The organism is Streptomyces sp. NPDC033178, assembly GCF_055577685.1.
In genome coordinates, this window is the sequence record NZ_JBVIPT010000030.1 from 55,038 (window position 1) to 104,551 (window position 49,514).

Below are 49,514 nucleotides of genomic sequence, written 5' to 3' on the forward strand. Positions count from 1 at the left end.
CTCCCAAGGATCGAGTGTTCAGCGTCAACGGCTCAGTCCGGACTGCAGTAGCGGCGGCGCGTAGAAGGCCACCAGCGCTTCTGGCTAACGAACCGACTGCCGAACGCGTCGATCGCGGTGCGCACCGCTTGGGCGTGGTCCCACTCCGCGCCGTACTCGCCAATGGGTGTACGCCAGGACCGCACCAGGCTCTCCGCGGTCTCCGCTACCGCCTCCGGCACCGCGAACACCCGGTGGAGCGGGGCCAGGGGGCGGTGCGGGAGCGTGCCGTCGCCCAAGAGGCGGACCAGGGCGTACGACCAGCCGACATCCTCACCCAGCTGCCCCGGGACACGCGGGCGCGTTCGGGTGCACGGATCCGGGCTGAAGGTGCCGGCGTCGTGACTGGAGCCCCACACCACTCGCGCCAGGGCTCCCCCGCTGCCCTACGCGCGCTGCCGCGGTGAAGGTGCAGGCCGCTGCGGTAACTCCCGGAGATCACGACGGCCCGTCACGGTGCGGCTGGGGAGGCCAGGCAGGGCGATGCGCAGCGGGCAGCTCCCTGAGCGCCTGGCCGACCGTTACCCAAACGGGCAATAGCTCAATGCTGCCTGTCTGCACCAGCAGCTCCGTCAAGCGACGCCCCGCCCCGGCCATAAGGATCCTGCCGTTCCTGCGTTCCAGCAGCCAGCGGACGGCGAGCAGGCAGTTGAGCCCCCGCGAATCACAGAACACGAGAGCCGTCACGTCCAGCACCAGACAGCGATGCCCGGCGTCGACACTGGCACCGAGGGTGCGCAGGAAGAACTCCTCGCAGGTGTGGTCGAGTTCGCCACTGACCCGCAGGACCGCGATGTCGTCGCTGCTGGCAAGCTCGGTGATGGTCAGGCGGTGGGTCTGCGTGGACATCGCACCTCCATCCGGCCGGCGTACAAAAGACCGTCACGATCGGCCCCTTGCGCGCCGGCGCCCCATACGGACCGACGAGCGCCCGCAGCCGTACTGCTCAAGCCAGCCCGGCTCCATGCGGCTGCCGTGTGCTCCGGGCACCGTCTGGCCCGATACCCGTATGGGTGCGTGTGCCCCGCATTCCGCAGGGCAGCGGAACCTGATGAGATTCCTTGTCGGCCTGGAACACACCATGGAGCGATGGTCCACCACCGTGTGGCAGTCGCTGGTCCCTCGCCAGAGGAAGCAGGCCGAGATGGTGGGGATACTCCGACGCGAGTGCGACGACCACGCCCTGATCCTGGACCGTCGCCGCACCCTGGTACCCAACGCCTTCGTCATCGAACTCCCGCCGGAATCCCACCGACAACTGACCGATCATAGTGCCCAGGTAGCAGGCCACCTCGCGGCTCAAGTCCGCCGCCACGCAGCAGAGCAGGGATACACCTTCGCCGGCCCCGTAGCAGTTCACCTGGCACCAGCCGATGACGCGGGCGTCGGCCGCTTCCGCATCCGAAGCCACATCTCTCCCCTTCGCAGATAACCCGGCGCCCGGCAATCGAAGCCGCATGTCCGCTTCAGGCGTCCACGCCGGTGCGCAGGCGGATCTGCGTGCCATCCCAGCGTGACACCGCCTCTGGCGCCGACGGACGAGACAGCGACGCTGAACATGATGCCCAGCGATGCTGCCATCGAGCCGCTTGACCGTGTCACGGAAGGCGGGCTGTGCGAGATGGCTGTGAAGGCAGTCCCCGGGACGCAGGCTGCTGTGCGTCAATGACTCGGCGGCTGCTTGGGCCGTCACATCGAGATGGCCGACGTCACAGGACCTGGCGGCCGACCACGTCCCCGCCGGGATCATCAGCGAGTACCACGGCCACGGTGATCCGCTTACCCACCGGCTCCCGGTCAACAGCAAAGCTCCGGCACACCGCCATCACGATCTCCAGACCGTGCTGACCGATCCGGCCCAGGTCGGCCGGCAGCACCGAAGGCAGCGTCGTGCTGCTGTCCCACACACAAACCTGCACGGCACCATCGCTGATCTCCAGATCCAGCAGGCACGGACCCGGCGCGTATTTATGGGCGTTGGTCACCAACTCGCTCACCACCGGCTGCACCATGCCCATCGCCCGCGTCGACACCGGCAACCCATGCACCGCCTGCACCATCACGAGAAACCCCTGGGCCACGTCACGAGCCGCGGCGATCTCCTCACCACCCTCGAACGCAACGCAAACCGCTACCGGACGCGCTACCAGCGGATCCCGGCCCTCCTCCCACCCGGCCAGGTCCATACACCCCCGCCTCATGCGCCTCACACCCCGCGGCTACACACCCACCGCAGATACCCCCGAAACACCAACCCAGCCCCTACGCACCGGAAGCACGAACGGACACACAGCGTCGGCTCCTCACACCGACACCAGAAACAGCTACTGAGCTTGTTCTTTATCCACCGTCCGCGTCATAGGGCGGGGATGGACGGTCCCAGACGGCGTCTGACCGGCTGACAACCTTTTGAAGTTCGCGGGCACTTCGGGGTGATATGGCCTGCATCACGGTGTCGAGGAGGGCTCGGGCTTCGAGGGGGTTGCCGCAGCAGTACCAGTGCACGTTGCCCCACTCGTAGTCGTGCCACAGATCCCGCTCGGGCTGGTGGACGTAGTCCTTCCACAGGCCCAGAGCCGTGCTGACGTCGCCTGGCTGCAGATAGTTGCGGGCGTGCTCAAGACGGATGATCTCGGATAGTGCACTCGAAGACAGGCCGTCGATGACTGGCCTTGCACTCGTTGTCCGGTGGCTGCCGGGGGCGCCGGCACGGATCTGTCCTGGCCGTCTACGCGGCATGGACCTTTCGGTTCGTCATCATGCGGTACATGGTGCCACGGTCTCGAATGGCGTCTCGAACGGATTCGCTCGCATGTGGATCTGCCGGACGTGGGGGCGGCCTTCGTTTGATCATGTGCTCCGACCAAGGTGCACGTGACCACGACGAAGGCCGCGAGGGTGAGTCTGCTGCCTGATGCTGTACGAAGGGAGGCGTTCGCGGAAGCGTCACGCTTCCCTACGGTGTTCTGCGGGACGTGGTGAGCCCTTCGCATGGTTCATCTACCCAGGTGGTTCATCTACCCAGGGGCGTCGGGTGTGGCTCTCACGCTTCTGCCGATTGTGGCTACCCCGGATTGAACGCGTGCTGGACCTCAACAACATGGGCCCGCTCGTCCTGCTGACGGGCTACCAGACCCCGGCCGCCTTGCGCCGAATCGGTGTCAGGTGTCTGGAGACCTGGCTGCGTAGCCGCAAAGTCACCCGAGCCGATCGGCTCGCCGAAGCGGCCGCGCAGGCCGCCGAACGGCAGCACACCAGCCTGCCCGGGGAGAAACTGGCCGCCCATATGGTGCAACACACTCGCGAAGGAGGTGATGGCCCTCAACGAGCAGGTCGCCGAGCTCGACAAGCTCATCGAGGCCCGGTTTCGCGACCACACTCCTTCGACGTGATCACCAGCATGCCCGGCCTGGGTGGCATCCTCGGCGCCGAGTTCCTGGCCGCCACCGGCGGCGACATGGCCGCCTTCGGCACCCCGGACCGCCTTGCGGGCTTCGGCGGCGTTGCTCCGGTGCCCCGCGACTCCGGAAAGATCAGCGGCAATCTGAAGCGCCCCCAGCGCTACAACCGCCGCCTGCAGCGTGTCTTCTACACCTCGGCATTGTTCAGCATCCGCTACTGCGAGGACTCCAGGCGCTTTTACGAACGCAAGCGAGCCGAAGGCAAGCGCCACACCCAGGCGGTTCTCGCCCTCGCCCGCTGCCGCGTCAACGTGCTGTGGGGCCTCCTGCGCGACGGGCGACGCTACGAGCCCGCACCACCAATCCCCCTGGCGGCTTGACAAACAGCATTAGGAATCCGGAGCGAGTTCTACGAGTGTCTGACCGCCCGGCGCGACGAGTTGTTCGAGCTCGTGGACGCGGTGCTGTGTGCGGACGGGGCGCTGAAGTCCCCGGTGGACCTGACGCTGCTGCCCGAGCATCGTCGCGGGCAACCCGGGCCCTTACACGGTGACCGCCCCCACCGGCGGGCGTCTCCTGCTGGTGACGGACAGCGAGGGCCGACCCGTCGCGGTGGACAGCACTCCCCTGCCGGGCGGGTTCGTACGCACGGCCTTCACGGCGCACGGGGCATCGGTCCACCACGTGCGCCCCGGTCGGCGGTGACAGGCGGGCGGATCAGGTCCAGGGCGCGACGACGATGAAGGAACGGCTGGCGCGGAACGCGGCGGTGTTCTGGGCGGGATCGAGCCACAGTTCGAGGTTGGCGCGGTGGCGGAGGTAGCGGCCGGGGTAGTTGTACGACTCCAGGGAGACCGACCCGTCGGTCGAGCCGGGCCGGGCGCAGTAGGTGGCGTCCTTCCGGAAGACGGCCGATCCGTCGTTGGCGTCCAGCCGGATGCGGAAGGCGTAGTGGCGCAGGTATTTGCCCGTGGCGTCCCTGAGTGAGTAGCAGCGGGAATCGGCCAGCCCGGCGACGAATCTGAAGGTGGCCTCCTGCTTCGCGAGCCCGGTACTGGTGGCAGAGACCGGACCGAGGACGCCGAGACTGCCGGCTTCACGCACATAACTGCCGGACTGGTCGACCGAGCGCAGGGCGTGGCTCCCCACAAGCGTCGGGGCAGCCGTCGGCGTCGGGGTGGCGGACGTCGTCGGGGCCGGCGGTGCCGACGAGGCGGCGGGCGATGCCGGGGACTGGGCCTGCGCCTGGGCCGCGGGTGGTCGTACGGGCGTGTCGGACCGCGTGTAGGCGTACAGAGCGCCGCCGCCCGCCAGGGCCACCGCCCCGGCCGTCACCGTCGCCACCGGCTTGGCCGCCAACTTGCCCAGCAGGTGGGCCACCCGGCCCACGCTTTCGGGAGCGTGCGCGGCCCCTCCCGCCGCCGCCCCGGCCGAGGCCGAGGGCATCGACTTGGCCAGCAGCAGCCCCGCCAGGCCGATCGGCACCGGCACCAGCGCGAAGCCGCCCAGCAGCCCCTCCGCCGGCACCAGCTCGGAGGTGTTGAACAGGCACTGCGGGCAGTCGCGGACATGGCGCGCCAGCCGCTTGCGCCACCGTGCGGACGGCCGGCCGTCCCAGGAGGTCAGCTGCGCCTCCAGCTCCGCGCAGCGCGGCGAGGCGGCCAGGGCGCGCAGCACGGCGCGCGCGGACTCCAGCCGTTCCTTGACCCGCTGCACCCGTACCGCGGCATGCTGCGGCGCGAGTTCGCAGGCTGCCGCCAGTTCGGCGCGGGTCAGCTCACCGGCGGCCTCCATCCACCACAGCGAGAGCACCTCGCGCTCCTCATCCTCCAGCCAGCGCGTCGCCTCCACCGCCTCACGCCGCTGCCCCGACAGGGCCAGCCGGAGAATGGCCAGATCGGCGAAGTCGGCTTCCGGGGCCGCCTCTTGGACGGCTTCCTCCAGCAGGGCCGCCTGCGGCCGGGCCTGCCCGCTGCGCCACCGGTCGCGAACCTGTCGTACGGCGATGGCGACCAGCCAGGAACGGAACCGCTCCGGTTCCTCCAGGCCCGGCAACCCGTCCAGGGCCCGCAACATCGTCTCCTGGACCACGTCGTCGACGTCGCTGTGTCCGTTCAGCGCCCGGCCGACGATGTTGTAGACCAGCGGCAGCCAGTCCCGTACGAGACGTTCCAAGGCCTGCCGGTCACCGTCCCGCGCCGCCACGACCACCGCGACGTCCGGCCGTTCCCGCATGTCCTGCGAGGGCACCCGTCCCACCTTGTCCCGCCCCAACTCGTCAACGAACACCTGATGCTGATGTGCCAAAGGGTGCAGTGTGCCAGAGGCGTTTGACATTCCCTTCCGCGGTTCTGTTATCCGCGATCGGCCCGCACGTCTCCTGTCCGTACGGCCGAATCCGACAGGAGCCAATCAGTGTCAGTGAACCAGGACAACAGCCGACCGATGATGAGCCGGCGCAGCGTACTGCGGATCGCGGGTGCAGCCGGTGCGGCCGGCCTCGGGGCAGCCGCCGTCGCTGCCGGGACCGGTCCCGCGGTCGCCGCTCCCGCCAAGGCGAGTGGAGCGTTCGCGCATCCGGGAATGCTGCACACGCAGGCCGACTTCGACCGGATGGCGGCGAAGGTGAAGGCGGGCACCGGGCTCTGGAAGCAGGGCTACGCCAAGCTGGCTGCCAACCCGCGCTCGGCGAGCACCTGGAAGGCGAACCCGCTCGCGACGGTGGTGCGCGGTGCCGACGGTGACAACGTCGCCACGCTCGCCTTCGACATCCACGCCGCCTACCAGAACGCCCTGCGCTGGAAGATCACCGGCGACACCGCCCACGCGGACGCCGCCCGCGACATCCTCAACGCCTGGTCGGCCAAGCTCACCACGGTCGACGGCAGCGCGGACCGGTTCATCGCGGCGGGTATCCACGGCTACCAGTTCGCGAACGCCGCGGAGATCATGCGCGGCTACGACGGCTTCGACCTGGCCCGGTTCCAGAAGATGATGCGAGACGTCTTCTACTCGGCGAGCAGCAGCTTCCTCGCCGAGCACAACGGTTCGTACGACACCAACTACTGGAGCAGCTGGGACCTGTTGAGCGTGGCGTGCGTGCTGGCCGTCGGCATCCTCTGCGACGACCGGGCCAAGGTCGACGAGGCGATCACGTACTTCAAGAGCGGCAAGGGACTTGGGTCCATCAAGAACGCCATCCCGTTCATCCACCCCGGTGGCCTCGGGCAGTTGGTGGAGGTCGGCCGCGACCAGGGGCACGCCCTGCTGAGCGTGGGCCTGCTGGGCACCATCTGCGAGATGGCCTGGAACCAGGGCATCGACCTGTACGGCTACGACGACAACCGCGTCCTCAAGGGCGTCGAGTACGCCGCCAAGTGGAATCTGGGCCATGACGTCCCCTTCAAGTCCTGGACCTGGCACAAGGGCGCGCCCGGCGCGTGGGAGGGGTGGGAGACGTTCACGAAGGCGTCCGAGAGCGGCCGGGGCGGGGTACGCCCGATCTGGGAGAGCATCTACAACCACTACGTCAACCGCCGCGGCCTCGACGCGCCGTACGTGACCGCCATCGCCGCCAAGGTCCGCCCCGAGGGCGGCGGCGGGGACTACGGCACCGGCGGTGGCCTCGACCACCTCGGCTTCGGCACGCTGACCTTCACCAGGGACAAGGCGATCGTCTCCGCCGCCACACCGACTCCTTCCGCGAGTACGTCCGACACGGCGTCCTCCTCCGAGACCGGCGCCGCGACTCCCACCGCCGACGCCTCCGGCGGAACCCAGCCGCAGGGCGGCCGGGGCGAGGACCTAGCCGCCACCGGTGCGGGCGGCATCGCGGCCGCGACCGCCACCGGCGTCCTCGCCATCGCAGGCGGCATCATCGCCCTGCGCCGCAGGGGCACGCGCGGCAGCAGCTGAACACGGCCCGCCCGGGCGGAACCACAGGCTGGGGCGGGTCCGGCGCTGTACTGCGGGGTGCGCAGCGACGATGCCAACCCGCCCCAGACTTGCGCTTGCGGATCTTCGCCGCCGGGAGCGGGGCCGGCCGCGGGTGCGCGCAGCGTCGCTCGACGCTGCTTTCCTCGCCAACTCCACCCTGCTCAAAGGAGGTTCTTGCGCAGCGCTCCCGCCTGGGCGACCAGTACGACACTCTCCGGTCGGCCGAGGCTGCCGATGTCGCGCAAGGGATCTTGGTCGACAGCCACGAAGTCCGCGGTCTTTCCCGCCTCCAGGGAGCCCAGTCGGTCGTCGACACCGAGGAGCCGGGCCGCGGTGAGCGTGCCCGAGGTGATCGCGGCCAGCGGGTCCATGCCGAGTTCCACCAGATACGACAACTCGCTCAGATTTCGGCCGTGCGTGACGACACCCGCGTCCGTGCCGAGAGCGATCGGGACACCGCGGGCGATGGCGTGCGCGATGTTCTCCTTGGTGATGCTGGCCCAGCGGCTCTTCTTGCGGAAGTGGTAGTCGGGCATGGCCGCCTCGTCGAGTGGGGCGAAGACCGTGGCGAGGGTGGGGACGAGGACGGCTCCCCGCTCCAGGGCCAGATCGCACAGCTCGTCGGTCATTCCGTAGCCGTGCTCGATGCTGGTGACACCGGCCTGGAGGGCGTTGCGGATGCCCGCGGTGCCCTGGGCGTGCGCGGCGACCGTCTTCCCGCGATGCCGTCGGGCCTCGTCGACAGCGGCCTTCAGTTCGTCGGGGGTCAGCCCCTCGTCGTCGGGGTCGTCGTGCGGGCTGCCCATGCCGCCGGTGGCGCAGACCTTGATGACGTCCGCGCCGTCGCGCAGCATGCGTCGGACCGCGATCCGCACCTCGTCGGGGGTGTCGGCGAGCTCGGTCAGATGCGCGGCGGCGTTCACCCCGCTGGGCAGCGAGCAGTCGGCGTGGCCGCCGGTGTGGCCGATGACCTTGACCGCGGTCTGAAGCCGGGGGCCTTCGACGAGGCCCCGTTCGACGGCGGTCCGATAGCCCGCAGGCAGACCGCCGAGGTCGCGCAGCGTCGTGACACCCGCGTCGAGGGTCGTGCGCAGTCGCCGCGCGATCTCGAAGGTCTCCACCGTCGGGTCAGTGGTCAGGCCTGCGGTGAGCCCGCGCCCCGGGGTCATGCACAGGTGCGTATGGCAGTCGAAGAAGCCGGGGAGCAGGGTACGTCCGCGCAGATCCACCGTCACCGCCGTCGGTGTCGGGGGCGCGGTCGTCGCCGGTCCCGCGTACACGATGAGACCGGCGTCGTCCACGACGAGGACCGCGTCCGGTACGGGCGCGGCTCCGGTTCCGTCGACCAGGACCGCGTGCTGGTAGCGGGTGTTCATGGCATCTCCGTAAGGAAGCGGTGTTCGCCGGAGCCGACTTCGGGGCGCTCCGTCATGCCCGGCAGGTCGATCAGCGCAGTGGTGCCGGGCGGGACCGTGACCGTGACGCGCAGCTCACCGTCGGTGCGGGACCAGGACACGGCGGCGCGGCCGTACGGGGTGTAAGCCGGAAGGTGCCGCGCAGCACGGGTGGCGGGACCTGTCGGTCGGTGGTCTCGGGCCAGGCCGGGGACACGAAGCGGGCCTGCCAGTCGGCCGGTTCGAGCAGCCCGGCCTCGACGGTCAGCGGCGCGGACCACGGGCTCGGGCCCTCGCCGTCCGGCCCCCATACCCGTACGGACACGCCGACTTGTTGCCGCGAGTGCAGGGGGTCGCCGGGCCAGGGCACCAGGACGGAGTCCGCGGACAGGCGACGGGCCGTGGACAGCTCACGCTCGCCTTCCGTGAGCCGGATCTCGTACGCCGACTGGGTCCAGCCCGCACGGGTGGTGACGGTCTGCCAGGTCAGCCGGGGGCGGGGCTCCCCGATCCCGATTGGCTCCCTGTGGTGCTCGGCCCGCAGCGCGGTCACGTGGATGTCCTGGTCAGGCATGGTCCTCCTCCGAGACGGCCTGGGCCGGCACGAGAGGGAGAGCGAAGCGGAAGACCGCTCCCTGCGGCTGGTTTCCGGCAGCGTGGATACGGCCGCCGTGACGGGTGATGATGCGGTGGCTCAGGGCCAGGCCGATGCCGCTGCCGTTCTCCTTCGAGGTGAAGACGCCGTCGAAAATCCGGTCGCCGGGGAGGTCGGCCGGCAGGCCCCGGCCGTGGTCACGGACGGCGAGTTCGGCGAGTTCGACGTTTGGGTCCGCCGTCCGCCGCGTGGCGAGTTCGACCCTGCGCTCCCCCGGCGGCCAACAGGCCATCTCCTCGATGGCGTTGAAGGCGAGGTTCATGACGACCTGCCCGATGAGGACGTTCTCGCAGCGCACCGGGAGGGGCACGTCGGTGAGGTCGAACTCGACGTCCACGGCGTGCTGTTGGGCTCTCAGGTCGATGAAGTAGGCACAGTCCTCGACGATCGTGTTGAGGTCGGTCAGCTGCTCGGACTGTTCCAGGCGGCCCACGTACTGCCGCAGGCTGCCCAGGATCCGCCGGGCCCGCTCGATCTGCTGTACGGCGTTGTCCAGCCCCCAGGCGACGGAATCGTCGCCGGCGGCGAGCCGCCCGCGGGCTCCCTCCACGAAGTTGTACGCGGCGGCGAGCGGCTGGCTCACCTCGTGCGCGATCGCCATGGCCATGTCGCCCATGGCGTTGTTGCGGGCGAGGTGGTTTGAGGTGCTGGGTGTCCCGGCGGTGTTCCTCCTCGGCGCGCACCCGGTCGGTGATGTCGTAGAAGAGCAGGAGCCGGCCGCGCAGATCGCTCTCGATGTCGATGCGCTGGCAGGTGACCGCGTACCAGCGGGCTTCGCCGCCGGGTGCGCCGAGGCGGTAGCGGCCCTCGCGCTCGGGGACGGCGCCGTCGCGGCAGTAGTCCGCGACATAGCCGGCCAGGCCCTGGACCAATCCGTCACCCAGCTCCTCGGCGGCTACACCGACCGGATGCGCGTCTCTCACATGCTCGGCTTCGATGCCCCGGCGCGTATGGCCGCCGAAGCCGAGCGAATCCGCGACGCGTACGGCATCACCACCTTCAAGGTGAAGGTCGGGCGGCGGCCCCTCACGCTCGACCTCGATGTGTGCCGGGCGCTCCGCGAAACCCTGGGCGACGAGGCCGAGTTGTACGTCGACGGCAACCGCGGCTGGACCGCCTCGGAGTCCGCCGCCGCCCTGCGCGCACTCGAACCCGTCGGCATCACACTCGCCGAGGAGCTGTGCCCCGCCGACGACGTGCTGGGACGTCGATGGCTCGTACGACAGAGTCCCGTGCCCTTCGTCGCGGACGAGTCCGCCACCACGCCCGCGGAGGTGACCCGCTCCCTGCTGGACGGCGCGGCCACCGCGATCAGCGTCAAGACCGCCCGCACCGGGTTCACCCAGTCCCAGCGCGTGCTGTTCCAGTGCGAGGGGATGGGCGCCGAGGTGGTGATGGGCAACCAGATCGACGGCCAGTTGGGCACGGTGTGCACGGTCGCCTTCGGTGCCGCGTACGCCGCCGCCTCCCGTCGCGCCGGCGAACTCTCCAACTTCCTGGACATGAGCGACGACCTGCTCACCGAACCGGTCACGATCACCGACGGCACGCTCGCCGTACGGGACCTGCCCGGTCTGGGCGTCGCGATCGACCCGGACAAGCTCACCCGATACCGCCAGGACCGCTGAACCGCATTTCCCGACCGGCAAAGGAGCCGCACATCATGTCCGACACCACCCTCAAAGCCACCGCCGCCGCATCCGGTGCTTCGGCCACCGACCGCTTCCGCACCGACAAGACCATCGCATCCGGCCGGGCCGTCGCCGACACCGAGCGCGTCAACACCCTTGCCACCGAGCTGATCTCCGCCGTTCACGATGTCATCCGCCGGCACCAGGTGACGTACGAGGAGTACAACGCCCTCAAGTCGTGGTTGATCTCCGTGGGAGAGCACGGGGAATGGCCGCTCTTCCTGGACGTGTGGATCGAGCACGTCGTCGAGGAGGTCGCGGGCGCCGATCGCAAGGGGACCAAGGGAACCATCGAAGGGCCGTACTACGTGCCGGGTGCTCCCGCCCTCCCCGGCGTCAGCACCCTGCCGATGCGCGAGGACGAGTCCGGCACCCCGCTCCTCTTCCAGGGCCAGGTCACGGGGGTCTCGGGCGAGCCACTGTCCGGCGCGCTGCTGGAGATGTGGCAGGCCGACGACGACGGCCTGTACGCGCAGTTCGCACCCGGCATCCCGCGGTGGAACCTGCGCGGTGCCATCGAAACCGACGACACGGGGCGCTTCGCGGTGCGCACCATCCAGCCCGCCCCCTACCAGATCCCCACCGACGGATCCTGCGGCAAGCTCATCGCCGCCGCCGGCTGGCACGCCTGGCGCCCGGCCCATCTGCACCTGAAGGTCTCCGCGCCCGGCCACGAGACGCTCACCGCCCAGCTGTACTTCCGCGGCGGCGAACACGTCGATGACGACGTGGCCTCCGCCGTCAAGCCGGAACTCGTCATCGACCCGCAGCCGGTGGGCGACGGCGGCAACCAGGTCACCTACGACCTCGTCCTCGATCCCGCTTCCTGACCGGAGACCGTCATGCTCTTCGCCGTCCACATGACCGTGAACCTGCCACCCGATCTCGACCCGGCGCTCCGGGCGTCGACCGTCGCCGCCGAGAAGGAGTACGCACAGAAGCTCCAACACTCCGGCGAATGGCTGCACCTGTGGCGCTGCGCCGGTCAGTACTCCAACCTCAGCGTCTTCGACGTCATCGACAACGACCGGCTCAACGAACTCCTGTGGGGCCTACCACTCTTCCCGTACATGGACGTCACGGTGACCCCGCTGGCCCAGCACCCATCCGCCATCCGCTGACGCCCTCAACTCCCCGTGAACATGCCCGACCGCGAAGGCGCTGCGCGACCTGCGCCGCCTGCTCGGTACCGCGCCTGTGCGGCGCCTGTTCGCGGTGTTGTCCGGCCTGCCCGCGCAGCCGACGACACCGGCATCGAGAGGCGGCGACTCCGTACGGCAAGCGCGTCGTCCTGAGCACGGAGGACTGGTCGACCATGACAATGGCACCCCTACCCGACGGCGGCCTGTTCGCCGGTCGTCAGGTAGGCGATCACCATGTCGCCCAGCAGAGTCCGGTAGTGATCGCGGCGGTCCGGTGCGATGAGGTCCCGTCCGAAGAGGGCGCCGAAGGTGTGCCGGTTCGTGATCCGGAAGCAGCAGAACGCGCTGATCATCATGTGCAGATCGACGGCGTCCACCTGGGCGGTGAAGACGCCCTGTTCGCGGCCCGCTCGGAGGATCCGGTCGATGATGGCGATCACCGGGGCGTTGAGCGAACGCAGTGCAGGCGAGGCGGCGATGTGCTCGGCCTGGTGGATGTTCTCGATACTGACGAGGCGCATGAAGTCCGGGTGCGCCTCGTGGTGGTCGAAGGTGAGACCGGCCAGCCGACGGATCGCGGACACCGGGTCGAGATGCTCGACGCCGAGTTCCTGTTCGCTGTGCCGGATGCTGGCGTACGCCCGCTCAAGCACGGCGGTGAACAGCTGCTCCTTGCTGCCGAAATAGTAGTAGATCATGCGTTTGGTGGTCCGGGTGCGGTCGGCGATGTCGTCGATGCGGGCGCCGGAATAGCCGATGCGAGCGAACTCCTCCGTCGCGGCCTCAAGGATCTCGGCCCGGGTCCGTGCGGCGTCACGGGTACGTCTGGCAGGGGGCTGTCCCTCTGTCAGTGTCAGCGGCTGCGGGGGGACGGATGCTGGCATGAGGTTCCTCACCGGGTGGGGCTGCCGACGAGGTCGGCGAGGTCATCAAGCATACGATCGGTGTTCGGCTCACAGCCGGTGAACAGCCGGAAGGCGTCGGCGGCTTGGAAGACGGCCATGCCGCCGCCATCGAGGGTGCGGCAGCCGAGGGCGCGTGCCGTGCGCAGCAGTTCGGTCTCCAGCGGTCGGTAGACGACCTCGGCCACCCACAGCCGTGGGTGCAGCAGCTCGGCGGGGAACGGCAGCCCCGGGTGGCCCGCCATACCGGTGGGGGTGGCGTGGACCAGGCCGTCGACGCGGGCCAGCTCGGCCGCCAGGTCCGGCAGCGGCGCGGTGCTCGCCCGGCCGGGACCGAAGGTGCGGGCGAGAGCGGCGGCGAGGGCGGCCGCGCGGGTCTCGTCGGCGTCCACGAGGACGAGCCGGTCGGCCCCGACGGTGAGCAGCGCGTGGGCGACGGCGGCCCCGGCGCCGCCCGCCCCGAGCTGCAGGACCGAACCGGTCGGCACGTCGGGCAGTCCGCGCGCGAAGGACTGGGCGAAACCGGTGCCGTCGGTGTTGTGCCCGATGGCGCGCCCGGCCCGGAAGACGACGGTGTTGACGGCGCCGATCTCCGCTGCCTCGGGCGCGAGTTCGTCCAGGTGCTCGATCACGAGTTGTTTGCAGGGGTGGGTGATGTTGAGGCCGTCGAAGCCCAGGGTGCGTGCGGACCTGAGCAGTTCGCCGACGGCGGTGGCCGGCAGCGCCAGTTCGTCGATGTCGATGATGCGGTAGAGCAGGCGCAGGCCTTGCCGGTCCGCTTCCCGCTCGTGCAGGGCGGGGCTCAGCGAGGGGCCGATACCGGCTCCGATCAGCCCTGTGAGAAAGGAGGAACTCACGGTGGAGGGGGTCACAGTGGAGGAGGTCACAGTGATCGCGGGGTTCCTTCCGGCAATCGGAGGTTGGTGCGCCTGCGGCCGTCTCCACGGGGGCGGACGGCCGCAGGCGCGGCGGGGACGGGGACGGGGAACAGGGGTCAGGCTGACGCCGACTCCGCCGACTGGCGCTCGGTGGCTGCCTGGGCCTGGCGCATGCCCGGCTTCATGCCGAGCTCGGCGGTGGGCACGTTGTACGTCTCGCGAGCGGTCAGCACGGCGATCGAGCTGACCACGCACATCGAGGCGGTGAGGATCCCGACAGCGACCCAGTTCTTGCCGTCGGAGCCGGAGAGCTGCGCCGCGTAGGTGACGGCGAAGCCGGTGATGGCGAAGCCGACCTGGGTGCTGATGGCCATGCCCGACAGACGGACCCGGGTGTTGAACATCTCCGCGTAGAGCGAGGGCCAGATGCCGTTGGAGGCGCTGTACACCAGGCCCATGGTGGCGGCGCCGGCCAGGAAGATCAGAGGGTAGCTCTTCGAGGTCACCGCCCCCAGGTAGACGAAGATCATGACGGCGCTGCCGATGGAGCCGATGAGGAAGACGGGCTTGCGGCCGATACGGTCGGAGAGCTTGGCCCACAGCGGGAGCGCGAGCAGGGCCACCAGGTTGGCGAAGACACTGACCCACAGCATGGTGGTGCGGTCCAGGCCGACTGCGCCGGTGGAGTAGGACAGCACCCAGACCCCGCCGATCGTGCTCACCGACGCGATGAGCGCCGCCGAAGCAACCCGCAGCATGTCGGCCCAGTGGTCCCGGAGGAGTTCGACCACCGGCAGCTTGGCCACCTCGGCGCGCTCCGAGATCTTCTCGAAGACCGGCGCCTCCGTTAGGGTGCGCCGGATGAAGTACGCGGCCAGGGTCACGAACGCGCTCAGCAGGAACGGGACGCGCCAGCCCCAGGTGAGCAACTGCTCGTCCGGGAGAGAGGCGATCGGGATGAAGACCAGGGTGGAGATGATCAGGCCGAACTGAGTCCCGTTGAGGGTGAAGCTGGTGAAGTAGCCGCGTTGGTTCTCCGGCGCGTGTTCGAGCGTCAGGGAACTGGCGCTGGACTGCTCACCCGCGGCGGACAGCCCCTGGAGGAAGCGCAGCACCACGAGCAGGACCGGGGCCAGCGTGCCGACCTGGCCGTAGGTGGGCAGGCAGCCGATCAGGAAGGTCGACAGACCCATCAGGAAGAGGGTGAAGACCATGATCTTCCTGCGGCCGACCCTGTCCCCGAAGTGCCCGAGGAAGACGGCGCCGATGGGGCGGGCCGCGTAGGCCACACCGAAGGTCGCCATCGAGATCAGCGTCGCGGTGGCCGGGTCGTCCGGGTCGAAGAAGACCCTGGGGAAGACCAGAGCGGCGGCGCTGCCGTAGATGAAGAAGTCGTAGTACTCCAGTGCGCTGCCGATCCATGCGGCGAGGGCCGCCTTTCGGTGCCCACTGGGTGGAGTCTTCGACTCCGAGGCGTCATCGAGCGAACGAGCGGTCACGTGTGCTCCTCCTTGGGTACCGCGAGCGCTCCCTTGCGGGAACGGCCGGGGTGAGCGGGGACAGAGGGGGGACGAACGCGGCGTACGTCACGGCCACAACTCGCTTACGGGGATGCCGTGTCGAGCGGAATTGCCGGATGGCCGGAGGGGATGGCAGCCAATTAACGTACTAGGAAGTTAATAGGGGACTGTGCTGCTCGTTTCCGGCTCACGTCAAGACATCCGGCCGAAATTTATTCGTCACGATCCGCCTCTTGCCTCAGCGGCGCTCTGCCGCTACACATAACGAACCAGTACGTACATTGCTCGGCCACGAAGAGGTGGGCGCTCATGCCAGGGATGCACATGGAGACCTTGACGGGGCCCGTCAGAGGCGCCGCCGAGGGCTGCCCGGTCCTCTCCTGGAAGGGCATCCCCTACGCCGCTCCGCCCACCGGGGAGCTGCGCTTCCGGCCCCCTGCTCCTGTCAAGCCCTGGACGGCGGTGCGGGACGCCACGCGCTACGGTCCACAGGCGGTCCAGTTCACCCCGGCCTCCGGCCAGGGCGTCGAGGGCGAGGAGGACTGCCTCACCCTCAATGTCTGGGCCCCGGCCGAGCCGGCCACGCCCAGGCCGGTCCTGTTCTGGATCCACGGCGGCGCGTTCCTGCACGGCAGCGGCAGTCTCTATGACGGCGCGTGGCTGTCCGAGGTGTGCGACGCGGTCGTGGTGACCGTCAACTACCGGCTCGGCCCGCTCGGCTTCGTGGACCTGGAGCACGTCGGTATGGCCGACACCGCCAATCCCGCGCTGCGTGACCTGGTCGCGGCCCTGGAGTGGGTGCGCGGGAACATCGCCTCGTTCGGCGGCGACCCCGGCCGGGTGACGCTCTCCGGCCAGTCGGCCGGCGGCATGCTCACCACCACCCTGTTGGCGGTCCCGGCCGCCCGTGGGCTGTTCCACCAGGCCCTGGTGCTCAGCGGTGCCGCCCGCAACGTCCACACCCCCGAGCGGAACGCCGAGGTCACCCGCCGACTGCTCACCGCTCTGGAGACGACCCCCGACCGGCTGACCGGCGTACCGCTGCCTGCGCTGCGGGCCGCCGCCGCGCAGGTCGTGGCCGGCGCGGGCGACGAGGTGCTGCGCGGCGACGGCTTCTGCCCCGTGGTCGACGGCGCCGCGCTGCCCAGGGCACCGCTGGCGGCGGTCGCGGACGGCGAGGCCCGGCACCTGCCGGTCTGGATCAGTCACGTCAGCCACGAAATGGACATCTTCGCCGGTCCCCCTGCCGCCTCGGTCCTGGCAGGCATCGACGCGGCCGGGCGGGCGGCCCTGGGCGAGGAGACCTGGGCCAAGCTCTCCCACGCGTACGCGGCTGTCGCCGAAGCGGACCGGAATCCTCAACTCGACCTGCTGGACGACACGATGTGGCTGATACCGGCCATCCGGCTGGCCGAGGCCCAGCACGCGGCCGGCGGCCAGGTGTGGTTCAGCCGCTTCGACCACGTGCCCGGCCTGCCCCCGTACGACCGCCTCGGCGCGACCCACGGCGCCGACAACCGTTGCCTCTGGGCCCGCCCGCCCGCCTTCAACAACCTGGCCGGCCTGCCGCCCGCCCCGCCCATGGGTCCGGCCGACCTCGCCGTCACCGCGACACTGCACCGAGCAGTGCGTGCCTTCCTCCACACCGGCGCCCCCGGCGGGCTCCCCGACAGTCTCGACTGGCCCCGCTACGAACCACGGGACCGCGCCACGGTGATCCTGGACGACCGACCCCGGATCGTGTACGACCCCCGCCGCGAACGCCGCCTCCTCTGGGCGGACCTGCCCGCTGACGCTGCCCCCTGATGACGGGAGAGCGCGGCCCGGCCCCAATCCCGACGGGTTCTGACCGTGCTGGTGAACAGGCCGGTCTCGGCGGCGATCGCTCGACCGCCAGATCGCACGCGCGGTGCAGGGTGGGCGGTTCGCACACGCGGTGCGGGCTGGGTCACCGTGCAGCGCTGCTTCGGCGACAGCCGACCCGGTGCCGCGGCCAACGCCGCGGAGCCCGAGGCAGGGGACCCTCCGCCCCAGCACCACAACCACCACCGCCAAGCCCAAGGCCGGCGCCCTCCCAGCACCGAGCCCGGGTCGGGACCTGCCCCGGCGGCGGTGGACCGTGCCGCTCCCCCGCCTCGTCCGAGCGTCTGCACCGGCGCCTCGGCTGACCGTCAGGCGCCACGCCACCGTACGGATCCACGCCTCCTGGACCCAGTCCTGAGCCTCGTGCGGATCACCCGGGCACACGTATGCCGGGACAGCCGAACAGCCCCAGGTCACCGACCTGGGGCTTCGCAGCGCACAGGGCCGTTCGCGGCCGTGGCGCGTTCAGTGTGCGGGAAGCGCCTCCAAAACCTTGGACGCCGTTGTGAAGGCCTGCGCCGCCATCTCGTCGACCGGGAGATCCCGGTAGTCGGGATAGTTGACCTCGACGCAGTACGGGCCGCGGAAACCGCGTTCGTGCAGGCCCAGCAGCAGGCCCGCGATGTCCAGCTCGCCCTCGCCTGGCAGCAGGCGGCCCTGCCGTGCCTCGGTGAGGAAGTCGCCGTCCACGACGCGGCCGTCGTTGAGCTGGACGGCCACGATCCGCTCGGGCGGCAGACCGTCGAGGTCGGCCAGGCTGGAGCGGGTGTTGTAGAAGTGCCAGACGTCGATCATCAGCCCGGCGTTGGCGGCGCCCGAAGCCTCCACGACCGCGCGGGCGGTGGCCACGTCCTTCAGGCCGGACCAGGGGAAGGCCTCGACCGCGACGCACAGCCCGTACGCGGCGACGTCGTCGCAGATCGTACGGAGCCGGGCACCCGCGGCGTCGATGTCGAGCTCGTCCGCGGTGAACTCGCCCGCTGTGACGTGATGCGGCCGGAACCCCTCGCCGAGCGCGCCGACGGCGGCGACGGTCTCAGCGCCCCCGGTGCCGGCTGTGGCCCAGCCGCTCAGGAACTCGATTTCGCGCAGGGCGAGTCCGTGCGTACCGAGCAGCGCGCGCAGGGACTCGTCGCTCGCCCCGGCGGCCCGCATCAGCCGGTAGTCGTCGGTGTGCAGGCCGATGCCGGTGAAACCCGCGGTGGCAGCAGCACGGCAGCGTTCCGCGAACGGCACCCGTGCGGGCTGGGCGAAGCCCGCGCCGGACAGGGTCACGAAACTCGCGGTCAGCTCCCGCGTCATGGCAGGACCGGGGTGGCGTGGGAGTGGAAGCTCGGGGGCACGTCCAGACCCCAGGCGGTGGAGCGGCCCTGGCCCTCGGTGGTCCAGGTGACCGGCTCCCAGTCGGGGGCGAAGATGTGGAAGCCGCCGGAGAACACCTCGATCCGGTTGCCGCCCGGCTCCAGGACATAGAGGAAGAAGCCCTGGGTGCGCGAGTGCTTGGCGGGGCCGAACTCGATCTCGACGCCCAGCTCGCAGAAGATGTCGGCGGCGCGGAGCACGTCCTCACGGTTCTCCACCGCGTACGCGAGGTGGTGCAGCCGACCGGTGACGCCGGGGGCCGGCTCGCGGGTGATGGCGAGGTCGTGGGCCTTGTTCATCAGGCTGAGCCAGGCGCCGACCTCGGGCTGGCCCGGCGGGATCAGGTGCTCACGGAGCTTGAAGCCCAGGGCGTCGCACATGAACGCGCGCGTGCCCGGTACGTCGTCCGCGAGGACGTTGATGTGGTCGATGCGTGCCGCGCCCACGCCCCGGGTGACGGAGGACTGGGGCTGGTTGGGCAGGTACGAGGCCTTGCCCGCCGGGGCGCGGTACTTTTCGGTCTCGTAGTAGAGCTCCATGCGCTGGCCGCTGGGGGCGATGAAGGAGTACGCCTTGCCGTGCCCGAAGTCCCCGTCGATCCACTCCCCTTCGGTGCCGCGCTCCTCCAGGGCGGCGACCCGGCGGGTCAGGGCCTGCGGACTGACCGCACGCCAGGCGACATGGCCGAGACCGGCCTGGTCGGCGGCGGTCAGCTTCAGGGTCGTCAGGTCGTGGTCGCCCCAGGCGCGCAGATAGGCGCTGCCGCCGGACTCGTGCACCAGGTCGAGGCCGTAGACCTCGGTGAAGAAGGCCAGGCTCTGGTCGTACACGGGGGTCAGCAGCTCGGCGTGGCCGAGGTGGGCCAGTTCGTACAGCGGCTCAGTCACGCTCGTTCTCCTTCGCCTTCTTCTCCAGCTCCGCAGCCTTCTTCTCCAGCTCCGCGATGTCGGCCAGCACCTGGGGGCCGCGGTTGATCGCGGAGAATCCGGTGAACAGGAACGCCAGGTCGATGACGGCGCGCAGCTCGTCCCAGCTGGCACCGGCCCGTAGCGCGGCGAGTCCGTGCAGCTTGGCGGCATCGCTGAGCTTGGCGTGCAGGATGCCGAAGAGCACCAGCTGGACGGTCTTCTGGTCCAGTGTCTCCGGATACATGATCATGTTGCGCAGGCGTTCCTGCGCCAGCAGCAGTTCCGGGTTGTCCTTCTCGGACGTCTCGAACCGGGAGCCCACGCGCGGCGGCACGAAGCCCAGCATCCGTTCGTACGTCGCCCGGAAGTCGTCGATGCTCTCGGGGCGCTCATCGCTCATGGGATGCCTCCTGTTCGGTCTGTTCGGCCTTGGTGATGTCGCCCGCCGCCCAGTGCTCCGGCGGGATCTCGCGCACGAGGACCCGGATGGCCGCGTCGGGCGCGTCCAGGGAGTCCCGTACGGCGGCGTGCACCTGGTGGATGAGGTCGCGGATCTTCTCCGGGGGGCGCCCCGCGACGACGCTGATCTCTACGAGTGGCATATCAGGCGCCGACCACCCGCAGGGTGCCGAGGTGGGTGAACTCGGCGCTGATCTCCCGTCCGGGCTCGACGAAGACGGCGTCGGTGAGGCCGCCGGTGAGCACGATCCAGCCGGGCTCGATGGCGATGCCGCGCTCGCCGAGGGAGTTCGCCGCCAGCGCGAGTGCCTCGGCGGGGTGACCTTGTACGGCGGCGCCAGTCGCGGAGTCGGTGATCTCGCCGTCGATGCCGAGCAGGCAGGCCTCCAGCGCGAGGTCGAGGCTCTCGGGCGGCAGACCGGTGCCGCTGACGACGAAGCGTGACGACGAGGCGTTGTCGGCGACCACGTCGGGGAGGGTGAACTTGAAGTCGGTGAAGCGGCTGTCGATGACCTCGAAGCCCGCGTGCACGCTGCGGACGGCGGCGAGCGCGGTCGCGGCGGTCACCCCGGGGCCCTCCAGCCGCTCCCCCATGACGAAGACGATCTCGGGCTCGACGCGCGGGTGGATGAGCTCGCCCATCGGGACCGGGACGCCCTCGGGAAGCACCATCGCGTCGGTGAGCCAAGCGGTGAGCGGGGAGTCGATACCCATCCGCTGCTGCTTGGCGCGCGAGGTGAGGCCGAGCTTGACGCCGACGAGCTTCTCGCCGGACTCGACCTTGCGCTGGAGCAGCGCGTCCTGCACCTGGTAGGCGGTCGGCAGGTCGAGGTCGGGCCATTCGTCGGTGATCCGGCCGCCGTCCCTGCGGTCGCTCTCGCGGCCGAGCAGCTCCGTGACGGCGCGGTCGATGGTCCAGTCGCTCATGCGGGTACGCCTTCCGGGGCCTTGGCCGTTGTCGTGGCGCGGGTGGAGAGGTCGATCGCCACGTCGATGATCATGTCTTCCTGGCCGCCGACATATCCGGCCTCGCCGACCGCGCGCAGGATGGCGTGGGCGGGCACCCCGTAACGGTCGGCGGCGCGCTGCGCGTGCAGCAGGAACGAGGAGTAGACGCCGTGCCTGCCCTGCTCGATGGCCGGGCGGTCGGCGATGGGCAGCCGAGGAATCAGCGGGGTGAGCACCTCGTGCGCGGCGCGCAACACGCCGTCCACGTCCAGGCCGATGGGGACCCGCATCCTTTCGAAGACGGTGGCGAGCAGCTCGGTCGGCGAGTTGCCGGCGCCGGCGCCCAGCGCGCACAGGCTGCCGTCGATCTGACGGGCGCCCGCCTCGTACGCGGCGATCGAGTTCGCGACGCCGAGCGAGAGGTTCTGGTGGCCGTGGAAGCCGATCTGGGCGTCGTCGCCGAGTTCGGCGGCCAGCGCCGACACGCGGTCGGTGACGTCGGTGGGCATCAGCCAGCCCGCCGAGTCGACGACGTACACGCACTGGCACCCGGCGTCGGCCATGATCCTGGCCTGCTTCGCCAGCGCCTCGGGTCCGACCCGGTGCGAGAGCATCAGGAACCCTACGGTCTCCATGCCCAGTTCGCGCGCGGCCCCGAAGTGCTGTACGGAGACGTCCGCCTCGGTGCAGTGGGTCGCCACCCGTACGATCCCGGCGCCCGCGTCGTGGGCCCGGTGCAGGTCCTCGACGGTGCCGAGGCCGGGCAGCAGCAGGACGGCGATACGTGCCTGGCGGGCTTCGGCGACGGCAGCCTTGACGAGTTCGATCTCGTCGGTGTGCGAGAAGCCGTAGTTGAAGGAGGACCCGGCGAGGCCGTCGCCGTGGGTGACCTCGATGACGGTGACGCCCGCGTCGTCCAGGGCGCGGGTCACGGCCCGTACCTGGTCCACGGTGAACTGGTGGGCCACGGCGTGGCTGCCGTCGCGCAGCGTGGTGTCGGTGATGCGTACGGCCGGTCGGAGGTCCGTGGTCGTGTCCGCGGTCATCGGGTCACCGCCTTCTGTCGCTGGCTGATGAGTTCGCCGACGCGGACGGCGGCGGCGGTCATGATGTCGAGGTTGCCTGCCCACGGGGGCAGGTAGTCGCCGTTGCCGCGGACTTCGAGGAAGACCGCGACCCGGGCCTGCCCCTTCCATCCGGGGCGCGGGTCGTCGAACTGCGGCTCGGAGCGCATCTGGTAGCCGGGTACGTAGACCCGTACCTCCTCGACCATCCGGTGGATGGACTCGGTGATGGCGTCGCGGTCGGCGTCGGCGGGGATCGCGCAGTACACCGTGTCACGCATGATCATCGGGGGATCGACGGGGTTGAGGATGATGATCGCCTTGCCGCGTCCGGCGCCACCGACGGTCTCGATCGCGTGGGAGGTGGTCTCGGTGAACTCGTCGATGTTGGCGCGGGTGCCGGGGCCCGCCGAGCGGGAGGCGATCGAGGCGACGATCTCCGCGTACGGCACGGGCACGACCCGGGAGACGGCGGCCACGATCGGGATGGTGGCCTGCCCGCCGCAGGTGATCATGTTGACGTTCGCTGCGGCCTCGTGCTCGGAGAGGTTGACCACCGGGCAGACGAAGGGACCGGCCGCGGCGGGGGTCAGGTCGATGGCGGTGATGCCGGCCTCGGCGTAGCGGGCGGCGTTGGCCAGGTGCGCCTTGGCGGAGGTGGCCTCGAAGACCAGGTCGGGCAGCTCCGGCCGGTCGAGCAGCCAGTCCACGCCTCCGGCGCTGGCTTCGACGCCGAGCTTCCCGGCGCGGGCCAGGCCGTCGGAGGCGGGGTCGACCCCGACCATGCAGCGGACGTCGATGTGCTCGTTGCGCAGCAGCTTGACCATCAGGTCCGTGCCGATGTTGCCCGGCCCGACGATGGCGGCGGTGGCGGTCATGCGTCCTCCCCCTGTCCTTGTACGCCCTGTCCTTGTACGTGGGCGAAGCGTGCGGTGACGGTGCCCAGGCCGCCGAAGGTCGCGGTGACGGAGTCGCCACCGGCTACGGGCGCGGCGGCGCAGACCGAGCCGGGCAGGATGACGTGGCCCGGCTCCAGGGTGACGCCGAGTCGGCCCACCGTGTTGGCCAGCCACACCAGGGCGTTCAGCGGCGAGCCGAGGACGGCGCCCCCGGCGCCGGTGCCGACGACCTCGCCGCGCCGGGTCAGCACGCACCCGGACAGCCGCAGATCGACCGCGTTCACCGGGACGGGGCGGCTGCCGAGCACCACGCCGCCCGCCGACGCGTTGTCCGCGACCGTGTCGAGCAGGCCGATCTTCCAGTCCCGGATGCGGGAGTCGATGATCTCCAGGGCCGGCAGGACGTAGTCGACCGCCGACAGCGCCTGCGCGGCGTTCACGCCGGGCCCGGTCAGTGGCCGCTTGAGTACGAAGGCGATCTCCGGTTCGACCTTGGGGCTGATGAACTCGTCCAGTGCGATCGGCAGGCCCTCCAGATGGAACATGGACTCCATCAGGTGCCCGTAGTCGGGCTGGTCGACGCCGAGCTGGCGCTGCATGGCCGCCGAGGTGAGCCCGACCTTGTGGCCCTGGATACGCTGCCCGTGCTCGGTCCAGGTGCGGACCTGCTCAAGCTGGATCGCGTAGGAATCGTCGACGGTCAGCCCCGGATGGGTCAGGGCGACCGGATCGATGGGCTCGCGGGTGCGCCGCGCGGCCAGCAGTTCCTTCGCGACCACGACGTGCGTGGCTTTGTCCATCGTGCGGCTCTTTCCTCGGGTGATGGGCGAACTCCTCGCAGCATGTTGCGCGCAGTCCCACCAGGCAACCCAAGTGATCCGCTGAGCGGATCAAGATCGAGTGAAATCGTCTCCGGCCCGTCCCGCTCAGCGGATCAACCGGCTTGCCCGTTCCTGATCATGGGAGGGACAGTTCTCCATGACGTGACACACCACAGACCGGACGCTACGAAGGGAATGCCATGAGCGGACACTCCGTGGGAGCCCGCTCAGCTCTCGCCGGTGGCGGGACTCGGGCCCCGCAGCTCACGGCTTATGGCCAGCCCCGCCGTGCGCACGGCGGGGCCCACCCGGCGCAGGTTCAGCCTCCCGCTCCAGCCCGAGATGGACATCGCCGCGACCGGCCGGTCGCCGGCCCCGAGGATCACGGTCGCGACACACCCCACCCCGGGACCGGTCTCCTCGTTCTCGTACGCGACTCCCGCGCCCCGGATCCGTTCCAGCTCACGCCGGAACAGGCCGGGCGCGGTGATGGTGCGCGGGCCCACCGGTGCGAGCCCATGAGCGCAGACCGCGTCGACGGCCTCCGCGTCACCGAAGGCGAGCAGCACCTTGCCCACGGCCGCGGCATGCGCGGGCAGTCGGCCGCCCACCCGCGATCCCATCCTCGGGGCGTCCTTGCTCCGCAGGATCTCGACGTAGACCACCTCGGTGCCGTCCAGCACGGCCAGATGTACCGTCTGCCGGGTCGCCTCGCGCAGATCGGCCATGTACGGCAGGGCGATCGCACGCAGATTGCGGTGCCGGGAAGCCAGCTCGCCGTACTCGAACAGGCGCGTTCCCATATGCAGGAGCGCGCCGTCGTTCTCGTCGCGCTCCAGGAACCCGTAGCCGACGAGGTCGCGCACCAGGCGGGAGGTCGTGGACTTCGGCAGCCCGGCCCGGCGGGCGATCTCCGACACCCGAAGCTCGGCATGAAGCGCGTCGAAGGCCCCGAGCACGGCGGCGACCCGCGCGACACCGGAGTCAGGAATGTTCCGTTCAGCGGGACGCATCGGTGAAGCATGACGTGGGAACCGGACGGCATGCAAGCGTCGGCGTCGGCCTCGTCGGCGCGGGTACGGGCGTCGCCGTCACCCGCGGGTCAACCACTGGCGGGAAGGTGCCCGATGCGGGCCGCATGCCGGTCGAGGCCCGGCTGCTCCGAGCGGTGGCAGGCCCGTGGCCTGCGTCTCCGGACCACACCGGCAGGTCCGCGTTCCGGACGGGCGAGGCATTCGAGCCCCTCAGAGGCCGCCTGGCCGACCCGAGCGGATGTCCTCACCACCAGGCACGGTGCTCCTGCCCACGCACCGGGAAGCGCCCCTGCCCACCCCACCCGCGTACCCGTACCCCATAGCCGTACCCGTACCCCATGCCATACGCGTACCCGTACCCGTACCGACGAAGGAGCCGCACATGTTCGACGCCACCACCGAGAACGACCCCGGACGGACCGTCCTGTTCCTCAACGGCCCCAACCTCAATCTGCTCGGCGTGCGCGAGCCCGACAAGTACGGTTCCACCACGCTGCGCGAGGTCGAGGAGACTGTGACCAAGACGCTGTCCGCACACGGCCTGACCGCGCGCTTCGTACAGAGCAACCACGAAGGCCTGCTGGTCGACGCGATTCATGCCGCGCGCACCGAGTGCGGAGCGATCGTCATCAACCCCGCTGCGTTCACGCACACCTCCGTCGCGCTCCGGGACGCGATCGCCGCCGTCGCTCTGCCGACCGTCGAACTCCACATCACCAATGTGCACAGGCGCGAGGAATTCCGGCACCACTCCTACATCTCGGCGGTCGCCGACGCCCTGATCGTCGGCGCCGGCACACACGGCTACGTCCTGGCCGCACTGCATGTCGCGCATCTCCTCCACGGCTGACTCACGCCCCACCCGAGTCCCGTCCCGAGCGGTGCGCGGGCTGGAGGCTCTCCATGCCAAGGGCGACGTGGCCGTCAGACGGACTGAACTCCGAGTCTCGTCGTCCGCGTCGCCCGTCTGGGACGTATTCCCTGATCACAGCCCCATCCCCAGGCCCGTCGGTCTGGTGAGCAGCCCAGGCGAGTGTCCTGGCCCGGGTGACGGAGCGAGGATCGATCGTCTTCGGCGTGCTCGGGGAGCCCCCGGGGTCACTCCTCGCGATCGGCCTGCCAGTCCAGCACCTTGACGTGGCCGACCGAGTCGACGTGGGTATGCATGGCCAGCGCCGCAGCCTCCGGATCGCCTCGGCGCACCGCCTCGGCGACGAGCCGATGCTGGTCCAGCGACTGGGCGGTGGCCATGACGGCAGAGAAGGACCAGGGTCAGCGCACGGGGAGTAGCCGCTCCTTGCGCTCCAGCAGGAATTCACGGAAGAGCGTCACCGGAGCGGGTTCCAGCGCGCCTGACAACCAGGCCAGACAGATCCTCCGTGTGCCCGGTGGCTCGGCGAGTGGGACATCCACAAGGGCCGGGTGGGAGGTGTGTCCATACGGGAGCAGCGCAAGGCCCAGGCCCGATCCGACAAGACCGCGCACCATCTCCGTGTCGTCGCCCTCGAAGGCGATTCGCGCTTCGAATCCTGCCGCTCGGCATAGTTCATCGGCGATCTGCCGTGTCCCGTAGGCAGGCTGCATCGCCACGAAGGTCTCGTCCGCCGCCTCAGCCAGCCGGATCGACTCGCGCTCGGCCAGTGGATGCGAACGCGGGACGACGAGGCGCATCTCCTGCTCGACGAGCACCGCGGAGGCGATGTCGGGCGCGCAGGGGTCCGGGGCGATGAGGCAGAGGTGGGTCTCTCCGGAACGCAGCATCACGAGCATGTCCGCGGAGGGCGCCTCGGCCAGTCGGAAGCGGATGCCCGGATGGGCCCGGTGGAAGGCGCGCATGAGGTCGGGAACGACGTGGGCGGCCATCGACTTCAGATAGGCCAGGCCCACGACACCGTGCTCGGGGTCCGCCTCCGAAGCGATCTCGCGGCCCGCCTCGGCCAGCACGTCCAGGGCGTTCTCGGCGCGCTCCATCAGTCGGCGGCCCTGAGGGGTCAGCCGAATCCCGCGGCCTACGTGGAGGAAGAGCGGAACGCCGAGCTGGGTTTCGAGACGGGCGATGGTGCGGCTGAGGGTCGGCTGACTGATGCCGAGCAGTTCGGAGGCGCGGGTGAGGTGCTCCTCGCGAGCCACGGCGACGAACTGCTGGAGCTGCGGGGCGAGTGCGGTGACCGCGTCGGACGGCGGATCGGTGGCGTTGCCCCACTGTGAGTGTTCATGCATTCCGGGCACGCCACTTCCCTGCTCCTCGATGAAACCCCAGGTCAGGGGAATCCATGCATATGTGTATCCGACTGCCCACAGATCCACATTAGACGCTGCGATGTGACGCTGCGTACCGTCCTGGAGGTAGTCGCCGATTGCGGCTATCACACTATTCTGTCCGCTTCTCCGGCACTTGCCGGCCTTCCTTGGGGCTCACGACTCCTTTGCGGAGTCGGTGAATTCAGCCCCTGAGTGGGTCCCGGTCGCTGTCGGCCATCCGGCCAAGGAATCCCATGACTCAGCGCACCACTTGGGACACCAACCGCTCCGGCAAGGCCCGCCGTCTGGAACGGGCCGCCCGTCTCGCCGATGGCAAGGTGATCCCCACCGGCAGGGCCGTCGAGGCCCTGGAAGCCCTCATCGAACCCGGCGACAAGGTCGTCCTCGAAGGCGACAACCAGAAGCAGGCCGACTTCCTGTCCCGTTCCCTCGCCGTCGTCGACCCGGCGAAGGTGCACGATGTGCATCTGCTGATCTCCTCCATCAGCCGCCCCGAGCACCTCGACCTCTTCGAGGACGGCATCGCCACGAAGGTGGACTTCGCCTACGCGGGCGCCCAGTCCACCCGCGTGGCCCAGCTGCTCGCCGACGGCGCCCTCGACATCGGCGCCATCCACACCTACATCGAGCTGTACGGGCGCTTCTTCGTCGACCTGATCCCCAAGGTCGCCCTCGTCGCCGCCAACTCCGCGGACCGCGACGGCAACCTCTACACCGGCCCGAACACCGAGGACACCCCCACCATCGCCGAGGCCACCGCCTTCCGCGACGGCATCGTCATCGCCCAGGTGAACCAACTGGTGGACAGCGCGGACGAGTTGCCCCGGGTCGACATCCCCGGCGGCTGGGTGGACTTCGTGATCGAGGCCGACCGCCCGTACCAGATCGAGCCGCTGTTCACCCGCGACCCGCGCCTGATCACCGAGGTGCAGATCCTCATGGCGATGATGGCGATCCGCGGCGTGTACGAGCGCCACCAGGTCACCTCGCTCAACCACGGCATCGGCTTCGACACCGCCGCGATCGAGCTGCTGCTCCCCACGTACGGAGAGAAGCTCGGCCTGCGCGGAAAAATCGCCAGGAACTGGGTGCTCAACCCGCACCCCACCCTGATCCCGGCCATCGAGTCCGGCTGGGTCGAATCGGTCGTCGCCTTCGGCGGTGAGGTCGGGATGGAGAAATACTGCGCCGCCCGCCCGGACGTCTTCGCCACCGGCCGCGACGGGATGCTGCGCTCCAACCGGCTGATCGCGCAGGCGGCCGGCCACTACGCCGCCGACATGTTCATCGGCGCCTCCCTGCAGATCGACCGCGACGGCAACTCCTCCACCGTCACCCAGGGCCGCCTCTCCGGCTTCGGCGGCGCCCCCAACATGGGCGCGGACGCACGCGGCCGCCGCCACGCCAGCCCCGCCTGGCTCGACCTCGCGAGCGGCGGCCAGGGAGACATCACACGCGGCAGGAAACTGGTCGTGCAGGTCGCGGAGACCTACGGCAAGGGCGGTGTCCCCAAGCTCGTCGAGTCCCTCGACGCGGTCGAGGTCGGCAAGGAATCCGGCTTCCCCGTCGCCCCCGTCATGATCTACGGCGACGACGTCACCCACGTGGTCACCGAGGAGGGCGTCGCCTACCTCTACAAGGCCCGGGACCTGGCAGAGCGCCGCGAGGCCCTGGCCGCCGTGGCAGGCGTCAGCCCCGTCGGCCGACGGCACGACCGGGCCCGCGAGGAACGGCTGCGCCGCGACGGTCTGGTCGCCCTGCCCGAGGACCTGGGCGTGCGCCGCACCGACGCCAAGCGGTCGCTGCTCGCCGCGACCAGCATCGAGGACCTGGTCGCCTGGTCCGGCGGACTGTACGAGCCGACCGCCAAGTTCCGCAGCTGGTGAGCGGCATGACCACCACACTGGCCCCGGCGCAGCCGCCTCGCACACCCAACCACCACTCAGCGCACGCGCTCGCCGACACCGCCGTACGGGCACTGGCCGAGGAAGCCGAACTGACCCCGAAACCGGGCCTGGTGGACGCCCGCGGCCCGGGCGCGCACACCGACATGGACCTCGACATGATGCTGCGCTCCGCCGAATCCCTGCGCGGCGCGTTCACCGGCATGGCCGCAGCCGCTCAGCACTTCACCGCGCCCACGAGAGAGTTGCGCGAGACCCTGGCCGTCATCGGCCGCGACGGCGAGCGCGCCATGCTCGACGCCACGGGCGGGGTCAACACCCACCGCGGCGCGATCTGGGCCCTCGGGCTGCTCGTCGCGGCGGCAGTGATCGAAGGGCCGTACGGTCCGGAACCGGCCGAGGCCATCACCCGCACCGCCGGGACGATCGCGGCACTGCCCGACCGCAACGCGCCCGCCCTGGACTCCAACGGGCTGCGTGCCGCCGTCCGTTACGGCGCCCCCGGCGCCCGGGGCGAGGCCATCGGCGGCTTCCCGCACGCGCTGCTCGCGCTCCGTGCGCTGCGTACGGCCCGAACCGGTGGGGCGAGCGAGCCACATGCCCGGCTCGACGCGCTGGTCACCGTCATGGCATCGCTCGACGACACCTGTCTGCTGCACCGAGGTGGCCGCGCGGGCCTGGCCATCGCCCAGCGCGGCGCGCGGGCCGTGCTCGCCGAGGGCGGCAGCGCGACCGTCCGGGGTCGTGCCGCACTCGGCGCACTCGACCTGGGGCTGGTTCGCGCGGGGCTGTCACCCGGTGGGAGCGCCGATCTGCTCGCGGCCGCACTGTTCCTCGACCGCACCACCGGCCCGGACGCCATGCCGTCCTTGTCCTCCTGAGGAGTTGACGATGGAGAGTCTGACCTACACCCGCCCCGCCACCACACCAGCGGCCCGTCGCGCCCATGTCGGCGTCGTCGGCTCCGGTGACCTGGAGGTCCTGCTGGAGCCCGCAACAGACGGGACCACGGTCGAACTGCGCACCAGCGTCGACGGATTCGGCCCCACCTGGGAGGCCGTCCTCGACCGCTTCTTCGCGCGGTACGACATCGCCGCGACCATCCGCATCAACGACTTCGGCGCGACGCCGGGCACCGTGACGCTGCGCCTCGCCCAGGCCGTCGAGGCCGCCCAGGCAGAGGAGGCCCTTCAGTGACCGTCACACGCGCGGCCGAGGCGTTCACCGAACTGTCCGCCCGCGAACGGGCCCGCGGCATCCTCGACACCGGCACCTTCCGCGAACTCATCGGCCCCTTCGACCGTTTGGAGTCCCCGCATCTCGCCCCGCAGGGCATCGTCCCGCAGAGCGACGACGGCGCGGTCGTCGCCCGGGGAACGATCGACGGCGTGGACGCCGTGGTCGTGGCCCTGGACGGCAGGTTCCAGGGCGGCGGCATCGGTGAGGTGTGCGGCGCCAAGCTGGCCGGCACCCTCGAACTGGCCGCCGCCGACTGCGCCGAGGGCCGGACCGTACGCCCCGTGATCCTGCTGGAGACCGGCGGTATCCGCCTCCAGGAGGCCAACCTCGGCCTGCTCGCCATCGCCGAAATCCACGCCGCGATCGTGAACCTGCGCCGGTACGTCCCCGTTGTCGGCATCGTCGCCGGCATGGTCGGCTCCTTCGGCGGCATGGGCATCGCCGCCGGTCTGTGCAGCCACCTGGTGATGACCCGCCAGGGACGGCTCGGCCTCAACGGCCCCGAGGTCATCGAGCAGGAAGCGGGCGTCCGCGAGCTCGACTCCAAGGACCGCGCGGGCATCTGGGGCATGATCGGCGGCGCGCAGCGCACTGCCGTCGGCCTCGCCGACACCCTCGTCGACGACGAGGCCACGGCTGTCGGCAAGGCCGTACGCACCGCGTTCACGGCACAGGCAGCGGCGGACACACATACGGATGCGGACGCCCCCCGCAGCAGCCGCATCACCCAGGCGCTCAAACTCCTCGACTCCATCGACCCGCGGGAGCCGCTGGACCCACAGGGCCTGCGCGACAAGGTGAAGGGAGACACCAAGTGACCACCGCCAACAGCCGCGGCCGTATCTGGTTCGAGGCACTGACCGGCACCTCGACCCCTGCCGCCGTGCCCTCCGTCCTGTCCGCCACCGCCCAACTCGGCGGTGAGCAGGCGCACTTCCTCGCCGTCGTCCCCGCGCACGAGGCGAAGTTCCCGCGCGCGGTGGCGGGCGAGGTGGGTCTGGAGGAGGGCTGGAACCTCGCCTGGGAGATCCGCGCCGTCGTCGACTCCGATGCCGACGCCCCCGCCGCCGAGAAGCGTCCGATCATCGCCGTCGTGGACGTGCCCAGCCAGGCGTACGGCTACCGCGAGGAACTCATCGGCATCCACCAGGCCCTCGCCGGGGCAGTCGGCGCCTACGCCACCGCCCGCCTCGCAGGTCACCCGGTCATCGCCTTCGTCGTCGGCAAGGCCATCTCGGGCGCCTTCCTCTCCCACGGTCTGCAGGCCAACCGGATCGTCGCCCTGGACGACGAGGGAATCATGGTGCAGGTCATGGGCAAGGCCGCCGCCGCCCGTATCACCCGCCGTACGGTCGAACAGCTCGACGAGATCGCCAGGACCATCCCCGCCACCGCCTACGACGGCGCGTCCTTCGCCAAGCTCGGCGCCCTCCACTCCCTACTGCCGGGCACCCGGGCCGACGACCCGACCGCCAGGGACGTGGCCGCCGCCCGCATGGCGCTCGCCGCCGCCGTCACCGACGCGCGCGGCGGCCCGGCGGACCTCACATGCCGCCTGGACTCCGCCGAGGCGAAGCAGACGCGCGCGGCCTCGATCGAGGTCCGGCGACGGCTGGCCGCCACCTGGCGCGGCTGAGACGTACGGAAGACCGGCCGCACCAGCACCACCATCCGTGGCCGACACGACAGGAGAGGATCATGCCGTACGAACCTCACGACCTCCTCCGGGTCGACGGCGCCGAAGCCGTCGAGCCCGCGCCGGACCCGCGCGGCCCGGCCCGGCCCGGCATGCGCGAGGCGCTGACCCGCGCCCCCTGGGTGGTGGTCCGGCGCGACCGCGCGCCGGACGGCCTGGTGCCGGTGGGGGTACGAGGAGCGGGCCGGGCAGACCGATGGGCGGCGTTCGTGCCGGCGAAGGCCATCCGCGAGCAGGTGTCCCCGCAGCAGCTCGCGGACCGGCCCGCCACCCGGCGCGCGAACCGGGCCCCGGCCTTGGACGCGCTGGCACGGGTGACCCGGGTGCTGGAAGGACGGCAGCTGGTGTGGGGGCCGGGCGGCGGCGTCGGCTTCGAACTCGCCACCGGTCTCGAAGTGCTGTCGGAAGACAGCGACGTGGACCTCGTCCTGTGCGCGCCGGGTCTCCTGCCGGTGCCGTACGTGGCCCGGTTGCTACGAAGTCTCACGGACGCGGCCGCGCCGGTCCGGGCGGACGTACAGCTGCTGACCCCGCTCGGCGGCGTCTCGGCGGCGGAGTACGCGGGTGGCGGCGACGTGCTGCTGCGCACCGACCGGGGACCCCGAATCGTACGCAGCCCCTGGCAGGCGGGCACCTCACAGGCCCAATCGCCGGGTTCCGACGAGTCCACGACAGGAGGCCGCCCTCGATGAACACGACGCTTCTCTTTCCTGGCCAGGGAGAGCAACAGCCGGGCATGCTGCATGCGTTGCCCCTGCACCCCGCCGTCTCGCGGACACTCGACGAGATCTCCGCCGTGCTCGGCACCGACGTCCGCGCCCTGGACACCGCCGAGGCCCTGCGCTCCAACGCCGCAACCCAGCTCGCCCTGTTCGCGGCCGCCACCTCCACCCACCGACTGCTGACCGAACTGGGCGTACGGGCCGACTACGTCGCCGGCCACTCCGTCGGGGCCTTCGCCGCGGCCGTCGTGTGCGGCGCTCTCGAACTCACCGACGCGACCCGGCTCGTGGCGCTGCGCGGCCGCCGTATGGAGGACGCCTACCCCTCCGGATACGGGATGGGGGTCGTCCTGGGCTTGGACGAGGCCACCGTCGCGCGCCTTGCCTTCGATGCGTCCACGCCTGCCGAACCGGTGTACGCGAGCAACGTCAACACCCCGCGCCAGATCACGGTTTCGGGTGCTGACGCCGCGGTGGAGCGGGTCCTCACCGCCGCCTTGGCGCACGGCGCCTCCAAGGCGCGGCGGCTGGCCGTGTCCGTACCGGCGCACTGCCCACTGATGCGACCCGTCGCGGACGCACTGGCGGACGCGCTGGCCGACGTCGAAATGTGCCGCCCGGCGGTCCCGTTCGCCGGCAACCGCACGGGCCGGACCCTGCGCACCGCCGACGCCGTCCGGGACGACCTCGTACACGGCGTGGCCCTGCCGGTGCGCTGGCACGAGGCGACGAGTGTGCTCTACGAGCGCGGCGCCCGGCTCTTCGTCCAGATGGCTCCCGGCGACTCCCTCGTGCGCCTCGCCCAGGCCATGCTCCCCGGCGTGCGCACCGCATCGCTGCGGGAAACGTCGGCCGAGCACATCCACGACCTCGCCTTGCACCGCGAGCAAGTGAACAAAGACTGACAAGCGGCGAAAGCGACTGTACCCACAGCCGATCCCTCTCAGAACGGAGCAGACGGAGACCGCTGCCCGGCGGTCTCCACAACCGGATATGAACAAGCCGATCAGGCGCGCTTCCGTCTTCTGCCTGCTGCTGATCCTTGCCTTGCTGGCACGGGTCACCTGGCTGCAAGGAGTGGACGGCCAGTCCCTCGCCGACAGCCCGCACAACGAACGAACGACCATCGCGAAGTACGCGCACCCGCTGGGGGACATCATCGTCGCCGGCGAACCCATCACCGGCTCCGGGCTCAGCGGCACGGGCACGGGCCTGAAGTACAAACGCACGTACACCGACGGCGCCCTGTACGCCCCCATCACCGGCTACAGCTCGCAGATCTACGGATCCACCGGGCTTCAGGCCCTGTACCCGAGCATCCTCGACGGCACGGACAGCCGTCTGAAGACCGTCCAGGACATTGTCACCGGCGAGTCGCCCAAGCCGGGCAACGTCATCACCACCATCGACCCGGCGGTGCAGAAGGCCGGTTACAGCGTGCTCTCGAGCGCCGGTGACACGGGCGCGGCCGTTGCGATCGACCCGTCGACCGGCCGCATTCTCGGGATGGTCTCCACGCCTTCGTACAACCCCGGATCGATCAGCGGCGACCTGCGGGCCAATGTGAACTCGTGGACGTCTCTCACCAAGAGTTCGGCGCAGCCGATGGAGAACCGGGCGATGAGTGAGACCTATGCACCTGGCTCCACCTTCAAGTTGGTCGTCCTCACGGCCGCCCTCAAGAGCGGCAAGTACACCTCGATCAACGTGCCGACCGACAGCCCGGACCCCTATCATCCGCCCGGCACCACGGTCCCGGTCGTCAACGAAGAGGCGGATCTGCCCTGCAAGAACGCCACCTTGAAGGTCGCCCTGGAGCTCAGCTGCAACACCGTCTTCGGCCCTCTCGCCGTCAAGCTCGGCTGGCCCACGGTGCGGGCGACCGCAAAGGAGTTCGGTTTTGACAGCACAGACATCCACGTTCCGACGCAAGCTGCCGAAAGCGTATATCCGAGCAACATGAACGTGCCGGAAACCGCGATGTCGGGCTTCGGCCAGTACGACGACCGCGCCTCGCCGCTGCAGATGGCCATGGTCGCCTCGGCGATCGCCAACGACGGCAAGCTCGCCTCCCCGCACATGGTCACCAGTGTCACCGACGGCAGCGGCTCGACGCTGAAGAGCTATCCGGACGGCAAGGACAAAACGATCACGAGTCCCTCCATCGCGAAAATGATCCAGAACGCGATGGTCGGCGTCGTGCAGAGCGGCACCGGCACCAACGCGCGGATATCCGGCGTCGAGGTGGGCGGCAAAACCGGCACCGCGCAAGCCGGCGTGGGCAACAGTCGAACCCTTGCCTGGTACGTCTCCTGGGCCAAGTACGACGGCAAGGACGTCGCGGTCGCCGCAGTCGTCGCGCACTCCGCCGTACCCGCCGACGAAGTCAGCGGAAACGGACTGGCGGCACCCATCTGCAAGGCGATGATGGAGGCGGCGCTCGGACTGAAGGACTGCGCCTCAGGGACGGGCTCGGCCGCCGCGTCCTGCGGCGTCACCCCGCTGGCCTGATGAGGGCCACTGGCCTGCGGGCATTGTGGACGGCGGTCCCGTGCACGACTGTTCGGATCGGGCACGGGACCGCCACTCATCGTGTTCCAAGCGGGTCCGGTGAAGTCCGGTGCGGTACAGCGCCCGTAAGGGGCGCGGGGAACTGCGCGACCAGCCCCCGGCGGCCCGCGGCGGCAAACGAACCGCAGATCCAGCGGAGCGCTTAGCGGGTGACCATCAGCTTGCGGACGCCGTAGTTGGTGCCGGTGAAGTCCATCGGGACCTCTTCCAGCGGGGTGGCGAGCCGCAGGTTCGGGAAGCGGGCGAAGAGCTTGGGCAGGACGGTCCTCAGCTCGGCGCGCGCGACGTTCTGTCCCAGGCAGGCGTGGACGCCGTAACCGAAGCCCATGTGGCGGACCATCTTGCGGTCGATATCGAGGGTGTCGGGGTTCTCGAAGGCGCGGGGGTCACGGTTGGCGGCGTTCATCGCCACCACCACCAGCTCACCCTTCTTGATCTGCGCACCGCCGATCTCCAGGTCCTCCAGCGCCACCCGGCCGAGACCGAACTGCACGATGGTCAGGTACCGCATCAGCTCCTCGATCGCGGGCCCCACCTTCGCGGGCTCGTCCAGCAGCTTCTGCCGCTCCTCCGGGTGGGTGAGCAGGGTCAGCGCGGACAGTCCCATCATGGCGGCGGTGGTGTCGTGCCCGGCGAAGAGCAGCAGCACGCCGAGGCCGATCAGTTGCCGCTCGGTCATGATCGAGTCTTCGCCGTCGGCCTTGTTGATCAGCTCGGCGAGGATGCCGGTGGTGTCGCCGGTCCTGCGTTTGTCCGCCACGAGGTGGGTGATGTAGTCGACCAGCCAGTACGCGCCCTTGTCGCGCTCCTCCTTGGTCTTGGCCATGTCCATCATGTCCACGGTGGCGTCGTGGAAGCCGTCGCGGTCCTCGTACGGGACGCCGAGCAGCTCACAGATCATCAGACAGGGGATCGGCAGCGACATCGCCTGGACGAAGTCGAAGGTCTCGGGTCCTGCGGCGATCGCGTCGAGGTGCTCGTCGACGATCTTGTCGAGGTACGGCTGGAGCTTGTTCTGTACGGCCTTGGGGGTGAAGCGGGCCGTCAACAGCCGTCGGTAGGTGCCGTGTTCGGGCTCGTCCATGAAGACGAACCCCACGTCGAAGGGTGCGTTCTCGTGATCTTCGGGCTCCTCGCCCTCGGGGGTGTCGTGGCGGTCGCGCTTCGCGCTCATCCGCGGGTCGTTGAAGACCTGGCTGCCCTCTTCGAAGCGGGTGACGAGCCAGCCGGTCGTGCCGTTGGGGAAGCGAACCCGGAGGATGGGCTGGTCCTCGCGCAGCTGGGTGAACTCCGCGGGCGGGTCCAGCGGACGGCTCGGGTCGCGGGTGACCGGCTGGCTCACTACGGTGTCGCTCATCGGGACTCCTTGGCAGTGCTCTGTGCGGCGGTGCTGTGTGCGGCGATGGCGGCGGAGATGCCGCGGTGGGCGGAAGTGGCGTTGCCCCAGCCGACGTAGAAGGCGAGGTGCAGGACCGCTTCGCTCAGCTGATCCATCGTCAGTTCCTGGTTGGTGAGGGCGCCTTGGACCTGGATCTGCATCAGGTCCGCGCGGCCCAGGGCGGCGGTGGCACCCATCACCAGCAGTCGGCGGTCGCGGACGGACAGCCCCGGACGGCTCCAGATGTCGCCGAACAGATGCTGGACGGTTTCGTTGGTGTACGGGTCCAGCTGCTCCGGCACGGACGCGGCGAAGCCCGGGCCGTAGACCTTGTCCATCATCGCCAGGCCGCGCTGCAGCGGGTCCGCGTCGGGGGCAGGCGAGGCCGGCTCGGCGTCCAGGCCGAGGGTGTGCTCGGCCTGTGCTCGGGTGACGTCGACCAGGGGGACGTCGACGTCGAGGGTGGCGGCCAGGTCGCGGGCGGCGTCCAGGTCCTTGGTCATGAGCGGCTCGATCTGCCGGGCGATGGGCTCGGGCAGGGTGCCGTCGGCGCCGCGCATGCGCAGCAGTTGGAGCAGGGTCCGGCCCTCGGGGTCGGCGTTGTCGATCACCTCGGCCAGCCTTGCCGGGTCGACCTCCGCGGCGGCGGCCAGCGCGGCGGCCTCGGTGACGGTGCGCCAGGTTCCGTAGGTGACGACGTTGCGGGCGATCTTGGTGGCCATTCCGGCGCCCAGCGGGCCGCAGTGCACGACCTTCTTGGCCCAGTCGTCCAGGGCGGGCCGGGCGTGGTCGACCACGGACCGCTCGCCGCCGATGATGGCGACCATGCCGTGCTCGGCGGCCTTGTCGCCGGGGGTGATGCCGCAGTCGAGGAAGCCGACCTCCTCCTTGGCGCACAGCTCGGCCAGTTCATGGACGACGGGCAGCGCGACGGTGGACTGCAGCACGATCGTCAGGCCCGGGTGGGCGCCCGACAGCAGGCCGCCGTCGCCGGCGATCACCGTGCGAGCCTGGGCGGCGTTGACCACCGCGACCATCACCACGTCGGAGGCCTTGGCCACGTCGGCGGGGGACGCGAGCGGGGCGGGTACGCCGTCCAGCTTGTCGGAGGCGTCCGGCCTGATGTCGTAGACGGCCGGGACACGCCCGCTGCGGGCGAGGCTGACGGCGACTCCCCCGCCGATCATGCCGAGGCCGACGACTCCGGCCTTCAGCGCCTGGGTGTTCGTCATCACGCGGTCCTTCCGATGAGAGCGGTGTCGACGGCCTGGTCCCACTCGGCGCCTTCGACGACCAGCGCGCGGTAACCGCGGGTCGCACGGGGCAGGTTGACGCCGACCACGCCGCAGACCCGGCCGCCCTTGCCGTAGAGCGCGACGAGCTTGCGGTCCTCGACGGCGCCCTCGACGACCCGCACCTCGTCCGCGCCGCGCGTACGGCCGTAGATCTGGATCTTCAGGTCGTACTGGTCGGACCAGACGTACGGCACCGGGTCGAAGGGCTTCGCCTCGCCGGGCGCGGCCAGGATGTTGCGGGCGACGGCCAGGCCCTGTTCGGCGGCGTTGGTCCGGTGCTCGATCCGGGTCGGCTCACCGGTGCGCGGGTGCAGCCAGTTGGCGACGTCTCCGGCCGCCCAGACCCCGCTCCCGGCGTACAGGGTGGAGTCGCACTCCACCCCGTTGCCCACCGCGATGCCGCTGCCCTCCAGCCACGTGGTGCCGGGCCGGGCGCCGATGCCGACCAGGACCTCGTCCGCCTCGATCACACGGCCGTCCGCGAGCCGGACGCCGGTGGCCCGGCCGTTCTCGGCGAGGATCTCCTTGACCAGCATTCCCGCCACGATGCTCACGCCGTGTTCGAGGTGAACCTCCGAGAGCATCCGCCCCAGTTCGGGGCCGAGCGAGTCGGCGAGCGGCACCGCGACGTCGGTGACCATGGTGACCTCGGCACCCAACTCCTGGGCGACCGCTGCTGCTTCGGCGCCGACGAAGCCCGATCCCACGATCGCCAGGCGGGGCCGCGCGCGCAGTGCCTCGCGGAAGGTGAGGGCATCCTCCAGGGTGCGCAGCACATGCACTCCGGCCACGCCCTCGGTACCCGGCAGCCGGCGGGCCGCCGCGCCGGTGGCCACCACCAGCGCGTCGTAGCCGACCCGGCTGCCGTCGGCCAGGGCGACCTCGCGGTTGCGGGTGTCCAGGGCCACGGCCGCGACGCCCAGCCGCAGATCCAGGTCGAGCGCCTCGAGCGCCTCGCCGTCGCGCAGCTGAAGCCGGGCGACGTCCCACTCACCGGAGAGCAACTGCTTGGACAGCGGCGGCCGGTCGTACGGGAGGTGTTTCTCCTCGCCGATCAGCGTCACCCGGCCCGGGTAGCCCGCGCGGCGCAGGCCCTCCACCACGCTCAGGCCGGCCGCTGAGGCACCGACGACGGCGATCCGTTCCGGGGAGCTCATCCGCGCACCTCGATCGCGGCCGCGGGGCAGACGGCGGCGGCCTGGCGCACGTTCTCGTACTGCTCCTCGGGCGGGTTCTCGTCGAGCAGGACGACGATGCCGTCTTCGTCCCGCTGGTCGAAGACCTCCGGGGCGACCAGGACGCACTGGCCCGCGCCGCAGCACTTGTCGAACTCGATGGCAATTTCCATTGGGGTTACCTCCGTCAAGCCCCTTCAGGGGCGACGCCGGTCAGGAGCACAGGGCAATGCGGTTGCCTCAGTCACCTAACTAAGTTCAGCGCCGACTGTACTGCTCGTTTGCCAGGTCAGCGAACCGCCCCTGAGTGATACAGGTCACAGGCTGCAGGGGTTGCCGTCTGCACGGTGCGGGCATCGAGATCCCCGCATTCGCAGGCCGGGTAGAGGCCCGAAGCGACGCGTACTTCCAACTTCCCGAACTGCGCATGGGGTTGGTTCCCGGGGCCGGCGGAACGATCAGCGTCACCTGGCGTATCGGCCGGTGGCGTACCGCCTATCTCGTATTGTGGTGCGCCTGTCGACGCGTCCACCGCACTGCGATGGGGGCTGGTCGACTCCTGTGCTGATCACTGACGGCCCCGACTCCCCAGCCCTCCCACCGGCCGATCCGGCGGCACGGCACGCGGCTTGGCTACTCGCGATGCTGGACATCACCGTTCCAGAGTGCCCGGGCGTCCCGGCACCCGATGTTCCGCCGAGCGGGGCTCTCCCGGACTGGGCCGCGTCCGGGGGCCGCAGGGGCCCTGGAGCAACCGGGTCGGTTTCGGCGACGACGTCGCAGCCGCGGCCGGCCTGGTCGTCAGGGACGAGGGCGCCGTACTGCCCTGGGCGGACGCGGCGGCCGACCCGCTGACCGGGGTGCATGCCGCGGTGGTCGCCGCGGCGGCGCTGCGCGGCGCGCGGGCGTATCTGCTCGACGTCTCCATGCGGGACGTCACCGCGCTCGTCGCGCACGGGTCGGTGGAGCCGCATGCGGTGCGGCGGCGGCCCGACGGCGGCTGGCTGGTGGAGACGGCGGACCGTGTGTTCCCGGTACGCGATCCGCGTGCGCGGCGCGCGAGGCGACGGGCGGCCGCACTCGGCGCCGACACGGAACGCGTCCTGTGCGGCGGTACGCCGTAATACCCGGCCGGTTCGTATCCGGGCACCCCGCGCCGGCTTCCCGAAATCCCGCCACGGTGAAGCACGTGCGAAGGCAGCCCTCGGTCAAAGCAGCCCTCTGTCACGGGATCAGAAGGGAAGTCCTCGGATGACGATCCGTGCCGCCTCGCGCAGCATCTCGTCCAGCTCGGGACCCTCCTCACCCGGCTCCCGCCACGCGTACTCCCGCAGCGCCAGATGCAGCGCGGAGAGCAGCATGCCGGCCTGTACACGTGCCTCCATGTCGGCCACCGGCTTTCCGGCGCGCTCCGCGAAGGCATCCGCCACCACCGGCAGCGCGTCGAAGGTCTTGCGCATCCACAGGGACTGCAGTCCTGGTTCGGTACGTGTGAGCCGCATCAGGTCCAGGACAACACGCAGCGTGCTGGGGTCGCTGTCCCCCAGCCAGAGGTCGTCGTCGAGCGCCTCGATCAGCGGACGGCCGACGGCCCAGTCGCCCAACCGTCGGCTCAGTCGCTCCGCGCCGAAGGCCAGCAGCGGGGCGACGCACTCTTCCTTCGACGGGAAGTAGCGCCACAGTGTTCTGGTCGAAATCCCCACCGCTTCGGCGATCTCGCCCACCGAGGTTCCCTCGACGCCCTTGGCGGTGAACAGGTCCACCGCGGCCTTCGCGATCTCCAGCCGGGCGGCAGCCTTGCGCCGTTCCGACAGCGGCGGGCGTCCCATGCGCGGCTCGCCGCCAGGTCCTTCCGGCTTCCGCCGTGGCTGCAACTGCGCCGCGTCCATGGTTCTCCCGTCCTCGCCCAGGGCGCGGTCCCGTCCGCGTCACCGAAGGTCAGCGTATCCGCAGCGGCCGTTTGCACTGTCGCGCCGACGGCAGCCGCAGCCGCGTTTGCCGGCCCCGTGATGTGGCTGTCGTTCCTGCGGTCCGGACACCGCCGCGTCCCGGGGAAACCGGAGCAGGCCAAGGACGCGGCGGTGTTCCGGAGCGTTCAGCTTCCGGTCGCGACGACGCCGGCCATAGCCTCGGCACCCCTGGCGTGCGACGTGTCCTTCTCCTTCGCCCCGCCGCCGTGCTTTTTGCCGCGGCCCCTCAACAGCTGCGCCGCGATGTTCAGTACCAGGCCCGCCGCGGCCCAGACGAGCAGGGTCACCACATGTCCGCCCACGCCGTCCCCGCCGAAGTAGAGGACGGAGCGCACCGATTCCACGCCGGCCGGGGCCGGCAGGACGTCGTGCAGGAACTGGAAGAAGTCCGACTCGATGTACGGCGTCAGCGCGCCGCCGGACGCCGGCACTCCGAGGAACATGAAGAGCGTGACGGCCGGAATGACGGCCAGCGGACCCATGAAACGCGCGAAGACGGCGGTGCCGAGTCCGATACCGAAGACCGTCAGCCAGCCCAGGCCGAGCACCTGTGGGGCGTGTCCGTCGAAGGCCCCGATGACCGGGCCCACCACGAGCCAGACGGACAGGGTCATCAGCGCGGCCCAGCCCGCGAGCACCGGGACGAGGCGACGCACCTGGAGGAGTTCCGGGGCCGCGACGCTCATGATGACGACGAAGACGAAGCCCGCCATGATCCAGCCGATGGTCAGGTAGAGGCTCGTGGTGCCCATGCTGTCCTGGGTGGGCAGCGGTGCGACGTCCTTGGTCTGCAGTTCGACGTGCTGCTGCTCCGCGACCTCGGTGAACGTCTGTGTCACCACCTGCTTGAGGCTGGTTCCCTGAGCCCCCGCGACGTAGAGCGTGGCGTCCTGGTTCTGCGCCGACGGCATCACGTACGCACCGCCGATCTCCTGGTCGAGCAGGAGTTGCCTGGCATCGGCAGCGGTGCCGACGACCCGCACGTCCAGGGCCTCACCGGCCTGTTTCTCAAGGTTCTGGGCCATGCCCTGGGCCTGCTGCGTGCTGCTGCTCACCACCGCGACCGGCAGGTTGTTCGGTGTCGGTTTGTGCATGGCCGAGGTGAAGATGCCGACCATGAGGGCGGTCATGATGAAGGGGAACAAGGCCAGGACGGTGTATTTCGTCTTGTTCGATATCTGCTTCGCGGGTGGCGCCGCGGCAGGTGTGTGAGTGGTCGTCACGGTCTCTCCAAATACTGGCGGGTGGGTACGGGCGCGGTTCAGGCGGAGGCCAGGGCCTCGGAGGAGACCGAGTCGGCCGTGACGCGCTCCGTCTCCGCGGCGGCGCGTCCCTTCCTCCGGCGGCGCGACCAGTCGATGCCCGCGGTCAGCAGCAACCCGGCCAGGGCCCAGGCGCCCAGCACCGCGAGATGTCCGCCGACCCCGTCGCCCCCGAAGTACAGGACAGAGCGCAGTGCCTCACCCGCGGCCGACAGCGGAAGCACCTGGTGCAGGAACGTGAACATTCCGGGCACCGTGTGGATCGACATCATGATGTTGGAGGACGGCACGCCGAGGAACATGAAGATGGCCAGACCAGGGATTACGGCCAACGGCCCGAAGAGCCGCGCGAGCAGGGTCTGAGCCATCGCCACGGAGAAGACCGACAGCCAGCCGAGGCCGAGGAGGGCCCACGCGTGACCGTCGACGGCTCCGATGACGGGTCCGACGAGCAGCCACACCACGGTGCTCATGAGGGCGGCCCAGCCGGCCATCAGCGGCACCATCCGGCGTAGCGAGGCGAGTTCGGGGGCCCCGGTGGTCACCACGGTGACCACCAGATAGCCCGCGAGCATCCAGCCGATAGCGGTGAACAGGATGGTGATGCCCATGCCGTCGGAGGCGGGCAGCGGCGCTATGTCCTTGTGGTCCATGTCGAGGTGCTGCGCATCGGCGACGGGCTGGAAGATCGACTCGACCATGCTCGCCTGGGCGGCGCCTGCCGCCTGAGCCGTGTAGAGGACGGCGTCGCCGTCCGCGCTGGTCGGCAGGGCGAACGCGCCGGAGATCTCGCGGTCGTGCAGCAGCTGCTCGGCCTCGGCCACTGTGGACACCAGACGGACGTCCAGCGGCGAACCGTCCGTCGCATCCAGGCTCGACGCGAGCTTCTCGGCCTGCGCTGCCTGCCCCACGACGGCCACCGGCATGTCCTTGGGGCTCGGAGAGTGCATGGCACCGGAGTAGGCGCTCACCAGGAGCATCACTATCAGGAACGGGAACATCACCATGAACACGTACTTCTTGGCGCCGCCCGGCAGCGACATGGGGCCACCTCCCTGATGCCCGTCCCCCGGACCGGCACCGGACGTCCCCGACGCCTTTTCGGCTTCCATCGACTCTCCTTCGCAATGCGGCGACACGCCTGCACATCGGACACAAACGCAACAACTGGATCATCTTGGCTACTGCTGACCGATCGTCCAGACATCGAGCGTACGACATTTTGGCGCGATGTGCCATTTCTGTCACTGCACGCCACAAACTAAGGTGAGGAAATGGCGGCGCACGGAGCCATGGGTTCCGGGGCACGAACAAGGGAGCCGATCCGACTGCGAACGTGGGACCGAAGGCGCACCAGGGGCAGCCACTCGGTCGGCGGAGCCTGCCGGACGGGCATGCGCCCGAACCGCGAACAAGGCTCTTCACTAGGCTCACCTGCACGTAGGAGAGGACCGGCATGAGCACGCAGGCAGCAGGCAAGGGGCGGGCACGAAGCCCTCGCGGACAGGGAGAACAGCTACGCAGGGAGATCCTGCGTGCGGTGGGGCGGCTGCTCGACGAGTGGGGCGGCGTGGAGAAGCTCACCATGCGCGCCGTGGCACGCGAGGCAGGTGTGGCGGCCCCGAGCATCTACCTCCACTTTTCCGACAAGGCGGAGCTCGTGTGGGCCGCCCTGGAGGACAAGTACGAGGATCTGGCGGCACGCATGCGCGCGGCCGACGCGAATGCCGCCGACACCGGAGCCGACGCCCGTGAGGCGCTCCGCGCCCAGGCGCATGCCTACTGTCGGTTCGCCAGCGAATACCCCGGTCATTACCGGCTGATGTACGAGGTGCGCCAGCCGTCCGTCCCGACGGCCCGTCTCCACCTGCACCCGTCCCGGCACGTCTCGCTCTCGATGCGCGAGGCCTTCGCCCGGTGCCGGGAGGCCGGATACCCGCTGTCGATGCCCGATGAGCAGGCGACGCAGACGCTCTGGGCGGGACTGCACGGTTTCATCGCGCTCCAGCACGCCCTGTCGAGCGCCGCCCAGGTGCAGGAGCCGGTGGAGCCCCTGGCCGACGGCCTCGTCGACACTCTGATTCCCGCGGAGCCCGCCGTCGGGGCACAACCGCCGGCGGCCGACACCGAAGCGGCGCGGCGCATCCGGGCAATCCTCGCAGGACAGGGCGGTTCGGCTTCGCCGGAAGCGAGTTGACGCGACACCGGATGCTCTGCGGGGTGCCGCCCAGCGGTGGGACACGAGGAGCGGTTGTGACATGAGGCCGGACGGCGCACGCTCCGTCCGTTCCGCCGAACTCGTGGGGCGTCAGCGCATCATCAGAGTTCCGCCGTCCACGGGGAAGACCTGACCGGTCATGAATCGCGCCCCGTCGTCGGCCAGGAACGCCAGCACGGGAACCAGGTCCCGCTCGACGTCACCGAGCCTGCCTCGAGCGGTACGGCCTTTGCCATCCGGGCGTCATGTTCAGCGAGTTGCCCGGCGCTCATCGCCGCACGGGTCTTGTCGTACATGGGGGTCCAGATGGCCGGCGCGATGGCGTTGACGGTGATGCCGTACGGCCCCCATTCCACGGCGGTGGACCGCGTCCAGGCGACCACAGCCCCCTTGGCGGCGGCGTAGGCGCCTTGCCCGGGTACCCCTGAACACCGGCGGCGGAGGCGAAGTTGATGATCCGGCCGCCCTGTTCCTTGAGGTGGCCGAAGGCTGCCTGGTTGGTCAGGAAGGTGCCGGTGGCGTTGACATCGACGACCTTCCGCCACGTGTCGAGGGTGATCTCCTCGGCGCGGCCACCCGGGGCGATTCCTGCCGCGTGAATCAGCACATCCAGTCCGCCCAGGTGTTCCACGGCACCAACGCAGGCACGCTCGACCGATGCCTGGTCGGAGACATCACAGGAGACGAAGTGAGCGCCGGCCTCCTTGGCGATCTCCACACCCTGTCGGTGGACAGATCGAGCGAGACAACCGTCGCCCCCAGTCCCGGAAAGGCTCGCACGATGCCTTCACCCATGCCGCTGGCGCCACCGGTGACGTCGACCCGTCGCCCGTCAAGCTGCTTGGTCATGCCATGCCTCCTTGCACCCGACGCCCTTCGGACCCGGCTGGCGCCGGAGGACGGGGACCTGCCCAGGCCCCACTCAACCCACTTTACGTCACACCGCGCCATTTAATCGGCTGCCCGGGTCAGCCTCACAGCTCGGATCGCCGGAGACGGACGGCCTGAATGGTCACATCTCTCGGAACGGCCCGGACGGTCTGAACCATCAGGCCGCGGCTGCCCGCTGCCCCGGTATCTCGATCACGGGGCCGGGAACGGGCGCATCGGCCGCGGCGAACGCGTCCGGGTGTCGCTTCGCCCAGACCACCAGGCCGATGTAGACGAGGTCGAAGACACCGCACAGGATGCCGAGTCCGAGAATGAACGGTACGTCCCTGATGACGCCGATCAGAATGGTGGGGGCCAGGGTGCCGAGGAATTTCGCGACGGCGATGGTGAGGGTCTGCCCGCGCAGGCCGCGCCGTGCGACGAACATCGCGATGAACAGGCCCGACATCAGCAGGTTCTGGAGGAAGGCTGAGTAGCGGGCGGCGTCCAGTTCGCCGTACTCCGCGATGAACATCCACTGCATCGCGTAGGAGGCACCGAACACCACCGCGCCGAAGACGACGAACATCGCCCGGGTCACAAAGCGTGGGAACTCGGCGCGGCCGAAGGCGAAGAAGGTGTAGACGATGACGAGGTCGGCGAGCGCCCAGACGGCGTTGATCACGCCCTGCGGCGACACCGCGGCCGTCAGGTCGCGCACCGCGTATGTCGTCTCCCACGCGAGGTTGAGGGCGAGTGCGGCCATGGGTATCGCGTAGGTCTTGTGGCGGAACCCGACCCGGATGGCAGCTATGTAGACGATCGTCCAGGCCAGGCCGCTGACGACGGCGAGGAACGGTTCCATGGTGGTTCTCCCGCGGAGGAGGGGACGCCACGCGCAATGCCGCGCCGGGCACCCGAGACAGGTCGGGGATCAGGTCAAGTAGTGGGTCGGTAGCGGCGGATGAGATCACTCACCGCGCCGCGCAGCCACTCCGGATCTCGCGCCCGGTCGGGCGCGACGGAGGAGAGAGCGGAGAGTACGAGCCCCTGCATCGCGGCGGTGACGGTCAACGCGGCCGCCTCCGAGCCGACATAGGGCATCAGGAGGCGGGCAAGTCGCTGATCGAGCAGCCCTTTCACCGGACCGAGCTCCGGATCGTGCCCCGCCGCAACGATCATCTCGAAGACGGCGATCGTGTCAGTCCGGCGCTCGGTGACCAGATGCGCGGTGAAGTCTCCGCAGAGGTCGGGGAGAGCGTCGAGTGCGTGAGGCACACCGGGTTCCTCGGCGATCTGGACGACGAGATCGAGGAAATCCAGCCCGATCCGTGAGCCCGCGTGCTCGAAGGTCGCACGGCGGAGGTCGTCGATCGACGGGTAGTGATAGGTCACGGATGCGAGCGACACGGCAGCACCGGCGGCGACCGCTCGATGCGTGAGCGCCCCCACACCCTGCTCACCGACGACACGCACGGCTGCGTCGAGCAACAGCACCTTGCGGGCCTCGCCGCGCGCGAGGCGTCCGTCGGTCACCTTGTGGGTCGCCATCGGGCCAACTATCCGTACATTCGTACCGTGAACTTACGGTACGAATGTACCGCTACCTCGGTCGCGGGTCCATACCCGCGCTGCTTCGGTCGCGGGTCCGTACCCGGAGGGGTCGCTCAAGTCGCGGTTGTAGCGCTCCAGCGCCGCGCGCCAGAACGCTCCACCGTCCACCAGGAGGTCGTTCCCGGTGATGAACGCGGAGTCCGGTCCGGCGAGGAACACGGCGGCGCTCGCGATGTTGTCGGGGTGCCGGCCCGGCGGGCGCCGGAGAGGTCGATCACGGTCTGGATGTGGGCTCCTCCGCGGAACTCGTTGAGCGATCGGCCCACCTCGACGAGCACTCGCACGGTCAGTACCGCTCACCCCGAGACCGGATCCGCGACTCAATTTCATTCCGAACACTTTGTTGATACGTCCTGACAAACCTGTTGACATCCCCGCAGAGCCGCTTCATAGTCTCTCCAACTAGAGCGCGCTACTAAAGCGCTCCAGTCACTAAGCAGGTGGTCCACACCAACGACTGCCGCAGAAGAACGCGCCGCCACGCACGGCACATACACACCACTCGCGCACCGCGTCGCCGCTCGGGCAGCCGCCGACGTCGGACGCGCTCCGCCCACCACAGACACCCCCCGACAAGCACAGCGAGGTGCAAGGGACATGCGCAGAAACCACCGAGCCGCAATTCTCACCGCCACGGTCCTGGCCGGAACCCTGCTCGCCGCCGGTTGTTCCAGCGGCTCCGGCGGCAAGCAGTCCGAGGAGGACACGGGCAACGCGTCTGCCGGCAAGGCCGACACCCCCCGCATGAAGGTCGCGATGATCACCCACGCGGCCCCCGGCGACACCTTCTGGGACCTCATCCGCAAGGGTGCGGAGACCGCCGCCGCCAAGGACAACGTCGAGCTGGTGTACTCCAGCAACCCGGACTCCGCCAAGCAGGCCAACCTCATCCAGAACGCGATCGACCAGAAGGTCGACGGCATCGCGGTCACCCTGGCCAAGCCCGACGCCATGAAGGCCGCGGTCGCCAAGGCGAAGAAGGCCGGCATCCCCGTCGTCGGCTTCAACGGCGGCCTCGACGCCTGGAAGGACCAGGGACTCCTGGAGTACTTCGGCCAGGACGAGACCGTCGCCGGCGCGGCCTTCGGCGAAAGGCTCAACGAACTCGGCGCCAAGAACAACATCTGCGTCATCCAGGAGCAGGGCCACGTCGCCCTCGAAGCCCGCTGCGCAGGCGTGAAGAAGGCCTTCAAGGGCAAGACCACGAACCTGTACGTGAACGGCACCAACATGCCGGCCGTGAAGTCGACGATCACCGCCAAGCTCAAGCAGGACACCTCCGTCGACTACGTGGTCACCCTCGGCGCCCCGTTCGCGCTGACCGCCGTGCAGTCGGCCAGTGACGCGGGCAGCAAGGCCAAGGTCGCGACCTTCGACCTCAATAAGGACCTCGTGGGGGCCATTGAGGACGGCGACATCCAGTTCGCCGTGGACCAGCAGCCGTATCTGCAGGGCTACCTCTCGGTCGACTCTCTGTGGCTCTACAAGACCAACGGCAACTTCAGCGGTGGCGGCCAGGAGCCGGTGCTGACCGGTCCCGCGTTCGTCGACAAGTCCAACGTCGAAGCCATCGCGAAGTTCGCCGCGAAGGGCACTCGGTGATTTCCATGTCCCAGGCAACGGCACCGGCGACGAGCTCCTCGTCGCCGGCTCCGCCGGCCGCCCCAAAGGACGGCCGGACCTCACAACGGTCCCTGTCCCGCAGGCTGGCGGCCCGCCCCGAGATCGGCGCACTCATCGCGGCGATCGCCGTGTACGTGTTCTTCTTCGCGGTCGCCTCCCCGTTCCGCGAGGCCGGCTCGCTGGCCAACGTGCTCTACGAGTCCTCGGTGATGGGCATCATGGCCCTGCCGGTGGCCCTGCTGATGATCGGCGGCGAGTTCGACCTCTCCGCCGGTGTGGCCGTGACGACTTCGGCGCTGACCGCGAGCATGTGGAGCTTCCAGCTCTCCATGAACGTATGGACCGGCGTGATCGTTGCCCTCGTCGTCGCTCTGGCGATCGGCGCGTTCAACGGCTATCTGCTGGTACGCACCGGTCTTCCCAGCTTCTTGATCACGCTGGGCACGTTCCTGATCCTGCAGGGCGCCAACCTCGCCATCACGAAGATCTTCACCGGGAACGTGGCGACGGACTCGATCAGTGACATGGACGGATTCGACCAGGCCAAGCAGGTCTTCGCCTCCGAGATCAGCATCGGCGGCGTCGATGTGAAGATCACCGTGTTCTACTGGTTCGTGTTCGCGGCGGCGGCGACCTGGCTGCTGCTACGCACCAAGTTCGGCAACTGGATCTTCGCCACCGGCGGCAACAAGGAATCGGCCCGCGCGGTCGGTGTGCCGGTCACCTTCACCAAGATCGCCCTGTTCATGGGGGTGGGGGCGGGTGCCTGGTTCGTCGGGATGCACATCCTGTTCTCGTT

Annotated in this window: 53 protein-coding genes and 4 pseudogenes; 22 read left to right on the plus strand and 35 right to left on the minus strand. The window is 69.9% G+C overall.

All coding sequences use genetic code 11. The features are described 5' to 3' along the window. Window positions 1-32: 32 nt before the first annotated feature. A complete protein-coding gene (locus ACZ5VQ_RS45725) occupies window positions 33-278 on the minus strand; it encodes a hypothetical protein (RefSeq protein WP_469110166.1) in 246 nt (81 codons plus the stop codon). 199 nt (window positions 279-477) lie between these two features. Next, window positions 478-888 (minus strand): STAS domain-containing protein, encoded by a 411-nt coding sequence (locus ACZ5VQ_RS45730; protein ID WP_469110167.1) that lies wholly within the window; start codon window positions 886-888, stop codon window positions 478-480. Window positions 889-1,120: 232 nt separating this feature from the next. Here ACZ5VQ_RS45730 and ACZ5VQ_RS45735 point away from each other — a divergent pair, with 232 nt between their 5' ends. Beyond that, entirely contained in the window at window positions 1,121-1,471 is a 351-nt protein-coding gene (locus tag ACZ5VQ_RS45735) for a DUF3662 domain-containing protein (RefSeq protein WP_469110217.1), read from the plus strand. 277 nt (window positions 1,472-1,748) lie between these two features. Here ACZ5VQ_RS45735 and ACZ5VQ_RS45740 read toward each other — a convergent pair whose 3' ends face one another. Beyond that, on the minus strand, window positions 1,749-2,225 hold the full coding sequence (locus ACZ5VQ_RS45740; RefSeq protein WP_469110168.1) for an ATP-binding protein: 477 nt from the start codon (window positions 2,223-2,225) through the stop codon (window positions 1,749-1,751). 154 nt (window positions 2,226-2,379) lie between these two features. Beyond that, window positions 2,380-2,778, minus strand: a complete 399-nt coding sequence (locus ACZ5VQ_RS45745) for a hypothetical protein (RefSeq protein ID WP_469110169.1) — start codon at window positions 2,776-2,778, stop codon at window positions 2,380-2,382. Between the two features lie 328 nt (window positions 2,779-3,106). Here ACZ5VQ_RS45745 and ACZ5VQ_RS45750 point away from each other — a divergent pair. The 3 genes and pseudogenes from ACZ5VQ_RS45750 to ACZ5VQ_RS45760 all read left to right on the plus strand — a co-directional run. Continuing rightward, window positions 3,107-3,820: pseudogene (locus ACZ5VQ_RS45750) on the plus strand (transposase); the annotation flags it as partial. Window positions 3,821-3,835: 15 nt separating this feature from the next. Continuing rightward, window positions 3,836-3,991 (plus strand): annotated as a pseudogene (locus tag ACZ5VQ_RS45755) (NF041680 family putative transposase); the annotation flags it as partial. Then, on the plus strand, window positions 3,990-4,145 hold the full coding sequence (locus tag ACZ5VQ_RS45760; RefSeq protein ID WP_469110170.1) for a hypothetical protein: 156 nt from the start codon (window positions 3,990-3,992) through the stop codon (window positions 4,143-4,145). The pseudogene ACZ5VQ_RS45755 and the gene ACZ5VQ_RS45760, both read left to right, overlap by 2 nt. A gap of 12 nt (window positions 4,146-4,157) precedes the next feature. On the opposite strand, the gene ACZ5VQ_RS45765 is transcribed toward ACZ5VQ_RS45760, so the two are convergent. Next, a complete protein-coding gene (locus ACZ5VQ_RS45765) occupies window positions 4,158-5,747 on the minus strand; it encodes a sigma-70 family RNA polymerase sigma factor (RefSeq protein WP_469110171.1) in 1,590 nt (529 codons plus the stop codon). A 138-nt stretch (window positions 5,748-5,885) separates the two neighbouring features. Here ACZ5VQ_RS45765 and ACZ5VQ_RS45770 point away from each other — a divergent pair, with 138 nt between their 5' ends. Continuing rightward, complete coding sequence (locus tag ACZ5VQ_RS45770) at window positions 5,886-7,355, plus strand: alginate lyase family protein (protein ID WP_469110218.1); 1,470 nt, start codon at window positions 5,886-5,888, stop codon at window positions 7,353-7,355. A gap of 182 nt (window positions 7,356-7,537) precedes the next feature. Here ACZ5VQ_RS45770 and ACZ5VQ_RS45775 read toward each other — a convergent pair whose 3' ends face one another. The 4 genes from ACZ5VQ_RS45775 to ACZ5VQ_RS45790 are packed head-to-tail and all read right to left on the minus strand — an operon-like array spanning window position 7,538 to window position 10,032. Continuing rightward, window positions 7,538-8,752: a metal-dependent hydrolase family protein gene (locus tag ACZ5VQ_RS45775; RefSeq protein ID WP_469110172.1), complete on the minus strand. Its 1,215-nt coding sequence runs from the start codon at window positions 8,750-8,752 to the stop codon at window positions 7,538-7,540. Continuing rightward, window positions 8,749-8,865, minus strand: a complete 117-nt coding sequence (locus ACZ5VQ_RS45780) for a hypothetical protein (RefSeq protein ID WP_469110219.1) — start codon at window positions 8,863-8,865, stop codon at window positions 8,749-8,751. Before ACZ5VQ_RS45780 ends, ACZ5VQ_RS45775 begins: the two co-directional genes overlap by 4 nt. Continuing rightward, a complete protein-coding gene (locus tag ACZ5VQ_RS45785) occupies window positions 8,823-9,344 on the minus strand; it encodes a glycoside hydrolase family 78 protein (RefSeq protein ID WP_469110173.1) in 522 nt (173 codons plus the stop codon). Before ACZ5VQ_RS45785 ends, ACZ5VQ_RS45780 begins: the two co-directional genes overlap by 43 nt. After that, complete coding sequence (locus ACZ5VQ_RS45790; RefSeq protein WP_469110174.1) at window positions 9,337-10,032, minus strand: sensor histidine kinase; 696 nt, start codon at window positions 10,030-10,032, stop codon at window positions 9,337-9,339. Before ACZ5VQ_RS45790 ends, ACZ5VQ_RS45785 begins: the two co-directional genes overlap by 8 nt. A gap of 37 nt (window positions 10,033-10,069) precedes the next feature. Between ACZ5VQ_RS45790 and ACZ5VQ_RS45795 the strand changes: the two genes are divergently transcribed. Genes ACZ5VQ_RS45795 through catC form a run of 3 tightly spaced genes read left to right on the plus strand, consistent with a single transcriptional unit; the run spans window position 10,070 to window position 12,237 of the window. Next, the gene (locus tag ACZ5VQ_RS45795; protein WP_469110175.1) at window positions 10,070-11,053 is read left to right on the plus strand and encodes an enolase C-terminal domain-like protein; all 984 of its coding nucleotides are present in this window, start codon (window positions 10,070-10,072) and stop codon (window positions 11,051-11,053) included. Between the two features lie 35 nt (window positions 11,054-11,088). After that, window positions 11,089-11,946, plus strand: a complete 858-nt coding sequence (gene catA / locus ACZ5VQ_RS45800; RefSeq protein ID WP_469110176.1) for a catechol 1,2-dioxygenase — start codon at window positions 11,089-11,091, stop codon at window positions 11,944-11,946. Window positions 11,947-11,958: 12 nt separating this feature from the next. After that, window positions 11,959-12,237, plus strand: coding sequence for a muconolactone Delta-isomerase (gene catC, locus ACZ5VQ_RS45805; protein ID WP_469110177.1), 279 nt, complete (start codon window positions 11,959-11,961; stop codon window positions 12,235-12,237). A gap of 209 nt (window positions 12,238-12,446) precedes the next feature. Here the strand turns inward: catC and ACZ5VQ_RS45810 are convergent, their stop codons facing one another. The 3 genes from ACZ5VQ_RS45810 to ACZ5VQ_RS45820 all read right to left on the minus strand — a co-directional run bounded on the left by ACZ5VQ_RS45810 (window position 12,447) and on the right by ACZ5VQ_RS45820 (window position 15,537). Next, window positions 12,447-13,142, minus strand: a complete 696-nt coding sequence (locus ACZ5VQ_RS45810; RefSeq protein ID WP_469110178.1) for a TetR/AcrR family transcriptional regulator — start codon at window positions 13,140-13,142, stop codon at window positions 12,447-12,449. Window positions 13,143-13,150: 8 nt separating this feature from the next. Beyond that, complete coding sequence (locus ACZ5VQ_RS45815) at window positions 13,151-14,017, minus strand: shikimate dehydrogenase (protein WP_469110179.1); 867 nt, start codon at window positions 14,015-14,017, stop codon at window positions 13,151-13,153. Between the two features lie 137 nt (window positions 14,018-14,154). Then, window positions 14,155-15,537: an MFS transporter gene (locus tag ACZ5VQ_RS45820; protein ID WP_469110180.1), complete on the minus strand. Its 1,383-nt coding sequence runs from the start codon at window positions 15,535-15,537 to the stop codon at window positions 14,155-14,157. 330 nt (window positions 15,538-15,867) lie between these two features. On the opposite strand from ACZ5VQ_RS45820, the gene ACZ5VQ_RS45825 reads away from it, so the two are divergent. Beyond that, window positions 15,868-17,364: a carboxylesterase/lipase family protein gene (locus ACZ5VQ_RS45825; RefSeq protein ID WP_469110181.1), complete on the plus strand. Its 1,497-nt coding sequence runs from the start codon at window positions 15,868-15,870 to the stop codon at window positions 17,362-17,364. 286 nt (window positions 17,365-17,650) lie between these two features. Here ACZ5VQ_RS45825 and ACZ5VQ_RS45830 read toward each other — a convergent pair. The 10 genes and pseudogenes from ACZ5VQ_RS45830 to ACZ5VQ_RS45875 form a co-directional block, all read right to left on the minus strand. Then, a pseudogene (locus tag ACZ5VQ_RS45830) lies at window positions 17,651-17,808 on the minus strand (SigE family RNA polymerase sigma factor); the annotation flags it as partial. A 78-nt stretch (window positions 17,809-17,886) separates the two neighbouring features. Then, on the minus strand, window positions 17,887-18,723 hold the full coding sequence (locus ACZ5VQ_RS45835; protein WP_469110182.1) for a sugar phosphate isomerase/epimerase family protein: 837 nt from the start codon (window positions 18,721-18,723) through the stop codon (window positions 17,887-17,889). Continuing rightward, entirely contained in the window at window positions 18,720-19,670 is a 951-nt protein-coding gene (locus ACZ5VQ_RS45840; protein WP_469110183.1) for a VOC family protein, read from the minus strand. The genes ACZ5VQ_RS45835 and ACZ5VQ_RS45840 overlap by 4 nt, the downstream gene beginning before the upstream one ends. After that, complete coding sequence (locus tag ACZ5VQ_RS45845) at window positions 19,663-20,091, minus strand: carboxymuconolactone decarboxylase family protein (RefSeq protein WP_469110184.1); 429 nt, start codon at window positions 20,089-20,091, stop codon at window positions 19,663-19,665. The genes ACZ5VQ_RS45840 and ACZ5VQ_RS45845 overlap by 8 nt, the downstream gene beginning before the upstream one ends. Further along, complete coding sequence (locus tag ACZ5VQ_RS45850) at window positions 20,081-20,293, minus strand: tautomerase family protein (protein WP_469110185.1); 213 nt, start codon at window positions 20,291-20,293, stop codon at window positions 20,081-20,083. Before ACZ5VQ_RS45850 ends, ACZ5VQ_RS45845 begins: the two co-directional genes overlap by 11 nt. A gap of 1 nt (window position 20,294) precedes the next feature. Further along, window positions 20,295-21,077 carry a 2-keto-4-pentenoate hydratase gene (locus ACZ5VQ_RS45855; RefSeq protein ID WP_469110186.1) on the minus strand — a complete coding sequence of 261 codons (783 nt, stop codon included), beginning with the start codon at window positions 21,075-21,077 and terminating at the stop codon, window positions 20,295-20,297. Continuing rightward, entirely contained in the window at window positions 21,074-22,144 is a 1,071-nt protein-coding gene (gene dmpG / locus ACZ5VQ_RS45860) for a 4-hydroxy-2-oxovalerate aldolase (protein ID WP_469110187.1), read from the minus strand. Before dmpG ends, ACZ5VQ_RS45855 begins: the two co-directional genes overlap by 4 nt. After that, a complete protein-coding gene (locus tag ACZ5VQ_RS45865) occupies window positions 22,141-23,040 on the minus strand; it encodes an acetaldehyde dehydrogenase (acetylating) (protein WP_469110188.1) in 900 nt (299 codons plus the stop codon). The genes dmpG and ACZ5VQ_RS45865 overlap by 4 nt, the downstream gene beginning before the upstream one ends. Further along, on the minus strand, window positions 23,037-23,861 hold the full coding sequence (locus ACZ5VQ_RS45870; protein ID WP_469110189.1) for a 2-keto-4-pentenoate hydratase: 825 nt from the start codon (window positions 23,859-23,861) through the stop codon (window positions 23,037-23,039). Before ACZ5VQ_RS45870 ends, ACZ5VQ_RS45865 begins: the two co-directional genes overlap by 4 nt. Before the next feature lie 248 nt (window positions 23,862-24,109). Then, window positions 24,110-24,895, minus strand: a complete 786-nt coding sequence (locus ACZ5VQ_RS45875) for an IclR family transcriptional regulator (protein WP_469110190.1) — start codon at window positions 24,893-24,895, stop codon at window positions 24,110-24,112. Window positions 24,896-25,298: 403 nt separating this feature from the next. Between ACZ5VQ_RS45875 and aroQ the strand changes: the two genes are divergently transcribed. Continuing rightward, on the plus strand, window positions 25,299-25,766 hold the full coding sequence (gene aroQ, locus ACZ5VQ_RS45880) for a type II 3-dehydroquinate dehydratase (protein ID WP_469110191.1): 468 nt from the start codon (window positions 25,299-25,301) through the stop codon (window positions 25,764-25,766). Window positions 25,767-26,014: 248 nt separating this feature from the next. Here aroQ and ACZ5VQ_RS45885 read toward each other — a convergent pair whose 3' ends face one another. Together ACZ5VQ_RS45885 and ACZ5VQ_RS45890 are read right to left on the minus strand one after the other, a co-directional pair. After that, on the minus strand, window positions 26,015-26,167 hold the full coding sequence (locus ACZ5VQ_RS45885) for an FCD domain-containing protein (protein WP_469110192.1): 153 nt from the start codon (window positions 26,165-26,167) through the stop codon (window positions 26,015-26,017). A 21-nt stretch (window positions 26,168-26,188) separates the two neighbouring features. Then, the gene (locus ACZ5VQ_RS45890) at window positions 26,189-27,136 is read right to left on the minus strand and encodes a LysR family transcriptional regulator (RefSeq protein ID WP_469110193.1); all 948 of its coding nucleotides are present in this window, start codon (window positions 27,134-27,136) and stop codon (window positions 26,189-26,191) included. 275 nt (window positions 27,137-27,411) lie between these two features. Between ACZ5VQ_RS45890 and mdcA the strand changes: the two genes are divergently transcribed. The 8 genes from mdcA (at window position 27,412) to ACZ5VQ_RS45930 (ending at window position 35,250) form a co-directional block, all read left to right on the plus strand. Next, on the plus strand, window positions 27,412-29,064 hold the full coding sequence (gene mdcA / locus ACZ5VQ_RS45895) for a malonate decarboxylase subunit alpha (RefSeq protein ID WP_469110194.1): 1,653 nt from the start codon (window positions 27,412-27,414) through the stop codon (window positions 29,062-29,064). A gap of 5 nt (window positions 29,065-29,069) precedes the next feature. Next, the gene (locus ACZ5VQ_RS45900; RefSeq protein ID WP_469110195.1) at window positions 29,070-29,963 is read left to right on the plus strand and encodes a triphosphoribosyl-dephospho-CoA synthase; all 894 of its coding nucleotides are present in this window, start codon (window positions 29,070-29,072) and stop codon (window positions 29,961-29,963) included. A 10-nt stretch (window positions 29,964-29,973) separates the two neighbouring features. Continuing rightward, entirely contained in the window at window positions 29,974-30,279 is a 306-nt protein-coding gene (locus ACZ5VQ_RS45905; protein ID WP_469110196.1) for a malonate decarboxylase subunit delta, read from the plus strand. Further along, window positions 30,276-31,139 (plus strand): biotin-independent malonate decarboxylase subunit beta, encoded by an 864-nt coding sequence (locus ACZ5VQ_RS45910; protein WP_469110197.1) that lies wholly within the window; start codon window positions 30,276-30,278, stop codon window positions 31,137-31,139. The genes ACZ5VQ_RS45905 and ACZ5VQ_RS45910 overlap by 4 nt, the downstream gene beginning before the upstream one ends. After that, window positions 31,136-31,957 (plus strand): biotin-independent malonate decarboxylase subunit gamma, encoded by an 822-nt coding sequence (gene mdcE, locus ACZ5VQ_RS45915; protein WP_469110198.1) that lies wholly within the window; start codon window positions 31,136-31,138, stop codon window positions 31,955-31,957. Before ACZ5VQ_RS45910 ends, mdcE begins: the two co-directional genes overlap by 4 nt. 62 nt (window positions 31,958-32,019) lie before the next feature. Further along, window positions 32,020-32,709 carry a malonate decarboxylase holo-ACP synthase gene (locus tag ACZ5VQ_RS45920; RefSeq protein ID WP_469110199.1) on the plus strand — a complete coding sequence of 230 codons (690 nt, stop codon included), beginning with the start codon at window positions 32,020-32,022 and terminating at the stop codon, window positions 32,707-32,709. After that, window positions 32,706-33,644 (plus strand): ACP S-malonyltransferase, encoded by a 939-nt coding sequence (locus tag ACZ5VQ_RS45925; protein WP_469110200.1) that lies wholly within the window; start codon window positions 32,706-32,708, stop codon window positions 33,642-33,644. The genes ACZ5VQ_RS45920 and ACZ5VQ_RS45925 overlap by 4 nt, the downstream gene beginning before the upstream one ends. An 88-nt stretch (window positions 33,645-33,732) precedes the next feature. Next, a complete protein-coding gene (locus ACZ5VQ_RS45930) occupies window positions 33,733-35,250 on the plus strand; it encodes a penicillin-binding transpeptidase domain-containing protein (RefSeq protein WP_469110201.1) in 1,518 nt (505 codons plus the stop codon). 202 nt (window positions 35,251-35,452) lie between these two features. Here ACZ5VQ_RS45930 and ACZ5VQ_RS45935 read toward each other — a convergent pair whose 3' ends face one another. Genes ACZ5VQ_RS45935 through ACZ5VQ_RS45950 form a run of 4 tightly spaced genes read right to left on the minus strand, consistent with a single transcriptional unit; the run spans window position 35,453 to window position 39,331 of the window. Then, complete coding sequence (locus ACZ5VQ_RS45935; RefSeq protein ID WP_469110202.1) at window positions 35,453-36,667, minus strand: cytochrome P450; 1,215 nt, start codon at window positions 36,665-36,667, stop codon at window positions 35,453-35,455. Further along, window positions 36,664-37,920 carry an NAD(P)-binding domain-containing protein gene (locus tag ACZ5VQ_RS45940; RefSeq protein ID WP_469110203.1) on the minus strand — a complete coding sequence of 419 codons (1,257 nt, stop codon included), beginning with the start codon at window positions 37,918-37,920 and terminating at the stop codon, window positions 36,664-36,666. The genes ACZ5VQ_RS45935 and ACZ5VQ_RS45940 overlap by 4 nt, the downstream gene beginning before the upstream one ends. Further along, on the minus strand, window positions 37,920-39,140 hold the full coding sequence (locus ACZ5VQ_RS45945) for an NAD(P)/FAD-dependent oxidoreductase (protein ID WP_469110204.1): 1,221 nt from the start codon (window positions 39,138-39,140) through the stop codon (window positions 37,920-37,922). The genes ACZ5VQ_RS45940 and ACZ5VQ_RS45945 overlap by 1 nt, the downstream gene beginning before the upstream one ends. Beyond that, entirely contained in the window at window positions 39,137-39,331 is a 195-nt protein-coding gene (locus tag ACZ5VQ_RS45950; protein ID WP_469110205.1) for a ferredoxin, read from the minus strand. Before ACZ5VQ_RS45950 ends, ACZ5VQ_RS45945 begins: the two co-directional genes overlap by 4 nt. Before the next feature lie 492 nt (window positions 39,332-39,823). On the opposite strand from ACZ5VQ_RS45950, the gene ACZ5VQ_RS45955 reads away from it, so the two are divergent. Further along, window positions 39,824-40,282 (plus strand): hypothetical protein, encoded by a 459-nt coding sequence (locus ACZ5VQ_RS45955; protein ID WP_469110206.1) that lies wholly within the window; start codon window positions 39,824-39,826, stop codon window positions 40,280-40,282. A gap of 108 nt (window positions 40,283-40,390) precedes the next feature. On the opposite strand, the gene ACZ5VQ_RS45960 is transcribed toward ACZ5VQ_RS45955, so the two are convergent. The 3 genes from ACZ5VQ_RS45960 to ACZ5VQ_RS45970 all read right to left on the minus strand — a co-directional run bounded on the left by ACZ5VQ_RS45960 (window position 40,391) and on the right by ACZ5VQ_RS45970 (window position 43,502). Continuing rightward, window positions 40,391-40,987, minus strand: coding sequence for a TetR/AcrR family transcriptional regulator (locus ACZ5VQ_RS45960; RefSeq protein WP_469110207.1), 597 nt, complete (start codon window positions 40,985-40,987; stop codon window positions 40,391-40,393). Between the two features lie 266 nt (window positions 40,988-41,253). Next, window positions 41,254-42,351, minus strand: coding sequence for an ABC transporter permease (locus ACZ5VQ_RS45965; protein ID WP_469110208.1), 1,098 nt, complete (start codon window positions 42,349-42,351; stop codon window positions 41,254-41,256). A 38-nt stretch (window positions 42,352-42,389) separates the two neighbouring features. After that, the gene (locus tag ACZ5VQ_RS45970; RefSeq protein WP_469110209.1) at window positions 42,390-43,502 is read right to left on the minus strand and encodes an ABC transporter permease; all 1,113 of its coding nucleotides are present in this window, start codon (window positions 43,500-43,502) and stop codon (window positions 42,390-42,392) included. A gap of 344 nt (window positions 43,503-43,846) precedes the next feature. Here ACZ5VQ_RS45970 and ACZ5VQ_RS45975 point away from each other — a divergent pair, with 344 nt between their 5' ends. Continuing rightward, window positions 43,847-44,587 (plus strand): TetR/AcrR family transcriptional regulator, encoded by a 741-nt coding sequence (locus ACZ5VQ_RS45975; RefSeq protein WP_469110210.1) that lies wholly within the window; start codon window positions 43,847-43,849, stop codon window positions 44,585-44,587. A gap of 158 nt (window positions 44,588-44,745) precedes the next feature. Here the strand turns inward: ACZ5VQ_RS45975 and ACZ5VQ_RS45980 are convergent. From ACZ5VQ_RS45980 to ACZ5VQ_RS45995, 4 genes and pseudogenes are all read right to left on the minus strand, one after another. Next, a pseudogene (locus ACZ5VQ_RS45980) lies at window positions 44,746-45,326 on the minus strand (SDR family NAD(P)-dependent oxidoreductase). Between the two features lie 330 nt (window positions 45,327-45,656). After that, the gene (locus ACZ5VQ_RS45985; protein WP_469110211.1) at window positions 45,657-46,343 is read right to left on the minus strand and encodes a transmembrane-type terpene cyclase; all 687 of its coding nucleotides are present in this window, start codon (window positions 46,341-46,343) and stop codon (window positions 45,657-45,659) included. A 74-nt stretch (window positions 46,344-46,417) separates the two neighbouring features. Next, window positions 46,418-47,029 carry a TetR/AcrR family transcriptional regulator gene (locus tag ACZ5VQ_RS45990; protein ID WP_469110212.1) on the minus strand — a complete coding sequence of 204 codons (612 nt, stop codon included), beginning with the start codon at window positions 47,027-47,029 and terminating at the stop codon, window positions 46,418-46,420. A 33-nt stretch (window positions 47,030-47,062) separates the two neighbouring features. Further along, the gene (locus ACZ5VQ_RS45995) at window positions 47,063-47,464 is read right to left on the minus strand and encodes an SDR family oxidoreductase (protein ID WP_469110213.1); all 402 of its coding nucleotides are present in this window, start codon (window positions 47,462-47,464) and stop codon (window positions 47,063-47,065) included. A 225-nt stretch (window positions 47,465-47,689) separates the two neighbouring features. On the opposite strand from ACZ5VQ_RS45995, the gene ACZ5VQ_RS46000 reads away from it, so the two are divergent. Next, window positions 47,690-48,694, plus strand: coding sequence for a substrate-binding domain-containing protein (locus ACZ5VQ_RS46000; protein WP_469110214.1), 1,005 nt, complete (start codon window positions 47,690-47,692; stop codon window positions 48,692-48,694). A 5-nt stretch (window positions 48,695-48,699) separates the two neighbouring features. After that, window positions 48,700-49,514, plus strand: an 815-nt coding sequence (locus ACZ5VQ_RS46005; protein WP_469110215.1) for an ABC transporter permease, incomplete at its 3' end; no start/stop codon positions are given.

Excerpts from the sequence above, each read along its gene's own strand:
- ACZ5VQ_RS45730 (WP_469110167.1), bottom strand. The coding sequence starts at position 888 with ATGTCCACGCAGACCCACCGCCTGACCATCACCGAGCTTGCCAGCAGC.
- ACZ5VQ_RS45735 (WP_469110217.1), top strand. The coding sequence starts at position 1,121 with ATGGAGCGATGGTCCACCACCGTGTGGCAGTCGCTGGTCCCTCGCCAG.
- ACZ5VQ_RS45740 (WP_469110168.1), bottom strand. The coding sequence starts at position 2,225 with ATGGACCTGGCCGGGTGGGAGGAGGGCCGGGATCCGCTGGTAGCGCGT.
- ACZ5VQ_RS45745 (WP_469110169.1), bottom strand. The coding sequence starts at position 2,778 with ATGCCGCGTAGACGGCCAGGACAGATCCGTGCCGGCGCCCCCGGCAGC.
- ACZ5VQ_RS45770 (WP_469110218.1), top strand. The coding sequence starts at position 5,886 with ATGATGAGCCGGCGCAGCGTACTGCGGATCGCGGGTGCAGCCGGTGCG.
- ACZ5VQ_RS45775 (WP_469110172.1), bottom strand. The coding sequence starts at position 8,752 with ATGAACACCCGCTACCAGCACGCGGTCCTGGTCGACGGAACCGGAGCC.
- ACZ5VQ_RS45785 (WP_469110173.1), bottom strand. The coding sequence starts at position 9,344 with ATGCCTGACCAGGACATCCACGTGACCGCGCTGCGGGCCGAGCACCAC.
- ACZ5VQ_RS45790 (WP_469110174.1), bottom strand. The coding sequence starts at position 10,032 with ATGGCCATGGCGATCGCGCACGAGGTGAGCCAGCCGCTCGCCGCCGCG.
- catA (WP_469110176.1), top strand. The coding sequence starts at position 11,089 with ATGTCCGACACCACCCTCAAAGCCACCGCCGCCGCATCCGGTGCTTCG.
- catC (WP_469110177.1), top strand. The coding sequence starts at position 11,959 with ATGCTCTTCGCCGTCCACATGACCGTGAACCTGCCACCCGATCTCGAC.
- ACZ5VQ_RS45810 (WP_469110178.1), bottom strand. The coding sequence starts at position 13,142 with ATGCCAGCATCCGTCCCCCCGCAGCCGCTGACACTGACAGAGGGACAG.
- ACZ5VQ_RS45825 (WP_469110181.1), top strand. The coding sequence starts at position 15,868 with ATGCCAGGGATGCACATGGAGACCTTGACGGGGCCCGTCAGAGGCGCC.
- ACZ5VQ_RS45835 (WP_469110182.1), bottom strand. The coding sequence starts at position 18,723 with ATGACGCGGGAGCTGACCGCGAGTTTCGTGACCCTGTCCGGCGCGGGC.
- ACZ5VQ_RS45845 (WP_469110184.1), bottom strand. The coding sequence starts at position 20,091 with ATGAGCGATGAGCGCCCCGAGAGCATCGACGACTTCCGGGCGACGTAC.
- ACZ5VQ_RS45850 (WP_469110185.1), bottom strand. The coding sequence starts at position 20,293 with ATGCCACTCGTAGAGATCAGCGTCGTCGCGGGGCGCCCCCCGGAGAAG.
- ACZ5VQ_RS45855 (WP_469110186.1), bottom strand. The coding sequence starts at position 21,077 with ATGAGCGACTGGACCATCGACCGCGCCGTCACGGAGCTGCTCGGCCGC.
- dmpG (WP_469110187.1), bottom strand. The coding sequence starts at position 22,144 with ATGACCGCGGACACGACCACGGACCTCCGACCGGCCGTACGCATCACC.
- ACZ5VQ_RS45865 (WP_469110188.1), bottom strand. The coding sequence starts at position 23,040 with ATGACCGCCACCGCCGCCATCGTCGGGCCGGGCAACATCGGCACGGAC.
- ACZ5VQ_RS45870 (WP_469110189.1), bottom strand. The coding sequence starts at position 23,861 with ATGGACAAAGCCACGCACGTCGTGGTCGCGAAGGAACTGCTGGCCGCG.
- ACZ5VQ_RS45875 (WP_469110190.1), bottom strand. The coding sequence starts at position 24,895 with ATGCGTCCCGCTGAACGGAACATTCCTGACTCCGGTGTCGCGCGGGTC.
- aroQ (WP_469110191.1), top strand. The coding sequence starts at position 25,299 with ATGTTCGACGCCACCACCGAGAACGACCCCGGACGGACCGTCCTGTTC.
- ACZ5VQ_RS45885 (WP_469110192.1), bottom strand. The coding sequence starts at position 26,167 with ATGGCCACCGCCCAGTCGCTGGACCAGCATCGGCTCGTCGCCGAGGCG.
- ACZ5VQ_RS45890 (WP_469110193.1), bottom strand. The coding sequence starts at position 27,136 with ATGCATGAACACTCACAGTGGGGCAACGCCACCGATCCGCCGTCCGAC.
- mdcA (WP_469110194.1), top strand. The coding sequence starts at position 27,412 with ATGACTCAGCGCACCACTTGGGACACCAACCGCTCCGGCAAGGCCCGC.
- ACZ5VQ_RS45900 (WP_469110195.1), top strand. The coding sequence starts at position 29,070 with ATGACCACCACACTGGCCCCGGCGCAGCCGCCTCGCACACCCAACCAC.
- ACZ5VQ_RS45905 (WP_469110196.1), top strand. The coding sequence starts at position 29,974 with ATGGAGAGTCTGACCTACACCCGCCCCGCCACCACACCAGCGGCCCGT.
- ACZ5VQ_RS45920 (WP_469110199.1), top strand. The coding sequence starts at position 32,020 with ATGCCGTACGAACCTCACGACCTCCTCCGGGTCGACGGCGCCGAAGCC.
- ACZ5VQ_RS45925 (WP_469110200.1), top strand. The coding sequence starts at position 32,706 with ATGAACACGACGCTTCTCTTTCCTGGCCAGGGAGAGCAACAGCCGGGC.
- ACZ5VQ_RS45930 (WP_469110201.1), top strand. The coding sequence starts at position 33,733 with ATGAACAAGCCGATCAGGCGCGCTTCCGTCTTCTGCCTGCTGCTGATC.
- ACZ5VQ_RS45935 (WP_469110202.1), bottom strand. The coding sequence starts at position 36,667 with ATGAGCGACACCGTAGTGAGCCAGCCGGTCACCCGCGACCCGAGCCGT.
- ACZ5VQ_RS45940 (WP_469110203.1), bottom strand. The coding sequence starts at position 37,920 with ATGACGAACACCCAGGCGCTGAAGGCCGGAGTCGTCGGCCTCGGCATG.
- ACZ5VQ_RS45945 (WP_469110204.1), bottom strand. The coding sequence starts at position 39,140 with ATGAGCTCCCCGGAACGGATCGCCGTCGTCGGTGCCTCAGCGGCCGGC.
- ACZ5VQ_RS45950 (WP_469110205.1), bottom strand. The coding sequence starts at position 39,331 with ATGGAAATTGCCATCGAGTTCGACAAGTGCTGCGGCGCGGGCCAGTGC.
- ACZ5VQ_RS45960 (WP_469110207.1), bottom strand. The coding sequence starts at position 40,987 with ATGGGACGCCCGCCGCTGTCGGAACGGCGCAAGGCTGCCGCCCGGCTG.
- ACZ5VQ_RS45970 (WP_469110209.1), bottom strand. The coding sequence starts at position 43,502 with ATGGAAGCCGAAAAGGCGTCGGGGACGTCCGGTGCCGGTCCGGGGGAC.
- ACZ5VQ_RS45975 (WP_469110210.1), top strand. The coding sequence starts at position 43,847 with ATGAGCACGCAGGCAGCAGGCAAGGGGCGGGCACGAAGCCCTCGCGGA.
- ACZ5VQ_RS45985 (WP_469110211.1), bottom strand. The coding sequence starts at position 46,343 with ATGGAACCGTTCCTCGCCGTCGTCAGCGGCCTGGCCTGGACGATCGTC.
- ACZ5VQ_RS45990 (WP_469110212.1), bottom strand. The coding sequence starts at position 47,029 with ATGGCGACCCACAAGGTGACCGACGGACGCCTCGCGCGCGGCGAGGCC.
- ACZ5VQ_RS45995 (WP_469110213.1), bottom strand. The coding sequence starts at position 47,464 with ATGTCAACAGGTTTGTCAGGACGTATCAACAAAGTGTTCGGAATGAAA.
- ACZ5VQ_RS46000 (WP_469110214.1), top strand. The coding sequence starts at position 47,690 with ATGCGCAGAAACCACCGAGCCGCAATTCTCACCGCCACGGTCCTGGCC.